The organism is Enterobacter sp. ZOR0014 (assembly GCF_000798855.1).
GTDB classification, from domain to species: Bacteria; Pseudomonadota; Gammaproteobacteria; order Enterobacterales; family Enterobacteriaceae; genus Enterobacter; species Enterobacter kobei.
This window is the reverse complement of sequence record NZ_JTLF01000189.1, coordinates 1-47,116: the sequence shown is the minus strand read 5'-3', so window position 1 is coordinate 47,116 and position 47,116 is coordinate 1. Positions and strand designations below refer to the sequence as shown.

Annotated in this window: 41 protein-coding genes; 39 read left to right on the top strand and 2 right to left on the bottom strand. The window is 49.7% G+C overall.

Annotated elements, in window-relative coordinates; genetic code table 11:
- Positions 1-27 precede the first annotated feature (27 nt).
- Positions 28-1,611 carry a TerC family protein gene (locus L977_RS10170; RefSeq protein ID WP_023330884.1) on the bottom strand — a complete coding sequence of 528 codons (1,584 nt, stop codon included), beginning with the start codon at positions 1,609-1,611 and terminating at the stop codon, positions 28-30.
- A gap of 693 nt (positions 1,612-2,304) precedes the next feature.
- Here L977_RS10170 and L977_RS10165 point away from each other — a divergent pair.
- The 38 genes from L977_RS10165 (at position 2,305) to ugd (ending at position 44,813) form a co-directional block, all read left to right on the top strand.
- The gene (locus L977_RS10165) at positions 2,305-3,444 is read left to right on the top strand and encodes a polysaccharide export protein (protein ID WP_014884510.1); all 1,140 of its coding nucleotides are present in this window, start codon (positions 2,305-2,307) and stop codon (positions 3,442-3,444) included.
- A 6-nt stretch (positions 3,445-3,450) separates the two neighbouring features.
- Positions 3,451-3,894, top strand: a complete 444-nt coding sequence (wzb, locus tag L977_RS10160) for a low molecular weight protein-tyrosine-phosphatase Wzb (protein ID WP_014884509.1) — start codon at positions 3,451-3,453, stop codon at positions 3,892-3,894.
- 2 nt (positions 3,895-3,896) lie between these two features.
- On the top strand, positions 3,897-6,059 hold the full coding sequence (gene wzc / locus L977_RS10155) for a tyrosine-protein kinase Wzc (protein ID WP_014884508.1): 2,163 nt from the start codon (positions 3,897-3,899) through the stop codon (positions 6,057-6,059).
- Positions 6,060-6,185: 126 nt separating this feature from the next.
- Positions 6,186-7,028 carry a colanic acid biosynthesis glycosyltransferase WcaA gene (gene wcaA / locus L977_RS10150; RefSeq protein WP_014884507.1) on the top strand — a complete coding sequence of 281 codons (843 nt, stop codon included), beginning with the start codon at positions 6,186-6,188 and terminating at the stop codon, positions 7,026-7,028.
- Positions 7,028-7,519: a colanic acid biosynthesis acetyltransferase WcaB gene (gene wcaB / locus L977_RS10145; protein ID WP_014170825.1), complete on the top strand. Its 492-nt coding sequence runs from the start codon at positions 7,028-7,030 to the stop codon at positions 7,517-7,519. Before wcaA ends, wcaB begins: the two co-directional genes overlap by 1 nt.
- Positions 7,516-8,733 (top strand): colanic acid biosynthesis glycosyltransferase WcaC, encoded by a 1,218-nt coding sequence (gene wcaC, locus L977_RS10140; RefSeq protein WP_014884506.1) that lies wholly within the window; start codon positions 7,516-7,518, stop codon positions 8,731-8,733. The genes wcaB and wcaC overlap by 4 nt, the downstream gene beginning before the upstream one ends.
- Positions 8,708-9,928 (top strand): colanic acid polymerase WcaD, encoded by a 1,221-nt coding sequence (gene wcaD, locus L977_RS10135; RefSeq protein ID WP_014884505.1) that lies wholly within the window; start codon positions 8,708-8,710, stop codon positions 9,926-9,928. Before wcaC ends, wcaD begins: the two co-directional genes overlap by 26 nt.
- A 16-nt stretch (positions 9,929-9,944) precedes the next feature.
- A complete protein-coding gene (gene wcaE, locus L977_RS10130; protein WP_023330882.1) occupies positions 9,945-10,691 on the top strand; it encodes a colanic acid biosynthesis glycosyltransferase WcaE in 747 nt (248 codons plus the stop codon).
- 15 nt (positions 10,692-10,706) lie between these two features.
- Entirely contained in the window at positions 10,707-11,255 is a 549-nt protein-coding gene (gene wcaF, locus L977_RS10125; protein WP_014884503.1) for a colanic acid biosynthesis acetyltransferase WcaF, read from the top strand.
- A gap of 24 nt (positions 11,256-11,279) precedes the next feature.
- Positions 11,280-12,401 carry a GDP-mannose 4,6-dehydratase gene (gmd, locus tag L977_RS10120; RefSeq protein WP_014884502.1) on the top strand — a complete coding sequence of 374 codons (1,122 nt, stop codon included), beginning with the start codon at positions 11,280-11,282 and terminating at the stop codon, positions 12,399-12,401.
- Between the two features lie 2 nt (positions 12,402-12,403).
- Complete coding sequence (fcl, locus tag L977_RS10115; protein ID WP_047625693.1) at positions 12,404-13,369, top strand: GDP-L-fucose synthase; 966 nt, start codon at positions 12,404-12,406, stop codon at positions 13,367-13,369.
- A 2-nt stretch (positions 13,370-13,371) separates the two neighbouring features.
- On the top strand, positions 13,372-13,851 hold the full coding sequence (locus tag L977_RS10110; RefSeq protein ID WP_047625692.1) for a GDP-mannose mannosyl hydrolase: 480 nt from the start codon (positions 13,372-13,374) through the stop codon (positions 13,849-13,851).
- Entirely contained in the window at positions 13,848-15,071 is a 1,224-nt protein-coding gene (gene wcaI / locus L977_RS10105) for a colanic acid biosynthesis fucosyltransferase WcaI (RefSeq protein WP_047027443.1), read from the top strand. The genes L977_RS10110 and wcaI overlap by 4 nt, the downstream gene beginning before the upstream one ends.
- Positions 15,072-15,074: 3 nt before the next feature.
- Positions 15,075-16,511, top strand: coding sequence for a mannose-1-phosphate guanyltransferase (gene cpsB / locus L977_RS10100; protein WP_014884498.1), 1,437 nt, complete (start codon positions 15,075-15,077; stop codon positions 16,509-16,511).
- A 111-nt stretch (positions 16,512-16,622) separates the two neighbouring features.
- Complete coding sequence (gene cpsG / locus L977_RS10095) at positions 16,623-17,993, top strand: colanic acid biosynthesis phosphomannomutase CpsG (RefSeq protein WP_032636056.1); 1,371 nt, start codon at positions 16,623-16,625, stop codon at positions 17,991-17,993.
- A 45-nt stretch (positions 17,994-18,038) separates the two neighbouring features.
- A complete protein-coding gene (gene wcaJ / locus L977_RS10090) occupies positions 18,039-19,433 on the top strand; it encodes an undecaprenyl-phosphate glucose phosphotransferase (RefSeq protein WP_014884496.1) in 1,395 nt (464 codons plus the stop codon).
- Between the two features lies 1 nt (position 19,434).
- Positions 19,435-20,913: a colanic acid undecaprenyl disphosphate flippase WzxC gene (gene wzxC, locus L977_RS10085; RefSeq protein ID WP_014884495.1), complete on the top strand. Its 1,479-nt coding sequence runs from the start codon at positions 19,435-19,437 to the stop codon at positions 20,911-20,913.
- A 17-nt stretch (positions 20,914-20,930) separates the two neighbouring features.
- Complete coding sequence (gene wcaK, locus L977_RS10080; protein ID WP_023330878.1) at positions 20,931-22,211, top strand: colanic acid biosynthesis pyruvyl transferase WcaK; 1,281 nt, start codon at positions 20,931-20,933, stop codon at positions 22,209-22,211.
- Positions 22,208-23,428 carry a colanic acid biosynthesis glycosyltransferase WcaL gene (wcaL, locus tag L977_RS10075; protein WP_023330877.1) on the top strand — a complete coding sequence of 407 codons (1,221 nt, stop codon included), beginning with the start codon at positions 22,208-22,210 and terminating at the stop codon, positions 23,426-23,428. Before wcaK ends, wcaL begins: the two co-directional genes overlap by 4 nt.
- A 12-nt stretch (positions 23,429-23,440) precedes the next feature.
- Positions 23,441-24,832 (top strand): colanic acid biosynthesis protein WcaM, encoded by a 1,392-nt coding sequence (gene wcaM / locus L977_RS10070; RefSeq protein WP_047625691.1) that lies wholly within the window; start codon positions 23,441-23,443, stop codon positions 24,830-24,832.
- Positions 24,833-25,008: 176 nt separating this feature from the next.
- Positions 25,009-25,905 (top strand): GalU regulator GalF, encoded by an 897-nt coding sequence (gene galF / locus L977_RS10065; RefSeq protein ID WP_032636058.1) that lies wholly within the window; start codon positions 25,009-25,011, stop codon positions 25,903-25,905.
- A gap of 387 nt (positions 25,906-26,292) precedes the next feature.
- On the top strand, positions 26,293-27,291 hold the full coding sequence (gene pseB / locus L977_RS10060) for a UDP-N-acetylglucosamine 4,6-dehydratase (inverting) (protein ID WP_047625690.1): 999 nt from the start codon (positions 26,293-26,295) through the stop codon (positions 27,289-27,291).
- A complete protein-coding gene (pseC, locus tag L977_RS10055) occupies positions 27,291-28,442 on the top strand; it encodes a UDP-4-amino-4,6-dideoxy-N-acetyl-beta-L-altrosamine transaminase (protein WP_047625689.1) in 1,152 nt (383 codons plus the stop codon). The genes pseB and pseC overlap by 1 nt, the downstream gene beginning before the upstream one ends.
- Positions 28,443-29,147 (top strand): pseudaminic acid cytidylyltransferase, encoded by a 705-nt coding sequence (gene pseF / locus L977_RS10050; protein WP_047625688.1) that lies wholly within the window; start codon positions 28,443-28,445, stop codon positions 29,145-29,147.
- Positions 29,131-30,219 carry a UDP-2,4-diacetamido-2,4,6-trideoxy-beta-L-altropyranose hydrolase gene (pseG, locus tag L977_RS10045; RefSeq protein ID WP_047625687.1) on the top strand — a complete coding sequence of 363 codons (1,089 nt, stop codon included), beginning with the start codon at positions 29,131-29,133 and terminating at the stop codon, positions 30,217-30,219. Before pseF ends, pseG begins: the two co-directional genes overlap by 17 nt.
- Positions 30,220-30,240: 21 nt before the next feature.
- Positions 30,241-30,828 (top strand): UDP-4-amino-4,6-dideoxy-N-acetyl-beta-L-altrosamine N-acetyltransferase, encoded by a 588-nt coding sequence (gene pseH / locus L977_RS10040; protein WP_047625686.1) that lies wholly within the window; start codon positions 30,241-30,243, stop codon positions 30,826-30,828.
- A 33-nt stretch (positions 30,829-30,861) separates the two neighbouring features.
- Complete coding sequence (gene pseI, locus L977_RS10035) at positions 30,862-31,911, top strand: pseudaminic acid synthase (RefSeq protein ID WP_047625685.1); 1,050 nt, start codon at positions 30,862-30,864, stop codon at positions 31,909-31,911.
- Positions 31,912-31,921: 10 nt separating this feature from the next.
- Complete coding sequence (locus L977_RS10030; RefSeq protein WP_156118165.1) at positions 31,922-33,145, top strand: lipopolysaccharide biosynthesis protein; 1,224 nt, start codon at positions 31,922-31,924, stop codon at positions 33,143-33,145.
- Position 33,146: 1 nt separating this feature from the next.
- Positions 33,147-34,112: a polysialyltransferase family glycosyltransferase gene (locus tag L977_RS10025; RefSeq protein WP_047625683.1), complete on the top strand. Its 966-nt coding sequence runs from the start codon at positions 33,147-33,149 to the stop codon at positions 34,110-34,112.
- Positions 34,113-34,298: 186 nt separating this feature from the next.
- Positions 34,299-35,468, top strand: a complete 1,170-nt coding sequence (locus L977_RS10020; RefSeq protein ID WP_127341162.1) for a DUF6418 domain-containing protein — start codon at positions 34,299-34,301, stop codon at positions 35,466-35,468.
- A complete protein-coding gene (locus tag L977_RS10015) occupies positions 35,453-36,436 on the top strand; it encodes a glycosyltransferase family 2 protein (RefSeq protein WP_052192618.1) in 984 nt (327 codons plus the stop codon). Before L977_RS10020 ends, L977_RS10015 begins: the two co-directional genes overlap by 16 nt.
- Entirely contained in the window at positions 36,436-37,206 is a 771-nt protein-coding gene (locus L977_RS10010; protein ID WP_047625681.1) for a DUF4422 domain-containing protein, read from the top strand. The genes L977_RS10015 and L977_RS10010 overlap by 1 nt, the downstream gene beginning before the upstream one ends.
- A complete protein-coding gene (glf, locus tag L977_RS10005) occupies positions 37,203-38,348 on the top strand; it encodes a UDP-galactopyranose mutase (RefSeq protein WP_047625680.1) in 1,146 nt (381 codons plus the stop codon). Before L977_RS10010 ends, glf begins: the two co-directional genes overlap by 4 nt.
- Before the next feature lie 14 nt (positions 38,349-38,362).
- Positions 38,363-39,799 carry an undecaprenyl-phosphate galactose phosphotransferase gene (locus L977_RS10000; protein WP_047625679.1) on the top strand — a complete coding sequence of 479 codons (1,437 nt, stop codon included), beginning with the start codon at positions 38,363-38,365 and terminating at the stop codon, positions 39,797-39,799.
- A 150-nt stretch (positions 39,800-39,949) separates the two neighbouring features.
- On the top strand, positions 39,950-41,356 hold the full coding sequence (gndA, locus tag L977_RS09995) for an NADP-dependent phosphogluconate dehydrogenase (RefSeq protein ID WP_047625678.1): 1,407 nt from the start codon (positions 39,950-39,952) through the stop codon (positions 41,354-41,356).
- Positions 41,357-41,451: 95 nt separating this feature from the next.
- The gene (rfbB, locus tag L977_RS09990) at positions 41,452-42,537 is read left to right on the top strand and encodes a dTDP-glucose 4,6-dehydratase (RefSeq protein ID WP_047625677.1); all 1,086 of its coding nucleotides are present in this window, start codon (positions 41,452-41,454) and stop codon (positions 42,535-42,537) included.
- Positions 42,537-43,418, top strand: a complete 882-nt coding sequence (gene rfbA, locus L977_RS09985; protein WP_047625676.1) for a glucose-1-phosphate thymidylyltransferase RfbA — start codon at positions 42,537-42,539, stop codon at positions 43,416-43,418. Before rfbB ends, rfbA begins: the two co-directional genes overlap by 1 nt.
- A 228-nt stretch (positions 43,419-43,646) precedes the next feature.
- Complete coding sequence (gene ugd / locus L977_RS09980) at positions 43,647-44,813, top strand: UDP-glucose 6-dehydrogenase (RefSeq protein ID WP_047625675.1); 1,167 nt, start codon at positions 43,647-43,649, stop codon at positions 44,811-44,813.
- Positions 44,814-44,864: 51 nt separating this feature from the next.
- Here the strand turns inward: ugd and L977_RS09975 are convergent, their stop codons facing one another.
- The gene (locus L977_RS09975) at positions 44,865-45,869 is read right to left on the bottom strand and encodes an NAD-dependent epimerase (protein WP_047625674.1); all 1,005 of its coding nucleotides are present in this window, start codon (positions 45,867-45,869) and stop codon (positions 44,865-44,867) included.
- Positions 45,870-46,061: 192 nt separating this feature from the next.
- Between L977_RS09975 and wzzB the strand changes: the two genes are divergently transcribed.
- Positions 46,062-47,042, top strand: a complete 981-nt coding sequence (gene wzzB, locus L977_RS09970; RefSeq protein ID WP_047625673.1) for an LPS O-antigen chain length determinant protein WzzB — start codon at positions 46,062-46,064, stop codon at positions 47,040-47,042.
- Positions 47,043-47,116: the final 74 nt, after the last annotated feature.

Here is a 47,116-nt window from a genome sequence, read left to right as displayed (position 1 = left end):
GGGTAAGCGCAGCGCCACCCGGCTTTTTTACACCTCAAAATCCAGTTCTTCCTCATCCCGCAGTGGAATGAGCTGCACTTTCTGCACGCGATGGTTTTCAATCTGCAGCGTTTTAAGCCGATAGTCACCCACCTGAACCTCTTCACCTGGCTGCGGGATACGCTGTAAGTATTCCATCAGCAGGCCCGCGATGGTGTGGTACTCCCGCTTTTCATCCAGCGGCAGCGGCACATACTGCACCAGGTCTTCCAGTGGCATATGGCCGTTGGCCGTCCACGAGCCGTCGGCGTTTTTCTGAATATCATGGCGGGCATCAATCTCATCCACTTCGTTTGGCAAATTACCGGCAATGGTTTCCATCACGTCGCTGAGCGTGACCAGCCCTTCAACCGAACCAAACTCATCCACCACAAAGGCAAAGTGCGTTCGCGCATTTCGGAATTGCTCAAGGGCAGAGAGCAATTGCAATCCTTCCGGGAAGACCAGGGGCTGGCGTACCAGGGCGCGCAGATTGAGCGCCTCCCCGTGCAGCTGCTGCTGGAGCAGGTCGATAACGTGCACGACGCCCAGTAATTCTTCTTCCTCTTCACCGCCGGTCACCACCACGCGCGTGTGCTGGTTTTTATCCAGCAGGGCGCGGATGTGCTCTTCGGGGGCGGTGAGATCGATATGCTCAATGTCATGCCGGGAAGTCATGATGCTGCTGACCGTGCGCTCATTAAGGTTAAGCACTCGCTCAATCATCAGGCGCTCCTGCGGGTTAAAGATCTGCCCGTCGCTGTGATCGGCCAGCATGGCAGCAGATTCGGCGTCCAGCTCTGCATCCTCTTTTTTACCGCTCAGCAGGCGCATAACGGTGTCGGCCGTGCGCTGACGCAGGGTCTGATTAGCGGAAAGGAAGCGGCGGCGGTTAAATATCGCCAGCTGGTTAAGCGCTTCAATCATGACGGAGAAACCAATGGCGGCGTACAAATAGCCTTTCGGAATGTGGAAGCCAAAACCGTCGGCCACCAGGCTAAAGCCAATCATCAGCAGGAAGCTCAGGCAGAGGATCACGATGGTCGGGTGGCTGTTCACAAAGCGGGTGAGTGCCTTGCTCGCCATCACCATCAGCGTGATGGCGATAATCACCGCTGCCATCATAACGGCCAGATGGTCCACCATCCCGACGGCGGTGATCACCGAATCCAGGGAGAAGACGGCATCCAGCACCACGATTTGCGCTACCACCGGCCAGAATCTCGCGCCACGTCGCTGGGTCGGGTTCTCGCTGTCTTTACCTTCGAGCCGTTCATTGAGCTCTACCGTGGCTTTGAACAGCAGGAACAACCCGCCGAAGAGCATGATCAGATCGCGGGCGCTAAAGCTGAGGCCGTGAACGGAGAACAGCGGTTGCGTGAGTGTGACCATCCAGGAGATAGAGGCCAGCAACAGTAAACGCATCACCATCGCCAGCAGCAGGCCCGTTACGCGCGCGCGATCGCGCTGGGAAGGGGGCAGTTTTTCAGCGAGGATGGCAATAAAGACCAGATTATCAATCCCGAGCACTAATTCGATGACGACCAGCGTCACCAGCCCGGCCCAGATTGATGGATCGGCAATCCATTCCATAGTAATAGCAATACCTTCTGTTATATGACGATTGTCACACTTCGATCATGGATAAAGCCGGGGAAAATTGCAATGCCGGGCTGAGATTTCTCTTAATACGAAACGCTTAAAAGAGAGCAAACTCATCGGGGTGTAAATAAGCAAAATACGTATATTTAATTATAAAGAGAACATTTTAGGATATATCGCAGATAATGGTTTTTACTCCCGCCTTGTCAATATAAAGAAAATCCTAAAAGGTCAAAACTTTGCTCTTAATATTAATCTTAAAAACAGATATTAGGACAGTTGTCTCCTTGCCTGCTATTAGGTTAGCTGCAACAATTCTCCCAGCATCAAATGTTAAATCTTGTTGTTGCTATTTTTGTTTTGGTCTTCCGGGATGGTTATTCATTATCCGTTGGGTGTCTCACCCGGCTGATATATTTCCAGAAGGCCTTGCTCAAGAGGGTGTCTATCCATAACACATTGTTTAGTCAGTGGATTGGTAACTGAAAGCCAAGGGCGGTAGCGTGCCTGAAAGCGTGTGAATCAGCCTCGGTTATTCTGTCAATAGCCAATGGATGAATAAGCTTTTTTTAGGACTGATGCCAGTTATATTTCTATTTGATTAACTGCATGCTGAAACCCAATACGACCCAAGCTTATTTAAATTGCACAGGATAATTACTCTGCCAAAGTGATAAATAATCAATGATGAAATCCAAAATGAAATTGATGCCATTATTGGTGTCTGTGACCTTGATGAGTGGTTGCACGGTCTTTCCCGGCAGCAATATGTCAACAATGGGTAAGGATGTGATCAAGCAACAGGATGCCGATTTTGATCTCGACAAAATGGTGAATGTTTATCCACTTACGCCACGTCTGGTCGAACAATTACGCCCACGTCCGAATGTTGCTCAGCCGAATATGTCTCTGGACCAGGAAATCGCCGCTTATCAGTATCGCGTGGGGCCGGGTGACGTGATCAACGTGACCGTCTGGGACCACCCCGAACTGACCACGCCAGCGGGCCAGTATCGTAGCTCAAGCGACACCGGGAACTGGGTACAGTCAGATGGCACGATGTTCTACCCCTACATTGGTAAAGTCCATGTTGCCGGGAAAACCCTTGCCGAGATCCGGAGTGATATTACCGGCCGCTTAGCGCAGTACATCGCCGATCCGCAGGTGGACGTTAATATTGCCGCATTCCGCTCGCAAAAAGCCTACATTTCCGGCCAGGTCAATAAATCCGGCCAGCAGGCCATCACCAACGTACCGTTAACCGTTCTGGATGCCATTAACGCCGCAGGCGGGTTAACCGACGGTGCCGACTGGCGCAACGTGGTCCTGACCCACAACGGCAAAGAGCAGCGCATCTCACTGCAGGCGCTGATGCAAAACGGCGATCTGACCCAGAACCGCCTGCTCTATCCGGGCGATATTCTCTACGTACCGCGCAATGACGATCTGAAAGTCTTCGTGATGGGTGAAGTGAAGAAACAGAGCACCCTCAAAATGGACTTCAGCGGCATGACGCTGACCGAAGCGCTGGGCAATGCGGAAGGCATCGATCTGACCTCCTCCAACGCCAGCGGCATCTTCGTGATTCGCCCACTTAAGGACGACGCCAGCAACAAAGGCAAGATTGCCAACATTTACCAGCTCGATATGTCCGACGCCACCTCGCTGGTGATGGCAACGTCGTTCCGCCTCCAGCCATACGATGTGGTGTATGTCACTACCGCGCCGGTTGCCCGCTGGAACCGTCTGATCAACCAGTTGCTGCCAACCATCAGTGGCGTTCGCTACATGACGGATACGGCGCGCGACATTCATACCTGGTAATCCGCGATGTTTAACAAAATTCTGGTGGTATGCGTAGGGAACATTTGCCGTTCCCCGACGGCAGAGCGGTTGTTGAAACACTACCAGCCTGAACTGACCGTCGAGTCCGCAGGCCTTGGCGCGCTGGTCGGTAAAGCGGCCGATGAGCGCGCAACGAGCGTGGCCCGCGATCATAACCTCTCCCTTGACGGGCATATTGCCCGCCAGGTCACCGGCCGCATGTGCCGGGAATATGACCTGATCCTGGCAATGGAAAAACGCCATATTCATGCGCTATGCGATATCGCACCGGAGATGCGCGGCAAGGTGATGCTGTTTGGTCACTGGGACAATGAACGCGAAATCCCCGATCCGTATCGCAAAAGCCATGAGGCCTTCGAGGCGGTTTACACCTTACTTGACCAGTCTGCCCAACAGTGGGCGCAGGCACTGAAAGCTCAGCAGGGATAACAATGACAGAAAAAACAAGACCTTCTGCCGCCCCGACTTCGGGCAGTGATGAAATTGATATTGGTCGCCTGGTCGGCACGGTTATCGAGGCAAAGTGGTGGGTGCTTGGCATTACCGCTGTGTTTGCCGCGGCAGCCGTCGTCTACACGCTGTTCGCCACGCCTATCTACAGCGCCGACGCGCTGGTGCAGATTGAGCAAAATACCGGCAACTCGCTGGTGCAGGATATTGGCTCTGCGCTGGCGAACAAACCACCGGCATCCGACGCTGAAATTCAGCTGATTCAGTCACGTCTGGTACTGGGGAAAACGGTTCACGACCTCGGTCTCGATATCTCCGTCACCAAAAATACCTTCCCAATCTTTGGTGCCGGCTGGGATCGACTGATGGGACGAAGCAACGATACGGTAAAGGTGACTGACTTTGTGCTGCCGAAAGGGGCGGGCGATCAAACCTTTACCCTGACGGTGCTGGGTCCGAAACAGTACCAGTTGACCAGCGATGCGGGATTCAGCGCGCGCGGCGAAGTGGGCCAGATGCTGACGAAAGATGGCGTCAGCATGATGGTGAGCGCCATTCATGCCCAGGAGGGCGGCGAGTTCACCGTGACCAAATTCTCCACGCTGGGAATGATCAACAATCTGCAAAACAACCTCACCGTGACTGAAAACGGTAAGGACACCGGCGTGCTGAGCATGACCTTTACCGGTGAAGATAAAGATCAAATCCGCGACATCCTGAACAGCATCACCCGCAACTATCTTGAGCAGAACGTTGAGCGTAAGTCGGCGGAAGCGGCGAAAAGCCTGGCTTTCCTTGCTAAACAGCTCCCGGAAGTGCGGGCCCGTCTGGATGATGCCGAGAATAAACTGAACGCTTACCGTCAGGATAAAGACTCTGTTGACCTGCCGCTGGAGGCGAAGTCTGTTCTTGATTCAATGGTTAACATCGACGCCCAGCTCAACGAGCTGACTTTCAAAGAGGCGGAGATTTCCAAGCTGTACACCAAACGCCACCCGGCCTACCGGACGCTGCTGGAAAAACGTCGCACGCTGGAAGAAGAGAAGGCGAAGCTGAACGACCGCGTGACCGCGATGCCGAAAACGCAGCAGGAAATTGTGCGTCTGACCCGCGACGTGGAATCCGGTCAGCAGGTGTACATGCAGCTGCTGAACAAACAGCAGGAGCTGAAAATCACCGAAGCCAGTACCGTGGGTGATGTGCGCATCGTCGACCCGGCGATTACCCAGCCGGGCGTGCTGAAGCCGAAGAAAGCGCTGATCGTTCTCGGCAGCATTATTCTCGGCCTGATGCTCTCCATTGTCGGTGTGCTGCTGCGCTCGCTGTTCAACCGCGGAATCGAAAGCCCGCAGGCGCTGGAAGAGAGTGGTATCAACGTCTATGCCAGCATCCCGCTTTCCGAGTGGCAAAAATCCCGTGACAGCGTCAAAACCATTAAAGGCGTTAAGCGATACAAACAGAGCCAGTTGCTGGCCGTGGGTAACCCGACGGACCTGGCGATTGAAGCGATACGTAGCCTGCGTACCAGCCTGCACTTCGCCATGATGCAGGCCAAAAACAACGTCCTGATGTTAACCGGTGTCAGTCCGTCAATCGGTAAGACCTTTGTCTGCGCCAACCTGGCGGCCGTCGTCAGCCAGACCAACAAACGCGTGCTGCTGATCGACTGCGATATGCGCAAGGGTTATACCCACGAGCTGCTGGGCACCAACAACGTTAACGGTCTGTCGGAAATCCTGCTGGGGCAGGGGGAGATTAGCCAGAGCGCCAAGCCGACCTCGATTCCGAGATTCGATCTGATCCCACGTGGTCAGATACCGCCTAACCCGTCGGAACTGCTGATGAGCGAACGCTTCACCCAGCTGATTGAGTGGGCGAGCAAACACTATGACCTGGTGCTGATCGATACGCCGCCGATTCTGGCCGTGACCGATGCCGCCGTGGTAGGTCGCCATGCGGGTACCACCCTGATGGTGGCACGTTACGCGGTGAACACCCTGAAAGAAGTGGAAACCAGCCTGAGCCGCTTCGAGCAGAACGGGATTGAGGTGAAAGGGGTGATCCTGAACTCCATCTTCCGCCGCGCGACCGGGTATCAGGATTACGGTTATTACGAGTACGAATATAAGTCTGACAGTAAATAACAGCCAAAACATACCCTTACACCCCTCACCCTAACCCTCTCCCCTGAGGGGAGAGGGGACTGTTCGGTGCCGCTTTCACCCTATCCCCTCAGGGGAGAGGGCCGGGGTGAGGGGTAGGAGAAAGAAATGACCACACAACGCCCTTTGATTTCTATCTATATGCCGACATGGAATCGTCAGCAGCTGGCGATCCGCGCAATCAAGTCGGTGTTACGTCAGGATTATGACAACTGGGAACTGATCATCGTGGATGACTGTTCTTCTTCGTATGAACAGCTGCAAAAATTTGTCACCGATCTCAATGACCCGCGCGTGATGTACACCCATAACCCGATTAACTCCGGGGCATGCGCGGTGCGTAACCAGGCGATTATGCAGGCCAAAGGGCAGTATTTGACCGGCATCGACGACGATGACGAATGGACCCCGAACCGACTGTCTGTCTTTCTTTCACATAAAGCACAGCTGGTGACGCATGCGTTCCTGTATGCCAACGACTATGTCTGTCAGGGTGAAGTTTATTCGCAGCCTGCCAGCCTGCCGCTGTACCCGAAATCACCCTATTCTCGCCGCCTGTTCTACAAGCGCAATATTATCGGCAATCAGGTTTTCACCTGGGCATGGCGCTTTAAGGAGTGCCTGTTCGATACCGAACTGAAAGCCGCACAGGATTACGACATCTTCTTGCGGATGGTGGTTGAGTATGGCGAACCGTGGAAAGTTGAAGAGGCCACGCAGATCCTGCACATCAATCACGGGGAGATGCAAATTACCTCCTCGCCGAAGAAGTTCTCGGGCTACTTCCATTTTTACCGCAAGCACAAGGACAAGTTCGACCGTGCCAGCCGGAAGTATCAGCTCTTTACCCTCTATCAGATCCGCAATAAGCGCATGAACTGGCGCACGCTGCTGACGCTGCTGTCCGTCCGTAACGGCAAACGTCTGGCTGATGGACTTCGGGGGAAATAATGTTTCTTGAAGATTGCCGCGCAAACAGCTGGAGCCTGCGCCCATGCTGCATGGTCCTGGCGTACCGTATCGCGCATTTTTGTTCGGTGTGGCGTAAGAAAAACGTGCTGAACAACCTTTGGGCAGCGCCGGTTCTGGTGCTGTACCGCATTATTACTGAATGCTTTTTTGGTTATGAAATTCAGGCCGCTGCCACCATTGGCCGCCGCTTTACCATTCACCACGGCTATGCGGTGGTGATCAATAAGTTCGTGGTCGCCGGGGATGATTTCACCATTCGTCATGCGGTCACCATTGGCAACCGAGGGCCAGACAGCCTGGCCTGCCCGGTTATCGGCAATAACGTCGAGCTGGGCGCGAACGTGGTGATCATTGGTGACATTACCATCGGTAACAACGTGACGATTGGTGCGGGCAGCGTGGTGCTGGACAGCATTCCGGACAACGCGCTGGTGGTGGGAGAAAAGGCCCGCGTGAAGGTGATTAAATGAACATTCTGCAATTTAACGTCCGCCTCGCTGAAGGCGGAGCGGCAGGCGTGGCCCTGGATCTGCACCAGCGCGCACTGCAAAAAGGACTTCAGTCTCGTTTTATTTATGGCTACGGCAAAGGCGGCAAGAAAAGCGTCAGTCACGATAACTTCCCGCAGGTGCAAAAGCACACGCCGCGTCTGACCTCGATGGCCAACATTGCCTTGTTCCGCCTGTTTAACCGCGATCTGTTTGGCAACCTGAATAATCTTTATCGCACTGTGACCCGAACCACGGGCCCGGTTGTGCTGCATTTCCACGTCCTGCACAGCTACTGGCTGAATCTGGAAGAGGTGGTGGCGTTTTGTCAGAAGGTGCAGGCGCACAAGCCTGATACACGCTTCGTCTGGACGCTGCACGATCACTGGAGCGTGACCGGACGCTGTGCCTTTACCGATGGCTGCGAAGGCTGGAAAGATAACTGCCAGAAATGCCCGACGTTAAGCAACTACCCGCCGGTGAAAGTGGATCGTGCTCACCAGCTGGTAACCGGCAAGCGCAAACTGTTCCGCGACATGCTCTCGCTCGGCTGCACGTTTATCTCCCCGAGCCAGCACGTGGCCGATGCCTTCAACAGCCTTTACGGGGCAGGGCGCTGCCAGATTATCAACAACGGTATCGACGTGGCGACGGAAGCCATTCTGGCGGAGCTGACGCCGGTGGCGGACACCGCGGGTAAACCGAAAATCGCCATCGTTGCGCATGACCTGCGTTACGACGGCAAAACCAACCAGCAGCTGGTGCGCGACATGATGGCGCTCGGTGACAAGATTGAACTGCATACCTTCGGCAAGTTTTCCCCGTTCGAAGGGGCGAACGTCGTGAACCACGGGTTTGAAACCGACAAGCGCAAACTGATGAGCGCGCTGAACGGCATGGATGCGCTGGTGTTCAGCTCCCGCGTGGATAACTACCCGCTGATCCTCTGCGAAGCGCTTTCCATCGGCGTGCCGGTGATTGCCACCCACAGCGATGCCGCGCGTGAAGTGCTGGAAAAGTCGGGCGGTAAAACGTTCTCGGAAGGGGAAGTGCTGCCGCTGGTGCAGATGCCGAAAGCGCAGATCGCTGAGACTGTTTTTGGCACTGACCTGGAATCGTTCCGCAACCGCAGCCGCAAGGCCTACAGTGGACAACAGATGCTGGAGGAGTATGTCTCGTTCTATCAGAATCTGTAGTTATCTGCTGCTGCCGCTGATCTACCTGCTGGTCAACGTCAAAATTGCCCAGCTTGGCGAAAGCTTCCCGATAACCATCGTCACCTTCTTGCCCGTTCTGCTTCTGCTGTATGTCGATAAAATCAACCTGAAGAAGCTGATGATTGCCCTGGGGTTGGGCACGGGCCTGACGCTGTTTAACTACATCTTTGGCCAGTCGCTGGATGCCAGTAAATACGTCACCTCCACCATGCTGTTTGTCTATATTGTCATTATTATCGGCATGGTCTGGAGTATTCGGTTTAAAACGATTTCTCCGCACAATTATCGGAAAATCCTCAGGTTCTTTTATATTGCCGTTGCGTTAATTGTTATGCTTGCTGCACTGGAAATGGCGCAAATTATTCTCACCGGTGGCAGCAGCCTGATGGAGATAATTTCGAAATATCTCATTTACAGCAACAGCTATGTATTGAACTTCATTAAGTTTGGCGGAAAGCGTACCACGGCGCTCTATTTTGAACCGGCGTTCTTCGCTCTGGCGTTAATCTCAATTTGGCTCAGCATCAAACAGTTTGGTATCAAAACACCTAAGACCGATGCTATGATTCTTGCAGGAATTGTTCTGTCTGGATCGTTCTCAGGGGTAATGACATTTATCCTGTTTTACCTGCTGGAGTGGGCGTTCCAGTACCTGAACAAAGATGCGATTAAGAAAAAACTGCCGCTGGCGATTATCTCCCTGACGGTATTTTTGGTCGGCGTGATATTTGCGTTCCCGTACATCTCAGAACGTCTGGGAGATTTGGGAACAGAAGGCTCATCGTCCTATTATCGCATCATTGGTCCGCTGGTGATGGTGGGTTATTCCTTAACCCATATTGATGGTGTAGTAAGATTCGGCTCACTTTACGAATATGTTGCATCATTCGGAATCTTTAACGGTGCGGATGTCGGTAAAACCATAGACAATGGTCTGTATCTGTTAATTATTTATTTTTCGTGGTTCGCCGTACTGTTGACGCTGTGGTATCTGTTTAAAGTTTTCAAAATGATGATTAACGCGTTTGGTGATAACCAGAACTTTCGCGTGCAACTTTATCTGTTTACACCGGTGTCGCTGTTTTTTACCGGGTCAATATTTAGCCCGGAATATGCTTTCTTGATTGTCTGTCCGTTTATTTTGCGCAAAGCGCTTAATATTACGAACGTATGACGAAATGAGGTGATTTATGTTTCTTAGCGTCATTACTGTCGCTTTTCGTAATTACGAAGGGGTGGTAAAAACCTGGCGCTCGCTGCGCAACCTGGCGCGCGATCCAAGCCTCACTTTTGAGTGGATTGTGGTCGACGGCGGCTCGAACGATGGCACGGCGGAGTTTCTGGAAAAACTCAACGGTGAGTTCAACTTACGTTACATCAGCGAGAAAGATAAAGGCATTTACGATGCGATGAACAAGGGCATTAACATGGCCCAGGGTCGTTATGCCATCTTCCTCAATTCTGGCGATGTTTTCCATGATGACGTGGCGCTGTTTGCCCGTCAGCTGGCGCGTCAGAAAGAGGAGGCCATGTATATTGGCGATGCACTGCTTGATTTTGGTGATGGGCATAAAGTGTGCCGCAGCGCAAAGCCAGGCTGGTATATCTACCACAGTTTGCCCGCCAGCCATCAGGCCATTTTCTTCCCGGTAAACGGTCTGAAAAAACAGCCATACGATTTGCAGTATAAAGTGTCATCGGATTATGCCCTGGCCGCCAGCCTGTATAAATCAGGCTATCCGTTCCGCCGAATTAAAGGGCTGGTCTCTGAATTCTCAATGGGTGGCGTGTCAACATCGAATAATCTGGAATTGTGCCAGGATGCCAAAAACGTGCAGCGCAAAATATTACGCGTGCCGGGGTTCTGGGCGGAATTGTCTTATTTATTGCGCCTGCGGACGACAGGTAAAACGAAAACCTTATATAACAAAGCCTGAATATAAGGAAACGCAATGCAGGATTTGAAGGGTTTCTCCGTGCCGAAAGGCTTTCGGGGCGGCAACGGTATTAAAGTGCAGCTGTGGTGGGCCGTTCAGGCAACGTTATTTGCCTGGTCACCACAAATATTGTACCGCTGGCGAGCATTCTTATTGCGTCTGTTTGGCGCAAAAATCGGAAAAAACGTAGTCATTCGACCTTCGGTAAAAATTACCTACCCCTGGAAATTAACGCTTGGGGATTACGCCTGGGTAGGGGATGACGTGGTGTTATATACCCTTGGCGAAATTACGATTGGCGCAAATTCGGTGGTGTCACAGAAGTGTTATTTGTGCACCGGCAGCCACGATTTTATGAGTCAGCATTTTGATATTACCGCTTCGCCTATTGTGATTGGTGAAAAATGCTGGCTGGCAACGGATGTTTTTGTTGCACCAGGTGTTTCTGTTGGCGATGGCACGGTAGTGGGTGCCCGCAGCAGCGTTTTTAAATCGCTACCGGCAAATAAAGTTTGCCGTGGCAACCCCGCAGTGGTGATACGCGAACGCGTTGAAACTGATTAAATTCATAAGTAGAGGAATATAAACATGTCTAAAGTCGCTCTCATCACCGGCGTTACCGGGCAGGATGGTTCTTATCTGGCAGAGTTCCTGCTGGAAAAAGGGTATGAAGTACACGGTATTAAACGTCGTGCCTCTTCGTTCAACACCGAACGTGTCGATCATATTTATCAGGATCCTCACGCGGCAAACCCGAAATTCCACCTGCACTACGGCGACCTGACCGATACCTCCAACCTGACCCGTATCCTGCAGGAAGTGCAGCCGGATGAAGTGTACAACCTGGGCGCGATGAGCCACGTGGCGGTCTCCTTCGAATCCCCGGAATACACCGCTGACGTTGACGCCATGGGTACTCTGCGTCTGCTGGAAGCGATTCGCTTCCTGGGTCTGGAGAAGAAAACCCGTTTCTATCAGGCCTCTACCTCTGAGCTTTACGGTCTGGTGCAGGAAATCCCACAGAAAGAGACCACGCCGTTCTACCCACGTTCTCCGTATGCGGTCGCAAAACTGTACGCCTACTGGATCACCGTGAACTACCGTGAATCCTACGGCATGTATGCCTGTAACGGCATTCTGTTCAACCACGAATCCCCACGTCGCGGTGAAACGTTCGTTACCCGTAAAATCACCCGCGCTATCGCGAACATCGCCCAGGGTCTGGAATCGTGCCTGCACCTCGGCAACATGGACTCCCTGCGTGACTGGGGCCATGCGAAAGACTACGTGAAAATGCAGTGGATGATGCTGCAGCAGGAACAGCCAGAAGACTTCGTGATCGCAACCGGCGTTCAATACTCCGTACGTCAGTTCGTTGAGATGGCCGCTGCACAGCTGGGCATCAAGCTGCGCTTCGAAGGTACCGGCGTGGAAGAGAAAGGTATCGTTGTTTCCGTAACCGGCCATGATGCGCCAGGCGTGAAACCAGGCGACGTCATTGTTCAGGTTGACCCACGTTACTTCCGTCCTGCTGAAGTGGAAACCCTGCTGGGTGACCCAACCAAAGCGCACGAGAAACTGGGCTGGAAACCAGAAATCACTCTGCAGGAGATGGTTTCCGAGATGGTCGCCAAAGATCTTGAAGCAGCGAAAAAACACTCCCTGCTCAAGTCTCATGGCTACGAGGTTGCCATCGCGCTGGAGTCCTGAGAATGACAAAACAACGTATTTTTGTCGCCGGTCATCGCGGAATGGTGGGTTCCGCGATTGTTCGCCAGCTGGAACAGCGCGGTGACGTAGAAGTGGTTGTCCGCACGCGCAATGAGCTGAACCTGCTCGATAGCCGTGCGCTGCAGGACTTCTTTGCTAACGAACACATTGACCAGGTGTATCTGGCGGCGGCGAAAGTGGGCGGCATTGTCGCCAACAACACTTACCCGGCGGATTTCATCTACGAGAACATGATGATTGAGAGCAACATCATTCACGCGGCGCACCTGCACAACGTGAATAAGCTGCTGTTCCTCGGTTCATCCTGCATCTACCCGAAAATGGCAAAACAGCCGATCGCGGAAAGCGAACTGCTGCAGGGCACGCTGGAGGCAACCAACGAGCCTTACGCGATTGCCAAGATTGCCGGGATTAAGCTCTGCGAATCTTACAACCGTCAGTACAACCGCGACTATCGCTCGGTGATGCCGACCAACCTGTACGGACCGCACGACAACTTCCACCCGAGCAACTCGCACGTGATCCCGGCGCTGCTGCGTCGCTTCCACGAGGCGACCGCCGAGAACGCACCGGATGTGGTGGTGTGGGGCAGCGGCACGCCGATGCGCGAATTCCTGCACGTGGACGACATGGCTGCCGCCAGCATTCACGTGATGGAGCTGGATCGCGAAGTGTGGCAGGAGAACACCGAGCCGATGCTGTCGCACATCAACGTGGGAACCGGCGTGGACTGCACCATTCGCGAGCTGGCGCAAACCATCGCGCAGGTGGTGGGCTACAAAGGCCGCGTGGTGTTTGACGCGACGAAACCGGACGGCACGCCGCGCAAACTGCTGGACGTGACCCGTCTGCATCAGCTGGGCTGGTATCACGAGGTATCACTGGAGCAGGGGCTGGCCAGCACCTACCAGTGGTTCCTGGAAAACCAGCACCGCTTCCGGGGGTAACGATGTTTTTAAGTCAGGAAGATTTTGCCACGGTGGTGCGTTCCACTCCGCTCATCTCGATTGATTTGATCGTGGAGAACGAACGCGGCGAGTTCTTGCTGGGGAAACGAACCAACCGTCCTGCACAGGGCTTCTGGTTCGTGCCCGGCGGGCGCGTGCAGAAGGATGAGACGCTTCATGATGCGTTTGAGCGTCTCACTCTGGCGGAACTGGGCCTCCAGCTGCCGATGGCGGCGGGCCGGTTTTACGGGGTCTGGCAGCACTTCTATGACGATAACTTTTCAGGCACCGGGTTCACCACGCACTACATCGTGCTGGGGTTCCGCCTGAAGGTGACTCAGGCAGACCTGCGTCTGCCTGATGCTCAGCATGACGACTACCGCTGGCTGGCACCGGAGGCGCTTCTGGCAAGCGAGAACGTCCATGACAACAGTCGGGCGTATTTCCTGGCGGATCGTCAGGCCGAGGTGCCAGGCATATGAAAATCCTCGTATACGGAATTAACTACTCGCCGGAATTAACCGGTATCGGAAAATATACCGGCGAGATGGTCGAGTGGATGGCGAGCCAGGGACATGACGTGCGGGTCATTACCGCGCCGCCGTACTACCCGGAATGGAAAGTCGGTGAGCGCTACTCAAGCTGGCGCTACCGTCGTGAAGAGGGGGCGGCAACCGTCTGGCGCTGCCCGCTTTATGTACCTAAGCAGCCCTCGACGCTGAAACGGCTACTGCATCTCGGCAGCTTTGCCCTGAGCAGTTTTTTCCCGCTGATGGCGCAGCGTCGCTGGAAGCCGGATCGCATCATTGGTGTGGTGCCGACGCTGTTTTGCACGCCGGGCATGCGCCTGCTGGGCAAACTCTCCGGCGCACGCACCCTGCTGCACATACAGGATTATGAAGTGGACGCCATGCTGGGCCTGGGGATGGCAGGCAAAGGCAAGGGTGGAAAAGTGGCGAAGCTCGCCAGCGCCTTTGAGCGTAGCGGTCTGCATAACGTGGATTACGTTTCGACCATCTCACGCTCGATGATGAACAAGGCGCAAGAGAAGGGCGTACCTGCCCGGAAGGTGATCTTCTTCCCGAACTGGTCCGAAGTGGCGCGTTTTCGCGACGTGACGGAGCAGGACGCTCAGACGCTACGCGCCCAACTCGGTTTGCCTGAAGACCAAAAAATCATTCTTTACTCAGGCAACATCGGCGAAAAGCAAGGGCTGGAAAGCGTGATTGAAGCGGCTCAGCAGCTTAACGAGCATCCGTGGATGTTTGTGATTGTCGGGCAGGGCGGCGGGAAAGCGCGGCTGGAAAAGATGGTCAGCGAACGCGGCCTGAGCAACGTGAAATTCTTCCCGCTTCAGTCTTACGAGGCGTTACCTGCGCTGCTGAAGATGGGCGACTGCCATCTGGTGGTACAAAAACGTGGCGCGGCGGATGCGGTGTTGCCTTCCAAGCTGACAAATATTCTGGCGGTGGGCGGCAACGCGGTGATCACGGCAGAAGCCGAAACTGAATTAGGCCAGCTGTGTGACAGCTATCCGGGGATTGCCGTGTGCGTCGAACCGGAATCGGTCCCGGCACTGGTCTCCGGCATTGAACAGGCACTTGCCATGCCAAAAGTGAACACGGTGGCACGTGAATATGCCGAACGCACGCTCGAGAAAGAGAACGTGCTGAGTCAATTTATTGCAGATATACGGGGATAAATCATGAGTCAAACCACTTTGTATCCGGTCGTAATGGCGGGTGGATCCGGGAGCCGGTTGTGGCCACTGTCCCGCGTGCTTTATCCAAAACAATTTCTGTGCCTGAAGGGTGACCTCACCATGCTGCAGACGACGGTAAACCGTCTGCACGGTGTGGAGTGTGAAAGCCCGGTGGTGATTTGTAACGAACAGCACCGCTTTATTGTTGCCGAGCAGCTGCGCCAGCTGAATAAACTCACAGAAAACATCATTCTGGAGCCTGCCGGACGTAATACCGCGCCTGCTATCGCCCTCGCGGCGCTGGCGGCAAAACGCAGCAGTCCTGACTGTGACCCGCTGATGCTGGTGCTGGCGGCAGACCACGTTATCCAGCAGGAAGAGGCGTTCCGCGAGGCGGTGCGTGCAGCGATCCCTTACGCCGAAAGCGGCAAACTTGTGACCTTCGGCATCGTGCCGGATCTGCCAGAAACCGGCTATGGCTATATTCGCCGCGGTAATGTGACGCCTGGCGAAGGCGACAGCGTGGCGTTTGATGTGGCGCAGTTTGTCGAAAAACCGAATCTGGAAACCGCTCAGGCCTACGTCGCCAGCGGTGAGTACTACTGGAACAGTGGGATGTTCCTGTTCCGTGCCGGGCGCTATCTGGAAGAGCTGCGCAAATACCGTCCGGATATTCTGAATGCCTGTGAGAAGGCGATGGCAGTGGTGGACCCGGATCTCGACTTCATCCGCGTGGATGAGGAGGCGTTCCTCGCCTGCCCGGAAGAGTCCATTGACTATGCGGTGATGGAACGCACGGCCGACGCCGTTGTGGTTCCGATGGATGCGGGCTGGAGTGATGTGGGCTCCTGGTCCTCACTGTGGGAGATCAGCGCCCATACCCCGGAGGGTAACGTCCATCACGGCGATGTCATTAGCCACAAAACGGAAAACAGCTACGTCTATGCCGAGTCCGGCCTGGTGACCACGGTCGGGGTGAAAGATCTGGTGGTTGTCCAGACCAAAGACGCCGTGCTGATTGCCGACCGTAACGCCGTGCAGGACGTTAAAAAAGTGGTCGAGCAAATCAAGGCCGATGGCCGACACGAACACCACATTCACCGCGAAGTGTACCGTCCGTGGGGCAAATATGACTCCATCGATGCAGGTGAGCGTTATCAGGTGAAACGCATTACCGTGAAGCCGGGCGAAGGGCTGTCTGTGCAGATGCACCATCACCGCGCCGAGCACTGGGTCGTGGTGGCAGGCACGGCTAAAGTCACCATCGACGGTGAAGTCAAACTGCTGGGTGAAAACGAGTCCATCTATATTCCGCTGGGGGCCACGCACTGTCTGGAGAACCCGGGGAAAATTCCTCTCGATTTAATTGAGGTGCGCTCCGGCTCGTATCTGGAAGAGGACGATATCGTGCGCTTCCAGGATCGCTACGGCCGGGTGTAGCACTCTGCAATACGCCCGGTGGCGCTGCGCTTGCCGGGCCTACGAATGACAAAAAAATCAATTTGGCCATTTAGTGGTCAGGGCCGACTGTTGCCTGAAAAAGGGGTCATCATGGAAAAATTAACCTGTTTTAAAGCCTACGATATTCGCGGCAAGCTGGGCGAAGAGCTGAATGAAGATATCGCGTGGCGCATTGGCCGCGCCTATGGCGAATACCTGAAGCCGCAGACCATCGTGCTGGGCGGCGACGTGCGTCTGACCAGTGAATCCCTGAAGCTGGCGCTGGCGAAAGGGTTGCAGGACGCGGGCGTGGACGTGCTGGATATCGGACTTTCCGGGACCGAAGAGATTTACTTTGCCACCTTCCACCTGGGCGTGGACGGCGGTATTGAAGTGACCGCCAGCCACAACCCGATGGACTACAACGGCATGAAGCTGGTGCGCAAAGGTGCGCGTCCTATCAGCGGCGACACCGGCCTGCGCGACGTGCAGCGTCTGGCGGAAGCCAACGATTTCCCGCCGGTAAACGACGCGAAACGCGGCAGCTATAAGCAAATTAACCTGCAAAAAGAGTATATCGATCACCTGCTGGGCTACATCAACGTGGCGAACCTCAAGCCGCTGAAGCTGGTCATCAACTCCGGTAACGGTGCGGCCGGCCCGGTGGTGGATGCCCTGGAAGCCCGCTTTAAAGCGCTGAACGTGCCGGTGACCTTCATCAAAGTGCACAACACCCCGGACGGCAACTTCCCGAACGGTATTCCTAACCCGCTGCTGCCGGAGTGCCGCGACGACACCCGTAACGCGGTGATTGAGCACGGCGCGGATATGGGCATTGCCTTTGACGGCGATTTCGACCGCTGCTTCCTGTTCGACGAGAAAGGGCAGTTCATCGAGGGCTACTACATTGTCGGCCTGCTGGCGGAAGCGTTCCTTGAGAAAAACCCGGGTGCGAAAATCATTCATGACCCGCGTCTTTCCTGGAACACCGTCGATGTGGTGTCAGCGGCAGGCGGCACGCCGGTGATGTCCAAAACCGGTCACGCCTTTATCAAAGAGCGCATGCGTGAAGAAGACGCTATCTACGGCGGCGAGATGAGCGCCCACCACTACTTCCGTGATTTTGCCTACTGCGACAGCGGGATGATCCCGTGGCTGCTGGTGACTGAACTCCTGTGTCTGAAAGGGAAAACGCTGGGTGAGCTGGTGCGCGACCGCATGGCGGCGTTCCCGGCGAGCGGGGAGATCAACAGCAAGCTGGCGCAGCCCGCCGAGGCGATTGCCCGCGTGGAGCAACACTTTGCCATTCACGCGCTGGAAGTTGACCGCACCGACGGCATCAGCATGGCGTTTCCACAGTGGCGCTTTAACCTGCGCTCTTCTAATACCGAGCCGGTGGTGCGCCTGAACGTGGAATCCCGCGCGGATACGGCGCTGATGGAAGCCCGAACGAAGGACATTCTGGCGCTGTTGAATCAGTAACAATTGCCCCTCCGGGAGGAGGGGAAACCGAATACAGGAACAACGATGACGAATCTAAAAAAACGCGAACGAGCGAGAACGAATGCATCGTTAATCTCTATGGTGCAGCGTTTTTCTGATATCACCATCATGGTCGGCGGACTGTGGGCGGTGTGTCGGATCGGCGGGCTGCCGTTTTTATATATGCATCTGCTGATGGCGCTGATTGCGTTGGTCGTGTTTCAGATGATCGGCGGGATGACCGATTTCTACCGCTCGTGGCGCGGCGTGAAAATGACTACCGAACTGATGCTGTTGCTGCAGAACTGGACCCTGAGTCTGATCTTCAGCGCGGGCCTGGTAGCGTTCAGCCATGATTTCGATAATCGCCTCGTGACCTATCTCAGCTGGTATCTGCTGACCAGCGTCGGCATGGTGGTGTGCCGCTCCCTGATCCGCTTTGGCGCGGGCTGGCTGCGTAACCGCGGCTATAACCGTCGCTTTGTGGCGGTAGCAGGGGATTTACCGGTTGGAAGGGTTCTGCTCGAGAGCTTCCGCAAAGAGCCGTGGTTAGGGTTTGAAGTGGTGGGTATTTATCACGACGCGAAACCGGGCGGCGTGCCGTCGGACTGGGCGGGGAATTACGTCCAGCTGATTGAAGACGCGAAAGCCGGAAAAATTCACAACGTTTATATCGCCATGCAGATGAAAGACGAATCCCGCATTAAGCAGCTGATGCGCGAGCTGGCGGATACCACCTGCTCGGTGATCCTCATCCCGGATGTGTTTACCTTCAACATTCTGCATTCCCGTATTGAAGAGGTGAACGGCGTGCCGGTGGTACCGCTGTACGATACGCCGTTGTCGGGCATTAACCGCGTGCTCAAGCGCGTGGAGGATATCGTGCTCTCTTCGCTGATTTTACTCCTCATCTCCCCGGTACTGTGCTGCATCGCTCTGGCGGTGAAGCTTAGCTCCCCCGGCCCGGTCATTTTCCGTCAGACCCGCTACGGCATGGACGGCAAGCCGATCATGGTCTGGAAATTCCGCTCTATGAAGGTGATGGAGAACGACAAGGTGGTGACCCAGGCGACGCAGAACGATCCGCGCGTCACCCGCGTGGGGAACTTCCTGCGACGCACCTCGCTGGACGAGCTGCCGCAGTTTATCAACGTCTTTACCGGCGGCATGTCGATTGTTGGCCCCCGTCCGCACGCCGTGGCGCACAACGAGCAGTACCGCTCGCTGATTGAAGGCTACATGCTGCGCCATAAGGTGAAGCCGGGCATCACCGGCTGGGCGCAGATCAACGGCTGGCGCGGTGAAACCGACACGCTGGAAAAAATGGAAAAACGCATCGAGTTCGATCTGGAGTACATCCGCGAGTGGAGTCTCTGGTTCGATATCAAGATTGTTTTTCTGACCATTTTCAAAGGCTTCGTGAACAAAGCGGCGTACTAAGATGAGCTTACGTGAAAAAACCATCAGCGGCGCCAAGTGGTCAGCGATGGCGACCATCGTCATCATTGGCCTCGGCCTGGTGCAGATGACGGTGCTGGCGCGCATTATTGATAATCACCAGTTCGGCCTGCTGACCGTCTCGCTGGTGATTATCGCGCTGGCCGACACGCTGTCGGACTTTGGTATCGCCAACTCGATTATCCAGCGTAAAGAGATTAGCCATCTCGAGCTGACCACGCTCTACTGGTTGAATGTGGGGCTGGGTATTTTCGTATTTGTGCTGGTCTTTCTGCTGAGCGGTACTATCGCCAGCGTGCTGCACAACCCGGATCTCGCCCCGCTGATGCGCACATTGTCCTTTGCCTTCGTGGTGATCCCACACGGGCAGCAGTTCCGCGCGCTGATGCAGAAAGAGCTGGAGTTCAACAAAATCGGCATGATCGAAACCAGCGCCGTGCTGGCGGGCTTTACCTTCACCGTGGTCAGCGCCCATTTCTGGCCGCTGGCGATGACCGCCATCCTCGGTTACCTGGTCAACTCCGCCGTGCGTACGCTGCTGTTTGGCTATTTTGGCCGCAAAATTTATCGCCCGGGGCTGCATTTCTCTCTCGCGTCCGTCTCGTCTAACCTGCGCTTTGGCGCGTGGCTGACGGCGGACAGCATCATTAACTACGTGAATACCAACCTCTCAACGCTGGTGCTGGCACGTATTCTTGGGGCGAGCGTCGCGGGGGGCTACAACCTGGCCTACAACGTCGCGGTGGTGCCGCCGATGAAGCTGAACCCGATTATCACCCGCGTCCTGTTCCCGGCGTTTGCCAAGATTCAGGACGATACCGAAAAGCTGCGCGTTAATTTTTACAAGCTGCTGTCCGTGGTAGGGATCATCAACTTCCCGGTGCTGCTGGGGTTGATGGTGGTCTCGAGCAACTTCGTACCGCTGGTGTTTGGCGAGAAGTGGAACGGCATTATCCCGATCCTGCAATTGCTCTGCGTGGTGGGGCTGCTGCGCTCCGTGGGGAATCCGATTGGTTCGCTGCTGATGGCGAAGGCTCGGGTGGATATCAGCTTCAAGTTCAACGTGTTCAAAACCTTCCTGTTTATCCCGGCAATTATCGTCGGCGGCCATATGGCGGGCGCCATCGGCGTCACGCTGGGCTTCCTGCTGGTGCAGGTAGTCAATACCGTTCTGAGCTACTTCATCATGATTAAGCCGGTGCTGGGCTCCAGCTACCGTCAGTACATTTTGAGTCTGTGGCTGCCGTTTTACCTCTCATTGCCAACCCTGGCTGTGAGCTACGGTCTGGGCATTATCCTTCGCGGCCATCTGCCGCTGGCCGCACTGCTGGCGGTGCAGGTGGCCGCCGGCGCGCTGGCATTTGGCGTGATGATTGTGCTGTCACGCAATGCGCTGGTGGTCGAAATGAAGCGCCAGTTTTGCCGTAACGAAAAAATGAAAACGCTGCTTCGCGCAGGCTAGTTATTTAAGAGGCCATTATGAAATTATTAATTCTTGGCAACCATACCTGCGGCAACCGTGGCGACAGCGCCATCCTGCGCGGTTTACTGGATGCAATTAACACCCTTAAGCCTGAGACCGAAGTGGACGTGATGAGCCGTTATCCGGTCAGCTCATCCTGGTTACTGAACCGCCCGGTAATGGGCGACCCGCTCTACAGCCAGATGAAACAGCATAACAACGCCGCAGGCGTGATGGGGCGGGTGAAGAAAGTCCTGCGTCGTCGCTACCAGCACCAGGTGCTGCTTTCCCGCGTGACGGATACCGGCAAGCTGCGCAACATTGCGATTGCGCAGGGCTTTACCGATTTCGTGCGGCTGCTGTCCGGCTACGACGCGATTATTCAGGTTGGCGGTTCGTTCTTCGTCGATCTCTACGGCGTACCGCAGTTTGAACATGCGCTCTGCACGTTTATGGCCAAAAAGCCGTTGTTTATGATTGGCCACAGCGTCGGACCTTTCCAGGATCCGCAGTTCAACCAGCTGGCGAACTATGTCTTTGGGCACTGCGACGCGCTGATCCTGCGTGAGTCGGTGAGTCTGGATATGATGAAGCGCAGCGAAATTGACACGTCTAAAGTAGAACACGGCGTGGACACCGCCTGGCTGGTGGATCATCAGGACGACAGCTTCCAGGCAAGCTACGCGGTACAGCACTGGCTGGACGTGGCGGCAAAACAAAAAACGGTCGCCATCACGCTGCGTGAACTGGCTCCCTTTGATAAACGCCTAGGCACCACCCAGGCGGCGTATGAGAAAGCCTTTGCCGACGTGGTAAACCGCGTGCTGGACAGCGGCTATCAGGTACTGGCGCTTTCCACCTGTACCGGCATCGACAGCTACAACAAAGATGACCGCATGGTGGCGCTGAACCTGCGCAACCTGGTTAACGATCCGTCCCGTTATCACGTTGTGATGGATGAGCTGAACGACCTTGAAATGGGCAAGCTGCTCGGCGCCTGTGACCTGACCGTCGGCACCCGCCTGCATTCGGCCATTATCTCCATGAACTTCGGTACGCCGGCCATCGCCATTAACTACGAACACAAATCCGCCGGGATTATGCAGCAGCTTGGCATGCCGGAAATGGCCGTGGATATCCGTCATCTGCTGGATGGTTCGCTTGGTGCGATGGTGGGGGACACGCTGGGTCAACTGCCCGCCATCAACGAACGGCTGGCCGTGGCGGTGAAAGCCGAGCGCGAGAAGGGCATTGGCATGGTGAAATCGGTACTCGACCGCGTACGGGAGGGGAAATGAAGGTTGGTTTCTTCTTACTGAAATTTCCGCTGTCGTCCGAGACCTTTGTGCTGAACCAAATTACCGCGTTTATCGATATGGGATATGACGTGGAGATTATCGCCCTGCAAAAGGGCGATACCCAAAACACCCATGCGGCCTATACCCAGTATGGGCTGGAGGCGAAAACCCGCTGGCTGCAGGATGAGCCTTCCGGGAAGTTGAGCAAGCTGCGCCACCGGGCCAGCCAGACCTTACGCGGGATCCATCGGCCGCAGACCTGGCGGGCGCTGAATGTTTCCCGCTATGGGTCCGAATCTCGCAATCTGATCCTGTCGGCCATCTGCGGGCAAACGGCGCAGCCGTATCGTGCCGATGTGTTTATCGCCCACTTCGGCCCGGCGGGTGTCACTGCCGCGAAGCTGCGCGAACTGGGGGTAATAGACGGCAAGATTGCGACTATTTTCCACGGAATCGACATCTCAAGCCGTGAAGTGTTGAACCACTATACGCCAGAGTATCAGCAGCTTTTCCGCCGCGGTGACATGATGCTGCCCATCAGCGACCTGTGGGCCGGACGCCTGAAAAGTATGGGCTGCCCGGGTGAGAAGATTGCCGTTTCGCGCATGGGCGTCGATTTAACGCGCTTTACGCGTCGTCCGGTGAAGGTGCCGGGAAAACCGCTACAGATCATCTCTGTGGCACGTCTGACCGAAAAGAAAGGTCTGCATGTGGCCATTGAGGCCTGCCGTCAGCTAAAAGCGCGCGGGGTGGCGTTCCACTATCGCATTCTCGGCATTGGGCCGTGGGAACGTCGTCTGCGCACGCTTATCGAACAGTATCAGCTGGACGATGTCGTGGAGATGCCGGGCTTTAAGCCGAGCCATGAAGTTAAGGCCATGCTCGATGAGGCGGACGTGTTCCTGCTGCCCTCCGTGACGGGCGCCGATGGTGACATGGAAGGCATTCCGGTGGCGCTGATGGAGGCGATGGCCGTGGGTATTCCGGTGGTATCGACCCTGCACAGCGGGATCCCGGAGCTGATTAAATCTGACCATTCCGGCTGGCTGGTGCCGGAGAATAACGCGATGGCCCTTGCTGACCGGTTAGCGGCCTTCAGCGACATCGACCAGCAGGCGCTGGAGCCCGTGCTTCACAATGCCAGACAAAAAGTAGAAACCGATTTTAACCAGCAGGTGATTAATCGCCAGTTAGCGAGCCTGCTGCAAACGCTGTAACGCCGAGGTTGTATGCTGAAAAAGATTACCCGACGCACTTTTGTCTCTTCTCTGTCCGTTCTGGCGGCCACGCCGCTGCTGTCGTCCCGCCTCGCGCGGGCGGCAGGCGGAAAGACGGTCTCTGTTAATCAGTACAATAACAACGACTGGATCGCTGCCTTTAAGCAGGCGTTTAAAGAAGGTGACATCGTCGTTGTCCCGGCGGGACTCACCTGCGAGAACATCAATACGGGCATTTTCATTCCTGACGGTAAAACGCTGCTGATCCGCGGGGCGTTAACCGGCAACGGGCGCGGCCGCTTTGTTCTGCAGGAAGGCTGCAAGGTCATTGGCGAAGGGGCAGGGCGCACGGAGAACATTACGCTCGACGTTCGTGGCTCAGATTGTGTGATTAAAGGGCTGGCAATGAGTGGGTTTGGCCCGGTAACGCAGATCTACATTGGCGGTAAGAAACCCAAAGTGATGCGCAATTTGCTGATTGATAATATCAGCGTGAGCCAGGCTAACTACGCTATCCTGCGTCAGGGTTTTCATAACCAGATCGATGGGGCCCGTATTACCAACAGCAAATTCAGCCACCTGCAGGGCGATGCGATTGAGTGGAATGTGGCGATCAATGACCGCAATATCCTGATCTCCGATCACGTCATCGACAACATCAACTGCACCAACGGCAAGATCAACTGGGGTATCGGTATTGGCCTCGCCGGGAGCACCTACGACAACGACTATCCTGAAAAACAGACCGTTAAGAACTTCGTGGTGGCCAACATTACCGGCAGCAACTGTCGCCAGCTGGTGCATGTTGAAAACGGTAAACACTTTGTTATCCGCAATATAAAGGCCAAAAATATTACCCCCGACTTCAGTAAAAAGGCGGGAATAGATAACGCCACTGTAGCTATTTATGGCTGTGATAATTTCATTATTGATAATGTCGATATGGTCAATAGTGCCGGAATGCTAATTGGCTATGGGGTCATTAAAGGCGATTATTTGTCCATTCCCCAGAACTTCAAGCTAAACAATATTCATCTGGATAATCGCCAGCTTGCGTATAAGCTGCGCGGAATCCAAATATCATCCGGCAATGCCACCTCCTTTGTGGCGATCACCAACGTCGAGATGAAGCGCGCGACGCTTGAGCTGCACAATAAGCCGCAGCATCTTTTCTTACGTAATATCAACGTGATGCAGGAGGCTGCTATCGGTCCTGCGCTGAAGATAAACTTTGACTTACGTAAGGATGTGCGGGGCAAATTTATGGCCAAAGATGAGACCCTGCTGTCACTGGCGAACATAAAAGCGGTGAATGAGAAGGGGCAGAGCTCGGTGGATATTGACCGGGTGGACCAGCAGGTGGTGAATGTGGAAAGGCTGAACTTTGCACTTCCGCGCAAATAATCGACGATCGTCTGTTTTGAGACTATTCCTGGCACAAAAGCGCGATCGAATCAGATTACAACTACAGAAATTTGTGATGCTGAGGCGTAACATTACTTCAGGATTACGGCAAATCATGCTGGCGAAAACAGGTTTAAGAGCTATAATTCGTCAACCATTTTAAGGTGGAAGAAATAATGATTAATTTGAAAGCAGTCATTCCGGTAGCAGGCCTGGGCATGCATATGTTGCCAGCCACAAAAGCCATTCCTAAAGAAATGCTGCCGATCGTCGACAAACCGATGATTCAATACATTGTCGACGAGATTGTTGCTGCAGGGATCAAAGAAATCGTCCTGGTTACGCACTCGTCCAAGAATGCGGTTGAAAACCACTTCGACACCTCTTACGAACTCGAAGCGTTGCTTGAGCAGCGCGTCAAACGCCAGCTGCTGGCGGAAGTGCAATCTATTTGTCCACCTGGCGTGACCATCATGAACGTGCGCCAGGCGCAGCCGCTGGGGCTGGGCCACTCCATCCTGTGTGCCCGTCCGGTTGTCGGTGATAACCCGTTCATCGTTGTTCTTCCGGACATCATCATTGATACCGCGTCTGCCGATCCGCTGCGCTACAACCTGGCGGCCATGGTGGCGCGTTTCAACGAAACCGGTCGCAGCCAGGTACTGGCAAAACGCATGAAGGGCGATCTCTCTGAGTACTCTGTGATTCAGACGAAAGAAGCGCTGGAGACGGAAGGGCAGGTGAGCCGCATCGTTGAGTTCATCGAAAAGCCGGATCAGCCGCAGACGCTGGACTCCGACCTGATGGCGGTGGGCCGTTATGTTCTGAATGCCGATATCTGGGCGGAACTGGAAAAAACCGAGCCAGGTGCCTGGGACCGTATTCAGCTGACTGACGCGATTGCTGAGCTGGCGAAGAAGCAGTCTGTGGATGCCATGCTGATGACGGGTGACAGCTATGACTGCGGTAAGAAAATGGGGTATATGCAGGCGTTTGTGAACTATGGGCTGCGTAACCTGAAGGAAGGGGCGAAGTTCAGAAGCCGGATTGAGAAGCTGCTGGCTAACGACTGATACGCATTTTATTGCGTGGGTCGAATATCGATGAACGACAGCAACCCCTCATATGGGCGGTATAGTCCTGGTGAGTGGGTGCTGTCGTTTTTTTTTATAAAAAATGATTCATTACAGACAGTTATAGTATGTCGTTTTGTTTCTTAACTTAACGATTTTTGCTTGTTTCTACTTTCAATTAGGACGACAATTGTCACCACATTTGCGATTGGTCCGGTAAGCGATCTTTCTGGTTTTGATCGTAAAGACTCACACGTCTTGATTATTCTCAGTGCACTGGTAGCTGTAAAGCCAGGGGCGGTAGCGTGGGAAAATGCCCTTGCGGGCCTGGGTTACAATCTCTTCAATTGTAGCAACCTATATGTTGATATTTTCTGGTGAAAAAACATGTTTGATAATAAAACGATTCTGGTAACTGGCGGCACGGGTTCTTTTGGCAATAAGTTTGTTCGCATGACGCTTGAAAAATATAATCCTAAGAAGATTATTATTTATTCACGTGATGAAATGAAACAGTGGGAAATGGCTAAACATTTCAAAGATGAAAGTCGTATCCGCTTCTTCATTGGTGATGTGCGTGACAAAGATCGTCTGTACCGTGCGCTGGATGGTGTTGATTTCGTGGTGCATGCTGCAGCTACTAAAATCGTACCTACCGCAGAATACAACCCATTCGAATGTGTAAAAACCAACATTAATGGCGCAATGAACGTCATCGATGCCTGTATTGATAAAGGTATTGAGCGCGTGGTTGCACTGTCTACCGACAAAGCAAGCAGCCCAGCAAACCTGTACGGTGCAACTAAGCTGGCCTCTGACAAACTATTTGTCGCCGGTAACTCTTATTCTGGCGCCACCAAAACCCGCTTTGCCGTCGTTCGTTACGGTAACGTGATGGGTTCCCGTGGTTCCGTTATTCCTTTCTTCCTGTCTATCAAAGACAAGGGTGAGCTGCCAATCACTGATGACCGCATGACACGCTTCATGATCACCCTGGAGCAGGGCGTTGAGCTGGTATGGCATGCCTTCAATGATATGGAAGGCGGCGAGATCTACGTTAAGAAAATCCCCTCAATGAAAGTGACTGATGTTGCAACAGCCGTTGCACCAGATGCTGCTCAGAAAGTGATTGGTATTCGTCCTGGTGAAAAACTGCATGAGCAAATGATTAGTGCTGAAGATGCGCACTACACCTATGAGTATCCTGAACACTTCAAAATTCTGCCTGCAATCCATAACTGGTGCGATTCTCCAGAACGTATTAAAGATGGCAAGCGCGTTCCTGAAGGCTTCGTTTACGAAAGTGATAGCAATGCAGAATGGATGAGCATTGAAGAGCTGCGTCAATGGATTGATGATAATCGTGAAAAAGTAGGCAATATCTGATGAAATTTATCCCCTATGGACGGCAGGATATCTCTGATGAAGATATCAATGCAGTTGTGGGCGTACTGAAGTCTGATTTCTTGACTCAGGGGCCATGTGTTCCACAGTTCGAGCAGGCCATCGCTGATTACGTCGGCGTTAAGCACGCCGTTGCGGTAAACAGTGCAACGTCTGCACTTCATATTGCATGCCTTGCACTGGGGCTGAAAAAAGGTGACTGGCTGTGGACATCGCCTAACACCTTCGTGGCTTCGGCGAACTGTGGGCTCTATTGCGATGCAAATGTAAGCTTTGTGGATATCGATCCGCAGACTTACAACATGAGCGTTGCAGCGCTGAAAACCAAACTCATTGCGGCGAGAGCTGAAGGCAAATTACCTAAAATCGTTGTGCCGGTAGCGTTTGCTGGACAGTCATGCGATATGGAAGCGATCCATCAGCTTTCGAAAGAGTATGGTTTTGCCATTATTGAAGATGCATCACATGCCATCGGCGGCAACTACCAGGGTGCCAAAATTGGCAATTCTCGTTTTGCTGATATCACTATTCTGAGCTTCCACCCGGTTAAGATCATCACCACGGCGGAAGGCGGTATGGCGCTGACGAACAATGACGCACTGGCTGAAAGCATGCAGCTTTTCCGCAGCCACGGTATTACGCGTGACGGCGATAAAATGACCAAAGCGTCTGAAGGTGGTTGGTACTACCAGCAGGTTGATCTTGGTTTGAACTACCGCATGACCGAACTGCAGGCTGCACTGGGGGTGACCCAACTTAAGCGTATCGATGGATTTGTAGCGCGCCGTCATGAACTCGCAAAACGTTACCATACTGCGTTTGATGGCATTCCCGTGATGACACCTCTGCAAGCTGAAAGTGGCTACAGTGCATTTCATCTTTACCCGTTAACGGTAAACGATCCTGCCATGCGTAAGCCATTATTCGATCACCTGCGTGAAAAAGGGATTGGTGTTAACGTGCACTACATTCCCGTTCACACTCAACCGTACTATGAGCAGTTAGGGCACAAAGCAGGGGATTACCCGGTAGCGGAGGATTACTACGCGCGTGCAATTAGCATTCCTATGTACTCCACGTTGACAGATGAAGAGCAGGATTACGTCATCGAATGCATCCGGGAGTTCTTTTAAATGAATGTGGCAATCATCCCTGCGCGTGGTGGCAGTAAACGTATTCCACGCAAAAACATTAAAGAATTTTGTGGGAAACCAATGATTGCCTGGTCTATTGAAGCCGCTCTGAAGAGCGGCGTCTTTGATCGAATCATTGTGTCAACAGATGATGAAGAGATTGCTGAGGTTGCGCGTGAGTATGGCGCGGAAGTGCCTTTTATGCGCCCAGCCGAGTTGTCGAATGACTATGCGGGTACGATCCCTGTTATTCATCATGCCGCTGACTGGCTTTTATCTCAAGGTGCTAAACCTAATTATGTTTGTTGTATATATGCAACCGCGCCTTTTATACAAGCCGAAGATTTAGAGAAAGGTTTAGATCTTATCAAGAAAAAGAATAGCGATTATTGTTTTTCTGTCACGAGCTTTCCTTACCCCATTCAGCGCGCGTTGAAAATCAACGATGATGACCAAATCAGCATGTTTGACCCGGAACAGTTTAACGTCCGATCTCAGGATTTAGTTGAGGCATGGCATGATGCAGGCCAATTCTACTGGGGAAACATTGATGCGTGGTTGTCGGAGAAAGCTGTTTTTAAATCACATGCAACTCCACTGGTTTTACCCAGAGAACGTGTACAGGACATTGATACGCTGGAAGACTGGCGTTTAGCCGAGCTGATGTTTAAGATTAACAGAGTCAAAGATGAAAATCGCTTTTAGGGTCGATGCCTCTCTTTCCATTGGCTCAGGACATGTTGTTCGTTGTCTTACCCTCGCGGATGCATTAAGGAAAAAAGGGGCACATTGTGTCTTCATCACCAAAGCACATCCCGGGAATCTAATAGAATTTATTAAATCACGATCGTTTGACGTGTTTATTCTTCCTACAGAACCTGATTCCAGTGGAGAATATATCCAAAATGAAAAATTTTGGCTAGGTGGAACGCAACGCGATGATGCAATCAAGTCCATCAACCTTTGTAATTCCAACAACTTTGCTCCGGATGCGTTGATAACGGATCATTATTCCTTGGATGAGTCGTGGGAAAGAATTTTCCAATCTCATTTCCCTGAAGCAAAAATCGTTGTAATTGATGATTTATGTAACAGAAAACATGAATGTTACTTTTTAATTGATTCGACGCTAGAAAGACAAAGCGCGGAGTATGAACCGTTTGTTTCACCAGAATGTATTTTATTAACAGGTACTGACTACGCGTTGCTTAGAGAAGATTTTGCTCAGCTGCGTGCTCTGGCAGTTGAAAAACGTAAAAATATTGCTTCGCCCCGTAAGGTATTAATTACTATGGGCGGCGTTGATATAAATAATATCACTGGCACGCTTCTTAAAAAGATATCTAATAGTATTGATACGCAAATAGATCTGATTACGGTTGTCCTGGGCGCAAGCTGTCCCCATAAAGATGAAATAAAACGTATCGCCAAAGAGTGTAAGTTTAATGTTGAGGTATTAATAAATATCAATAACATGCCTCAGGTAATGCTCGAAAATGATATCGCAATTGGAGCTTTAGGGAGTACGACTTGGGAAAGAGCTGTTTTAGGACTGCCTACAATCAACTTGGCCATTGCTGAAAATCAGTTAGTTATAGTTGATAAGCTCATCGATAAAGGCTTCATTGTATTCAGCGATACTAATTTTTCTGAAGAGGATTTAGCGGCCGCCTGGCGTAAGTTGCAGGATGAATATCAAGATCTGGTAGCCAGGTCTTTCGCGTTGTGCGACGGCGCAGGATTGCAACGCGTAGTTACGTCTTTATGTAAAATGTAGGTTAATATTTAAGGAAGAACTATGACTAATTCGAACGTTAAAAAATTAAATTTAGTTAATATTGTTCAGACCTCCAAAGATGTCCAGGAAAGCGTTCGTCTTATCAGGAATGAAGATCAGGTAAGAAAATGGATGTATACCGATCACGTCATTTCAACAGAAGAACATGACAATTGGCTCACACGATTGAATACGGATAATAGGAATATTGTTTTTGTGGTTATCGAAAACGAAGAGCCCGTAGGTGTTGTCAGCGTAAATGCCATTGATAATACGCATCAAAAAGCCGATTGGGCGTACTATCTTACTGCAACTGCGCGGTCCGGTGTTGGCGCAGTGCTTGAATTCTTTGTTATTGATTATGTTTTCAACGAACTCAAACTCAGGAAACTGAACTGTGAAGTTATTGAGCACAATGATGCTGTTGTTCGGTTACATGAGAAGTTTGGTTTTAAAAAAGAAGGTTTCAGAGAATCGAACATCTTAAAAAATGGCGAAAGGCTAGGTGTTCATTTTTTGGGGCTGACGAAAGAAGGATGGGAAGCTATCCGTCAGGGTTTGAAAGATAAGTATTCGAAGATCTTCTCCCAATATGAAGTTATTATCTGAACGTTTTAATTAAAATGTATTTTGAGGTAAAAAATGAGTAGCATTTCTATTGACGGCCGCCAGATTGGGAAAGATTTTCCACCGTATATTATTGCAGAACTTTCTGCGAACCATAATGGTGATATTAATCGCGCGTTTAAGATTATGGAAGAGGCAAAAGCTGCAGGTGCGGATGCGATAAAATTACAGACTTATCGCGCGGATACCATCACCATCGATTGTGATACTGAAGACTTTCAGATCCATGGTGGTTTATGGGATGGCCAAACGCTATTCAATTTGTATAAAGGTGCCCAAATGCCATGGGAATGGCATAAGCCCTTGTTTGAAAAGGCGAAAGAACTGGGGATAACCATTTTCAGTAGTCCTTTTGATTTTACCGCCGTCGATCTGCTCGAGGAACTGGGCGCTCCAGCATATAAAATAGCCTCCTTTGAAGCTATTGATATACCGCTGATTAAGTATGTCGCAAAGACTGGCAAGCCGATGATAATTTCAACCGGAATGGCCGATGAACAAGAAATCCTTGAAGCGATAACTGCCGCACGAGAAGGGGGCTGTAAAGAGCTCGTCGTTCTACAATGTGTTAGTGGTTATCCAGCTCCTGCGGAAGAATACAATCTTGCAACGATACCCGATATGGCAGAACGGTTTGGTGTTATAGCAGGCCTGTCCGATCACACTATAGATAACACGACTGCAGTAGCTTCAGTCGTACTTGGTGCATGTGTGGTTGAAAAGCATGTCACGCTCGATCGTAACGGCGGGGGACCTGATGATAGTTTTTCATTAGAACCTGCGGAATTAACTGCGTTGTGCCGAGATGCAAAAACAGCCTGGAAAGCGCTGGGACGCGTTAACTATGAACGTAAAGAGAGTGAAAAAGGAAATGTTAAGTTCCGTCGTTCACTTTATGTAGTGAAGGATGTAAAAAAAGGTGAAAAACTGACCAGTGAAAATGTTAAGAGCATTCGTCCTGGGTTTGGTTTAGCGCCAAAGCACTATGAAGAGGTCCTTGGAAAGGTTGCAGGTCAAGATCTTAAAAAAGGGACACCTCTTCAATTCAAATTTATTGAAAATTAGAATCTTTTTTATGAGAGCTATTTTTAATAAGCTTTTCCCCCTCTCTTTAAGAGGGGGGGCATTAGCCAGTAAGTTTATCCTCATAATATTTATTAGCCATTATTATGACTTGTCGAACTTAGGTGAATATGCCTTAGTGGTTGCTGGGGTTAGCTATGTAGGCTATTTATTGGGATTTGATTTTTATACCTATTCTTCACGAAAAATAATTGGCGCGCCAGAAATAAAACAAGCTTCATACCTAAAAAACCAGTTCTCTCTTTATTTTTTACACTATTTCTTATTGATCTCTTGCTTATTGATGGCTCTTGTTATTTCTCCACCATGGATAAATTTAGCTATCGTGTTCGTCGCACTAATTATCCTTGAGCATTGCTCGCAAGAAGTCATGCGACTACTGGTAATATATGAGCATCCATTAAGCGCAAACATCCAGTTCTTTATTCGCAATGGTCTTTGGGTATATATTTATATACTTTTTGTTATCATCAATGGTCATATTGATTTTGATTACATCTGGTGTTTTTGGATTTCAGCAGAAATTGTAAGTTTATTTTTTATTAGCATAATTTTAAAGAAAATACCATTGCCATTGATACTCAAATCCGAAATTAATTGGAAGTGGATTATTGAAGGCATGAAAGTATGCTTACCATTGCTAATTTCCACGCTTTCGTTACGAGGTATATTCACAGCTGACAGATATATTCTTGGTATATACGATAGCAAAGAGATAGTTGGGATATATTCCTATTTTTCCAGTTTTTCTTCATCAATAATGGCATTCGTTGATGCTGGCGTTGTAATGCTCTTCTATCCGAGATTAGTAAAATATGCTAAAGACGGAAACAAAGATAGGTTTACTAGTACGAAGAGTAAATTCCTTAAATATCTGATTTTAACTAGTGTCATTATATCATTTATTCTAATTTTGTGTGTGCCGTTACTTTCTGAGCTTTCTGGAAAAAAAGATTTTTTAAATTCTTTACCTTTATTTTATGTGCTCTTATCGGGTTCAATAATTTATTGTATATCTCTAGTGTATCATTTTGAGTTATATGCAAAAAACAATGATAAGGCCATAATCACATCTAGTGTGGTTGCATTTTGTATTTCAGTGATTTTAATGTTTATTTTGGGTTCTCTTTATTCATCGCTTGGGATAGCTATAAGTCAACTTATAGGCATAATAATACTATTCCTGGCAAAATTTAAATTTTGCAAGACAGGGTAAAATGACCAATTTAATATTTATTTCTGGAGTGCTGAATGAAAGTCATTTGGTATACGTTTCCTCTTATATCCATAAGTTAAAAACGGAGCATGCTGCAGATTTCAAACTATGCTACGAAAATAACAAAAGATTCTTATCAAGTAGTAAAATTGATCCAGCTGTAATTGAAAAATGGTTAGGAAAGGTTGAGTTTGTTGAACAGGGTGAAATTGTACGTGCCGGTTCTTACAAAAAAATCGTTCATATATTCATCGGTTCCGTAGGTATTAAACCAGCTATTTTAATGCGGTTACGCAATATTACCTCATCTATCTCTAATGTTGTTATTGATGAAGGGATCGGTTCGGTGAATGGCGTTGATGCCATGGCAAAAGTCTATATGCGTGAGCGAAGCCCTAATCTGATGAAAGCCTATCTATACGCATGTATCTACAAATTCGTTAAAAGAGGGTTTCTTGCTAACGAAATATGGAAACTGTTTTATGGTCAAGAGCCAAATAAACATATTATTAACTTTATCAAAGATCACTGCGAGCCGAAAGAGATGGCTACAAGTGGATATTTCCTTTTGTTAACGCAGCCTTGGGTTAAACTTGGTGTTCTAAATAATAAAGAATACGAGGGTTTTCTAACGCAACTAATAAATGTTTTGAATGCATTAGGGGCTAAATTAATAGTAAAAGCACATCCTTCAGAAGATTTGCATTTCTATAAAAATATGGGAGTCAAAGTATTTGACACATTGACACCGGTAGAACTTTGTTTTGACGAGCGCAATTGCCGCGCCGTACTTGGCTTCAACAGCACATCTCTTATTTTACTAAATATAATTTATCGAGTTCCAACATTCAGACTACGATTTGACAAACTAGATACTAAAGTCAGCTGTTCAGCTATGCAGGAGTCGTTATTCGAAAAGTATTCAAGTCCTCGCATGAGTTTGACCGAGATTCTAAATGTTTTGTAAGTGAGCGCTAATATGCCCATTTTTATTGTTTTTATTTTTTCATTTCTAATTTGGTGTTTAAATGTTATTGGTATTGAATCATGGTTTTTGAATATTACATTCATAATTTCATGGTTTTTGATAATCTCATTATATATAAGAAGTAAAAAAGAAGAGTCAGTGCTTAATATCATAATGATATACAGCATGAGTGTAGGGATTATATGTTGCGCGATTGTTGAAAGTGGTGCGTATCTCTCTGAAATTAGAATGTTTGGGAAGTTAAGTGGAGCAACAGTTCGAGTTGGCTTTACAGCGTTAGCTTTCTTATTAAGTGCGATCTTGTTTACAGGAGCACTTAATAAAATACTCCAGCCTACATACACAATGGATAGAGTAGTAAATAAAACGCTAAATTCCGCCATTCAAATTATAATGATTGGTTCTTTTATAGGTCTTGCATTTTTATATTTAAGATATGGAACTCCAAACTCGAATGGCATTGATCGTTTTGAATATTGGGATACGGTAGCCCCATCCTGGGGGCGATATCTGCAATTTATGTTGCTCCAGTTTTCTTTTCTCTTAGGTATTAAATATACGGAAACAAAACATAAAAAATACCTGACATTACTTATCGCCTCGATATTTATGCAATTCATTGGAGGTGAAAAATTTACGGGGCCTTCGTTATCAATATTATTTTTTATGATACCTATAATGTATTATTCCAGAAATGATTTGATCACAATGTTATTTAAGCCAAAGATTTTTATCTTTGTATTAATGGTCTTAATTATCTTTATTCTCTCTACATATCTAAGTTATGCCGCAATCTATGGTAATCCTACCGATGGGATACGCTATTTACTTGAAAGGATAGCATTACAAGCACAGGTTTGGTGGGCAATCGATTCGGTAACAGACACGGTAAACCCTGACCTAAGTTTAATGTGGATATTACGCAACGCTTTTGGCGTGGGTAGTAATGACAATATTTATGGTATGTATTATCTTATGCAACAAATTACGCCACCTGACGTATTTAGTAGATTTTTAGAGAATGGTGTAAGATTTACAATGGGTGCCCCTGCAAACTATAACTTTTTCTTTGGTAGCGCATTAGGACCGATCGTAGCGATTATTTTCGGCTTTGTCGCCGGTTTTGGCTCATGGTTGATGAGAAATGCAATAATGATGAAAGACCTTTTCTTCGCTTTTATTGTGATTAAGTATTATTATTTCATCATTCAAATAAGTATTATGTCAGATTGGTATTATTTCTTCACTGCAAAATTTACTGTCTTTACTATATTCATAATTTTCTACTGTTTTGTAATCCAAAGGGTTAATTGCAAGAAATGGATAACTATATAAAATTTTCAATTATTGTTCCTATTTATAATGTTGAGTTGTTTTTAGAAGAATGCCTTGATTCCATAAAAAAAATAATGACAGATCAATGCGAATGTATATTGGTGAATGATGGTTCTACTGACAATTCAAGAGACATAGCCGAACATTTTTGCTGGACGAATCCTGGTTTCCAATGTCTCAATAAGGAAAATGGTGGGCTTTCTGACGCAAGAAATTATGGTCTACAGCATGCCATAGGGGAATATGTTATTTTTGTAGACTCCGACGATGTAGTCAGTCCAGTTTTAATTGAAGCACTTAGTAATGCCTTGAAATTTAATAATTCAGATGTTGTATATTTCAATTTCATAAAGTTTTTTAATAGCAATGCTATGAAAGAACTCGCTCAATGTGTCGAGAATGTTACAATTGAGTACGCTGGTCGTGAAAAGTTGGCTCGGATGCCTAATTTTGCGTGGGCGCGAGTGGCTAAACGAAAAATTTATGATAACAATAGATTTCCGATTGGTGTCATATATGAAGATGTATATACGTCTCCATACATCACACAACATGCAAGTGTCGTTGCTTTTATTGACTCTCCTTTGTATGGCTATCGGAAAAGATCCGGTTCCATTACAACTATATCTGCAGAAAAACAATTCGAATTATTTGAAGCTGTGAGTTTATTGAGAGGAAGGTATGAACGAGGTGAAATTGATTTTATCTTCTACTCTACTGCATTCGTAAATTTATCTCAGTCATGTGTTGTAAGCCTGGTTCGTATTGATAACTCTCTTAAACGGGCAAAATACAGAAGGGTGATTAATCAAGAGTTTAATAAATTAACTCTTTGGGAAATTATAAAAAGTTTTTCCAACTTTAAGTTTAAAATATTATCTATTGCATCAAAATATTCGATTGGTTTATATGCTATTGAAAAAATATTGAGGCCAGTTGTTTTATTTTCTGATAAAAGGAATCACTGATGCCTCTTAAAATATTTACAGTTAGTCACAAAGTATATACATTCCCTCCACATAATGCTTATACACCATTGCAAGTGGGAACATCTCCGGAATCTATTGCTGAAAAATCGTTGAGAGACTCTACCGGAGACAACATCGCCCATCTGAATCCATCCTTTTGTGAACTCACCGCAGCCTATTGGATTTGGAAAAACGTTCAGGAAGAGGTTGTTGGCCTTGCACACTATCGTCGCTATTTTGCCTCCTCCACGAGCAACCTAACGGTAAAGGGCAAGCGTATTGCGTCTCCAGAAGAGATGGCGGATATGCTCAAAAGTGCTGATATTCTGGTAGCAAAACCACGCAACTATTTCATCACCAGTATTAAAAGCCATTATATCCACGCTCACCATGAGTCCGACTATACTCAACTGCGTCACGAAATTGTTTTGCAGCAGCCTGATTATGTCTCCGATTTTGACCATGTTATGGGCGGAACCAAAATCAGCCTTTACAACATGTTCGTCTGTAAAAAATCATTGATTGACGAGTATTTTGCCTGGCTCTTCCCGCTGCTGTTCGCGCTGGAACAAAAAATAGATTACCAAAATTATGATGCGTACCAAAAACGCGTATTTGGCTTTATGGCAGAAAGACTTTTCAACGTATGGCTTCATCATCAGCGCGATCGGCTGACCATAAAATATATGCCGGTGGTCAATATTGATGGTGAGAACTTGTTTTTGAAAGGTTTTGGATTATTAAAACGACATTTTTGGGGAACAAAATGACAGTCGCTATTGTTGGTGCAGGTATCTCTGGGGCCGTTATCGCGAGGCTGTTAGCTGAGCAAGGAATATCATCAGTTGTTTTTGATAAACGCTCACATATCGCCGGTAACTGCCATTCTGAACGTGATCCACAGACAAATGTAATGTTACATGTTTACGGCCCCCATATCTTCCATACGGATGATAAAGAAGTCTGGGATTTCGTAAATAATTATTCAGAATTTATGCCTTACACCAACCGTGTAAAGGCTGTGTACAAAGGCAACGTTTATCTGCTGCCTGTTAATCTGCACACCATTAACCAGTTCTTCAATAAAACGCTGCGTCCGGATGAAGCTCGCGCCTTCATCGAATCTAAAGCAGATAAATCTATCGTCGACCCGCAGAATTTCGAAGAACAGGCAATCAGTATGATTGGCCGAGAGCTTTATGAAGCATTCTTCCGGGGTTATACGCGTAAGCAGTGGGGCGTTGAACCGACTGAATTGCCGGCAAGCATTCTGAAACGCCTCCCATTGCGTTTTAACTACAATGATAACTACTTCAACCACAAATATCAGGGTATGCCTAAAGAAGGCTATACCGATATGGTCGCAAAAATTCTCGACCATGAACTGATCGAGGTGAGAACCGATACTGAGTTTTCTGCGGATGAAGGCGACGCCTACCAGCACGTATTTTGGTCTGGTGCGCTTGATGGATACTTTAACTTTAGCGAAGGGCGTCTTGGCTATCGTACCCTGGATTTCGAAAAATTCTCTGCTGAAGGCGACTATCAAGGGACCGCGGTTATCAACTACTGTGAAGAAGACGTTCCTTATACACGTATCACCGAGCATAAGCATTTTTCTCCGTGGGAATCTCATGAAAATACCACGTGCTACCGTGAGTTCAGCCGTTTATGCACTGAAAACGACGTTCCTTATTATCCAATACGTATGGTAAAGGAAAAAGAGTTGCTCAACCGTTACCTGGATAAAGCTCAGGCGCTAAGCAATACTACGTTTGTTGGACGCCTGGGCACATATCGCTATCTGGATATGGATGTGACTATTCGTGAAGCCATTGACGTTGCCAAAAAATATCTCGAATGCCAAAGAAATCAGGAGCCAATGCCTGTATTTAATATTAATCCTCGTTAATCTCAGGTGTTGTCATGGATACGGATAATTTTTTGAATAAATATAACCCGTTGCTATGTAAGGTTTTTTTGGCAGCCTCGGATTTTATTTTTTTTAATATCTCTCTCGCGCTTTCCATCGGCTGTGTGTACTGGATCTTTAACGATCTGTATCGGTTTATTCCGGACAATCAGCTGGAGATGCGTATCATCTCCCACGTCGTTCTAAGCGTGATCTGCGTGGGATGGTTCTGGGTTCGGTTGCGGCACTATTCTTATCGCAAACCATTTTGGTTCGAATTAAAAGAAATCATCCGCACAATCGTTATTTTTGCCGTCTTTGATCTGGCCCTGGTGGCCTTTTCTAAATGGCAATTTTCCCGATATGTGTGGGTTTTTTGCTGGACCTTTGCGTTAATCTTGCTGCCATTCTTCAGAGCAATGACCAAACACCTTCTGAATCGTCTTGGTATCTGGAAGAAAAAAACCGTCATTATTGGAAGCGGAAATAATGCTGTAGAGGCTTATTTCGCTTTGCAGAGCGAAGAAATGCTAGGTTTTGATGTCGTTGCATTTTTCGACGAGGAATCAACAGAACCGATGCTGCAGGGATTGCCCGTTCTGCGCGACCCTAATATTCTTTGGGAGATGAAGAAAACCGGTGATATCCATTTCATCGTTGCCTTTGAAATGGAAAACAGCGATAAAACGATGAACTGGCTGCGAGAACTGTCTAAGAAGGATTGCCGATCGGTGACGGTCATTCCTTCTCTGCGCGGACTGCCGCTATATAATACCGATATGTCATTCATCTTCAGCCATGAAGTGATGCTGTTACGGATCCATAATAATCTGGCAAAACGAACCTCTCGCTTCCTGAAGCGCACGTTCGATATCGTTTGTTCCTCACTGATCATCTTTATCTCGTCGCCACTGCTTATTTACCTTTGGTACAAGGTCACTCGCGACGGTGGACCGGCAATCTATGGGCATATGCGCGTCGGTAGGCATGGCAAACTATTTCCATGCTACAAATTCCGTTCGATGGTGATGAACTCCCAGGAAGTCCTGCAAAAACTTCTCGATTCAGATCCTGCCGCTCGTGAAGAGTGGGATCGTGATTTTAAGTTAAAGAATGATCCTCGAATCACTTCCGTTGGACGCTTTATCCGGAAAACAAGCCTGGATGAACTGCCTCAGTTATTCAATGTTCTTAAAGGACAAATGAGCCTGGTGGGTCCACGTCCCATTATCTCGGAAGAGCTGCCACGCTATGATGATAATGTCGACTATTACCTGATGGCGAAGCCCGGTATGACGGGGTTGTGGCAGGTAAGTGGTCGTAACGATGTAGATTACGATACGCGCGTCTACTTTGATTCCTGGTACGTCAAAAACTGGTCGCTTTGGAATGATATCGCAATTTTGTTCAAAACAGTGAAAGTCGTTCTTCATCGTGATGGTGCATATTAATGCACCAATAATAGGGTTTTATACCCATTAAGTTCATTCTTAAGAAGACATCTATTGCTACCTTCTGGCCTCTAACCTGAGTTAACATGTTCTTCACTTTACCCGCCGGCTCTGTTACGGCGGGGTATCCACACCTGACAGGAGTATGTAATGTCCAAGCAACAGATCGGCGTTGTCGGTATGGCAGTGATGGGGCGCAACCTGGCGCTCAACATCGAAAGCCGTGGTTATACCGTCTCCGTTTTCAACCGCTCCCGTGAAAAAACTGAAGAAGTGATTGCCGAAAACCCAGGCAAGAAACTGGTTCCTTTCTATACGGTTAAAGAGTTCGTTGAGTCCCTGGAAACGCCTCGTCGTATCCTGTTAATGGTGAAAGCGGGCGCAGGTACCGATGCTGCGATCGACTCTCTGAAACCTTATCTGGATAAAGGCGACATCATCATTGATGGCGGTAATACCTTCTTCCAGGACACCATCCGTCGTAACCGTGAACTCTCTGCTGAAGGCTTTAACTTCATCGGTACCGGTGTATCTGGTGGTGAAGAGGGAGCCCTGAAAGGCCCATCTATCATGCCTGGCGGTCAGAAAGAAGCCTACGAACTGGTTGCACCGATCCTGACCAAAATTGCTGCCGTCGCTGAAGACGGTGAGCCATGCGTTACCTACATCGGTGCCGACGGCGCAGGTCATTATGTGAAGATGGTTCACAACGGCATCGAATACGGTGATATGCAGCTGATTGCAGAAGCCTATTCTCTGCTGAAAGGCGGTCTGAACCTCTCCAACGAAGAACTTGCTGAGACCTTTAGCGAGTGGAACAAAGGCGAGCTGAACAGCTACCTGATCGACATCACCAAAGATATCTTCACGAAGAAAGATGAAGAGGGTAAATATCTGGTCGATGTCATTCTGGATGAAGCCGCGAACAAAGGCACCGGTAAATGGACCAGCCAAAGCTCTCTGGATTTGGGCGAGCCGCTGTCTCTGATCACCGAATCTGTCTTCGCGCGTTATATCTCTTCCCTGAAAGAGCAGCGCGTTGCAGCATCCAAAGTGCTTTCTGGTCCACAGGCTAAGCCAGCCGGTGACAAAGCGGAATTCGTTGAGAAAGTTCGTCGCGCTCTGTACCTGGGTAAAATCGTTTCCTACGCGCAGGGCTTCTCACAGTTGCGTGCAGCGTCTGACGAAAACAACTGGGATCTGAACTACGGCGAAATCGCGAAGATCTTCCGTGCGGGCTGCATCATTCGTGCGCAGTTCCTGCAGAAAATCACCGATGCCTATGCGGAAAACGCGGGTATCGCTAACCTTTTGCTTGCACCGTACTTCAAGAAAATTGCCGATGAGTATCAGCAGGCACTGCGTGATGTGGTTGCTTACGCTGTACAGAACGGTATTCCGGTTCCGACCTTCTCCGCTGCCGTGGCGTACTATGACAGTTACCGTGCTGCTGTTCTGCCTGCCAACCTGATTCAGGCACAGCGTGACTACTTCGGCGCGCACACCTATAAACGCACCGATAAAGAAGGTGTGTTCCATACCGAATGGCTAGATTAATCTGATTTAATTTTAAGTCATTCCATCAAGCCCGGTAGCGATACCGGGCTTTTTTATCCCGCCTTATCCACTTACTTTTTGACGGAATAGCTTACGTGAAAATTCTTGTTACTGGCGGGGCCGGCTTTATCGGTTCCGCGGTGATCCGACACATTATTAGCAATACTCAAGATAGCGTTGTTAACGTTGATAAATTGACCTATGCCGGTAACCTGGAATCCTTGCGTGAAGTCAGCGATAGCGAGCGTTACGTATTCGAGCATGCTGATATCTGTGACAAAGCGGCCATGGAACATATTTTTGCTGTCCACCAGCCGGATGCAGTAATGCATCTGGCGGCGGAAAGTCATGTCGATCGTTCTATTACCGGACCGGCGGCGTTTATTGAAACCAATATTGTCGGAACCTATGTCCTGCTGGAAACCTGCCGCGCTTACTGGTCCTCATTGGTTGATACCGCGAAAGCCGCGTTTCGTTTTCACCATATTTCGACGGATGAAGTTTATGGTGATTTGCCTCATCCTGATGAGCAAGAAGGCTCCGCACCGTTACCACTGTTTACTGAAACAACGGCATATGCACCGAGTAGCCCATATTCAGCCTCAAAAGCGTCCAGCGATCACTTAGTTAGGGCATGGATCCGCACCTACGGCCTTCCGGCAATAGTCACTAACTGTTCCAATAACTATGGACCTTTCCACTTCCCTGAAAAACTTATCCCGCTTGTCATTCTTAATGCCATTGAGAACAAGCCCTTACCGATTTACGGGAAGGGCGATCAAATTCGCGACTGGCTGTACGTGGAAGATCACGCCCGCGCGCTTTATACCGTTCTGACAACAGGCAAACCCGGCGAAACGTATAATATCGGTGGTCACAACGAGAAGAAAAATATTGAGGTTGTACACACCATTTGCGACTTGCTGGATGAAATCCTTCCGAAGGAAAAATCATATCGCGAACAGATAACCTATGTCACAGATCGTCCCGGCCACGACCGCCGTTATGCTATCGATGCGCATAAAATTAGTCGTGAACTGGGCTGGACGCCCCAGGAAACCTTTGAGAGCGGTATACGTAAAACGGTTGAGTGGTATTTAAACAATTCAGAATGGGTTTCTAATGTTAAAAGTGGTGCCTATAAAAGCTGGATTGAACAGAATTATGGGGAGCGCAACTAATGGCGAAGCGTAAAGGTATTATCTTAGCGGGTGGATCGGGCACCCGTCTTTATCCCGTAACGATGGCGGTGAGTAAGCAACTATTGCCTATTTACGACAAGCCAATGATCTACTATCCGCTTTCGACGCTGATGCTTGCTGGTATCAGAGATATTCTTATCATCAGTACACCGCAGGATACCCCTCGTTTTGAACAGCTTCTGGGTGATGGCAGTCAGTGGGGGCTGCGCCTCCAATATAAGATACAGCCGAGCCCCGACGGTTTAGCCCAGGCGTTTATTCTTGGTGAAGAGTTTATCGGCACGGACAACTGTGCACTCGTTTTAGGGGATAACATTTTCTATGGCCACGATCTTCCTCGACTGCTTGAGGAGGCTGCCAGCCAGGAAGAGGGGGCGACCGTATTTGCCTATCATGTCAGCGATCCGGAACGTTACGGCGTGGTTGAATTCGACAAAGACGGGACGGCGATCGGTCTTGAAGAAAAACCTGAGCAACCGAAAAGTAACTATGCCATCACGGGTCTCTACTTTTACGATAATGATGTCATCGAGATGGCGAAGAGCTTAAGCCCTTCAGCGCGGGGCGAACTGGAAATAACCGATATCAACCGGCTTTATATGCAGCAGGGAAGATTATCCGTTGCGATGATGCGACGCGGTTATGCATGGCTGGATACGGGAACGCACCAGAGCATGATTGAGGCAAGTAACTTCATTGCCACTATTGAAGAGCGCCAGGGGTTGAAAGTGTCTTGTCCCGAAGAGATTGCATTTCGCAGAGGCTTTATCGATGCGGAACAACTTTGTGCACTTGCAGAGCCCTTGAAAAAGACCGGCTATGGGCAATACCTGCTAAATCTGACTAAGGGATTAGTCTGATTTGAACCTGCTTGTGATAACGTCTGCGGCATCGTGAAAAAGCGCAATGTTGCTGGAAGAAAGGCGCTTTGAGCGCTGTTCAGGCAACCCTCAGTCAGGGCGAAGTGCGTTTATCCGCCGAGGGATAACCTTGACAGTGAAATAGCGTTAGCGATAAAAAACCACCAGTTAATCATTGTGGTGACTGTTTGAATGTCATCAGAAACTCATACTGAAGAAGCCAAACGAATGAAAATAACCATTTCCGGAACAGGCTATGTTGGCCTTTCAAACGGTATCCTGATTGCGCAGAACCATGAAGTGGTCGCGCTGGATATTGTACAGGCCAAAGTGGATATGCTTAACCAAAAGAAATCTCCGATCGTCGACAAAGAGATCCAGGATTATCTTTCAAATAAGCCGCTGAATTTCCGCGCGACGACGGATAAAGAAGACGCCTATCGCGATGCGGATTACGTCATCATCGCGACGCCAACGGACTATGATCCAAAAACCAACTACTTCAACACCTCTACGGTGGAAGCGGTGATCAAAGACGTTATCGAGATTAATCCAAAGGCGGTGATGGTTATTAAATCGACTATTCCGGTAGGTTTCACCAGGTCTGTTAAAGAGAAGTTTGGTATTGATAATATCTTCTTCTCGCCAGAGTTCCTGCGTGAGGGAAGGGCGCTGTACGATAACCTGCATCCTTCTCGTATCGTTATTGGTGAGCGTTCAGAACGTGCCGAGCGTTTTGCCGCACTGCTTCAGGAAGGCGCTGTTAAGAAAGATATCGCGGTACTGTTTACCGACTCTACGGAAGCCGAAGCCATCAAGCTGTTCGCCAATACCTACCTTGCCATGCGTGTGGCCTACTTTAACGAGCTGGACAGCTATGCAGAAAGCCTCGGCCTGAACACCCGTCAGATCATTGAAGGTGTTTGCCTGGATCCGCGGATCGGTAACCACTACAACAACCCGTCATTTGGCTATGGTGGTTATTGCCTGCCAAAAGACACCAAGCAGCTGCTGGCCAACTATCAGGCTGTACCGAACAACCTGATTTCGGCGATCGTTGACGCTAACCGCACCCGTAAAGATTTCATCTCAGATTCCATCCTTGCGCGTCAGCCTAAAGTCGTCGGCGTGTATCGACTGATCATGAAGAGCGGTTCAGATAACTTCCGTGCCTCTTCCATTCAGGGCATCATGAAGCGCATTAAGGCGAAAGGCGTACAGGTCATTATTTATGAACCAGCTATGCAGGAAGATGAGTTCTTCCACTCCCGCGTGGTTCGCGATCTGGATGCGTTCAAGCAGGAAGCGGACGTGATCATCTCTAACCGCATGGCGGAAGAGCTGGCGGACGTAGCGGATAAAGTCTATACCCGCGATCTATTCGGAAGCGATTGATTACTCTTAACGCACGTAAAAAACCCGGCCATGTTGCCGGGTTTTTTATTTTCAGACCTTGTAGAAAGCGCGATACCAGTCGACAAAGTTCTTCACCCCGTCTTTGACCGACGTCTGCGGTTTAAAGCCAATAACGTCATACAACGCTTTCGTATCCGCGCTGGTCTCCAGCACGTCACCCGGTTGAATCGGCATCATGTTTTTCTCTGCTTCTTTGCCGAGAGCTTCTTCTAGCGCCGTAATGTAATCCATAAGCTCGACCGGAGAGCTGTTACCAATGTTGTAAACGCGATAAGGCGCGGAGCTGGTCGCTGGGGAACCGGTCTCGACGGTCCAGTCTGCATCGGCCTGAGGAATGACATCCTGCAGACGAATAATGGCTTCGGCGATGTCGTCGATGTAAGTGAAGTCGCGCTTCATCTTGCCGTAGTTGTAAACGTCGATGCTTTTGCCTTCAATCATCGCTTTGGTGAATTTAAACAGCGCCATATCCGGACGCCCCCATGGACCATACACGGTAAAGAAACGCAGGCCGGTGGTCGGGAGGTTGTACAGATGGGAATAGGTATGCGACATCAGCTCGTTGGCTTTTTTGGTTGCGGCATAGAGTGATACCGGGTGATCTACCGAGTCGTCAGTAGAGAAGGGCATCTTACGGTTGAGGCCATAAACCGAACTGGATGACGCATACAGCAGATGCTGAACCTTGTTATGACGACAACCTTCCAGTACGTTGAGGTGACCCACCAGGTTGGCGTCTGCATAGGCGTGTGGGTTTTCAAGCGAGTAGCGAACCCCTGCCTGTGCAGCCAGATGGATCACGCGATCAAATTTCTCGCTGGCAAACAGCGCCGCCATCCCTTCTCGATCGGCTAACTCAAGCTTGTGGAAGGTGAAATTCGCGGATTTGAGCAAGTCCAGACGTGCCAGCTTGAGGTTCACATCATAGTAGTCATTGAGATTATCAATCCCGACGACCTGGTGTCCGGCATCCAGCAAGCGTTTACTGACATGTGAACCGATAAAACCTGCCGCGCCCGTAACCAAAAATTTCATATCTTCCCTCATTACTTTTCTATCTTGTCGATGCCTGAAGCATCAGAATTGCTATATGATAGCGCGTTGACCGCGAGTTATATAACCCATCTTTCCGATATAACTCATCGGATTCTGATAGAAAAATCGCTGGCAACAGATACACTATGTAAACATGATTATTTTTGCCCTTTTTCATCTGTTAGGGATTGTATGACGCAGAACAACAATACTCCGGTTAACAGCAGTAATGGTCCGGAGCAAATTGATTTACTTGATTTAGTGCTACAGCTATGGCGTGGAAAGTGGGTAATTGGCGCTTTTGTTGCTGTTTTTATCGTCCTGGCGGGTATTTATATCACTGTCGTAAAAGAGAAATGGACCTCTTCCGCGATCATTTCTCAGCCAGATGCGGCGCAGATTGCCACGTACGCCAATGCACTGAATATCCTGTACGGTAGCGCAGCACCTTCACTGCCGGACATCCAAAACCGTGCGATTAGCCGTTTCAATTCCTCATTTTCTGCTTTAGCGCAAGCGCTCGAAAACCAGGAAATACCAGAAAAGCTGACCATCGATGCTACCGTTAAGGGCCAGTCGCTGCCGTTAAGCGTCTCCTATACCGGTGAGTCTGCGGAGGCTGCGCAAAAACAGCTGGCGCAGTACATTCAGCAGGTCGACGAGCAAACGGCGAAGGAGCTCGCTCTCGACCTTAAAGACAACATTAAACAACAGATCACCACGCTAAATGACTCTCTGGAAAACCAGGAGAAGGTTGCTCAGGAGCAGAAAGATCTGCGTATACAACAGATCACTGAGGCGCTTAAAAATGCTGATGCAGCGAAAATTACCACTCCGCAGATCCAGCAAACCCAGGACGTGACTCAGGAAACCATGTTCTTATTGGGAAGCGAAGCGCTGAAATCGATGATTGATAACGAAGCGTCTCGCCCGCTGGTCTTCTCCGCAGCTTACTATCAGACGAAACAAAACTTACTGGATATTGAGAAGTTGAACGTGAAGCCGGATACCATCCACGTCTATCGTTACGTCATGAAGCCGGATCTCCCTGTCCGTCGTGATAGCCCGAAAAAGGCGATCACCTTAATTCTGGCGGTTCTGCTGGGCGGGATTATTGGTTCTGGTGTGGTACTGGGCCGCAATGCACTGCGTAACTACAAACCCAAATCCTGAACCACATTGGATATAAAAAAACCGGGGAAATTCCCCGGTTTTTTATTTGTGGCGCTTACGAAGATTCTCGATCA

Bases quoted from the DNA above. Each gene is read 5' to 3' on its own strand.
- L977_RS10170 (WP_023330884.1), bottom strand. From the start codon at position 1,611: ATGGAATGGATTGCCGATCCATCAATCTGGGCCGGGCTGGTGACGCTG.
- L977_RS10165 (WP_014884510.1), top strand. From the start codon at position 2,305: ATGATGAAATCCAAAATGAAATTGATGCCATTATTGGTGTCTGTGACC.
- wzb (WP_014884509.1), top strand. From the start codon at position 3,451: ATGTTTAACAAAATTCTGGTGGTATGCGTAGGGAACATTTGCCGTTCC.
- wzc (WP_014884508.1), top strand. From the start codon at position 3,897: ATGACAGAAAAAACAAGACCTTCTGCCGCCCCGACTTCGGGCAGTGAT.
- wcaA (WP_014884507.1), top strand. From the start codon at position 6,186: ATGACCACACAACGCCCTTTGATTTCTATCTATATGCCGACATGGAAT.
- wcaB (WP_014170825.1), top strand. From the start codon at position 7,028: ATGTTTCTTGAAGATTGCCGCGCAAACAGCTGGAGCCTGCGCCCATGC.
- wcaC (WP_014884506.1), top strand. From the start codon at position 7,516: ATGAACATTCTGCAATTTAACGTCCGCCTCGCTGAAGGCGGAGCGGCA.
- wcaD (WP_014884505.1), top strand. From the start codon at position 8,708: ATGTCTCGTTCTATCAGAATCTGTAGTTATCTGCTGCTGCCGCTGATC.
- wcaE (WP_023330882.1), top strand. From the start codon at position 9,945: ATGTTTCTTAGCGTCATTACTGTCGCTTTTCGTAATTACGAAGGGGTG.
- wcaF (WP_014884503.1), top strand. From the start codon at position 10,707: ATGCAGGATTTGAAGGGTTTCTCCGTGCCGAAAGGCTTTCGGGGCGGC.
- gmd (WP_014884502.1), top strand. From the start codon at position 11,280: ATGTCTAAAGTCGCTCTCATCACCGGCGTTACCGGGCAGGATGGTTCT.
- fcl (WP_047625693.1), top strand. From the start codon at position 12,404: ATGACAAAACAACGTATTTTTGTCGCCGGTCATCGCGGAATGGTGGGT.
- L977_RS10110 (WP_047625692.1), top strand. From the start codon at position 13,372: ATGTTTTTAAGTCAGGAAGATTTTGCCACGGTGGTGCGTTCCACTCCG.
- wcaI (WP_047027443.1), top strand. From the start codon at position 13,848: ATGAAAATCCTCGTATACGGAATTAACTACTCGCCGGAATTAACCGGT.
- cpsB (WP_014884498.1), top strand. From the start codon at position 15,075: ATGAGTCAAACCACTTTGTATCCGGTCGTAATGGCGGGTGGATCCGGG.
- cpsG (WP_032636056.1), top strand. From the start codon at position 16,623: ATGGAAAAATTAACCTGTTTTAAAGCCTACGATATTCGCGGCAAGCTG.
- wcaJ (WP_014884496.1), top strand. From the start codon at position 18,039: ATGACGAATCTAAAAAAACGCGAACGAGCGAGAACGAATGCATCGTTA.
- wzxC (WP_014884495.1), top strand. From the start codon at position 19,435: ATGAGCTTACGTGAAAAAACCATCAGCGGCGCCAAGTGGTCAGCGATG.
- wcaK (WP_023330878.1), top strand. From the start codon at position 20,931: ATGAAATTATTAATTCTTGGCAACCATACCTGCGGCAACCGTGGCGAC.
- wcaL (WP_023330877.1), top strand. From the start codon at position 22,208: ATGAAGGTTGGTTTCTTCTTACTGAAATTTCCGCTGTCGTCCGAGACC.
- wcaM (WP_047625691.1), top strand. From the start codon at position 23,441: ATGCTGAAAAAGATTACCCGACGCACTTTTGTCTCTTCTCTGTCCGTT.
- galF (WP_032636058.1), top strand. From the start codon at position 25,009: ATGATTAATTTGAAAGCAGTCATTCCGGTAGCAGGCCTGGGCATGCAT.
- pseB (WP_047625690.1), top strand. From the start codon at position 26,293: ATGTTTGATAATAAAACGATTCTGGTAACTGGCGGCACGGGTTCTTTT.
- pseC (WP_047625689.1), top strand. From the start codon at position 27,291: ATGAAATTTATCCCCTATGGACGGCAGGATATCTCTGATGAAGATATC.
- pseF (WP_047625688.1), top strand. From the start codon at position 28,443: ATGAATGTGGCAATCATCCCTGCGCGTGGTGGCAGTAAACGTATTCCA.
- pseG (WP_047625687.1), top strand. From the start codon at position 29,131: ATGAAAATCGCTTTTAGGGTCGATGCCTCTCTTTCCATTGGCTCAGGA.
- pseH (WP_047625686.1), top strand. From the start codon at position 30,241: ATGACTAATTCGAACGTTAAAAAATTAAATTTAGTTAATATTGTTCAG.
- pseI (WP_047625685.1), top strand. From the start codon at position 30,862: ATGAGTAGCATTTCTATTGACGGCCGCCAGATTGGGAAAGATTTTCCA.
- L977_RS10030 (WP_156118165.1), top strand. From the start codon at position 31,922: ATGAGAGCTATTTTTAATAAGCTTTTCCCCCTCTCTTTAAGAGGGGGG.
- L977_RS10025 (WP_047625683.1), top strand. From the start codon at position 33,147: ATGACCAATTTAATATTTATTTCTGGAGTGCTGAATGAAAGTCATTTG.
- L977_RS10020 (WP_127341162.1), top strand. From the start codon at position 34,299: ATGAGTGTAGGGATTATATGTTGCGCGATTGTTGAAAGTGGTGCGTAT.
- L977_RS10015 (WP_052192618.1), top strand. From the start codon at position 35,453: ATGGATAACTATATAAAATTTTCAATTATTGTTCCTATTTATAATGTT.
- L977_RS10010 (WP_047625681.1), top strand. From the start codon at position 36,436: ATGCCTCTTAAAATATTTACAGTTAGTCACAAAGTATATACATTCCCT.
- glf (WP_047625680.1), top strand. From the start codon at position 37,203: ATGACAGTCGCTATTGTTGGTGCAGGTATCTCTGGGGCCGTTATCGCG.
- L977_RS10000 (WP_047625679.1), top strand. From the start codon at position 38,363: ATGGATACGGATAATTTTTTGAATAAATATAACCCGTTGCTATGTAAG.
- gndA (WP_047625678.1), top strand. From the start codon at position 39,950: ATGTCCAAGCAACAGATCGGCGTTGTCGGTATGGCAGTGATGGGGCGC.
- rfbA (WP_047625676.1), top strand. From the start codon at position 42,537: ATGGCGAAGCGTAAAGGTATTATCTTAGCGGGTGGATCGGGCACCCGT.
- ugd (WP_047625675.1), top strand. From the start codon at position 43,647: ATGAAAATAACCATTTCCGGAACAGGCTATGTTGGCCTTTCAAACGGT.
- L977_RS09975 (WP_047625674.1), bottom strand. From the start codon at position 45,869: ATGAAATTTTTGGTTACGGGCGCGGCAGGTTTTATCGGTTCACATGTC.
- wzzB (WP_047625673.1), top strand. From the start codon at position 46,062: ATGACGCAGAACAACAATACTCCGGTTAACAGCAGTAATGGTCCGGAG.